At 72.5% G+C, this 55,886-nt stretch carries 47 protein-coding genes (1 of these 47 cut by a window edge); 24 read left to right on the top strand and 23 right to left on the bottom strand.

Features of this window, described 5'->3' with window-relative positions; genetic code table 11:
- Positions 1–269: 269 nt before the first annotated feature.
- The 6 genes from glnII (at position 270) to ACFWJB_RS24285 (ending at position 6,923) form a co-directional block, all read left to right on the top strand.
- Positions 270–1,301, top strand: a complete 1,032-nt coding sequence (gene glnII / locus ACFWJB_RS24260; RefSeq protein WP_385471743.1) for a glutamine synthetase — start codon at positions 270–272, stop codon at positions 1,299–1,301.
- A 327-nt stretch (positions 1,302–1,628) separates the two neighbouring features.
- A complete protein-coding gene (locus ACFWJB_RS24265; RefSeq protein WP_385471746.1) occupies positions 1,629–2,237 on the top strand; it encodes a winged helix-turn-helix domain-containing protein in 609 nt (202 codons plus the stop codon).
- 60 nt (positions 2,238–2,297) lie between these two features.
- Positions 2,298–3,317: an SDR family oxidoreductase gene (locus tag ACFWJB_RS24270; protein WP_386924822.1), complete on the top strand. Its 1,020-nt coding sequence runs from the start codon at positions 2,298–2,300 to the stop codon at positions 3,315–3,317.
- A 52-nt stretch (positions 3,318–3,369) separates the two neighbouring features.
- Positions 3,370–4,632 (top strand): sensor histidine kinase, encoded by a 1,263-nt coding sequence (locus ACFWJB_RS24275; protein ID WP_386924824.1) that lies wholly within the window; start codon positions 3,370–3,372, stop codon positions 4,630–4,632.
- The gene (locus tag ACFWJB_RS24280; RefSeq protein ID WP_385471751.1) at positions 4,617–5,270 is read left to right on the top strand and encodes a LuxR C-terminal-related transcriptional regulator; all 654 of its coding nucleotides are present in this window, start codon (positions 4,617–4,619) and stop codon (positions 5,268–5,270) included. Before ACFWJB_RS24275 ends, ACFWJB_RS24280 begins: the two co-directional genes overlap by 16 nt.
- Positions 5,271–5,402: 132 nt before the next feature.
- The gene (locus tag ACFWJB_RS24285; RefSeq protein WP_385471754.1) at positions 5,403–6,923 is read left to right on the top strand and encodes a DUF1996 domain-containing protein; all 1,521 of its coding nucleotides are present in this window, start codon (positions 5,403–5,405) and stop codon (positions 6,921–6,923) included.
- Between the two features lie 72 nt (positions 6,924–6,995).
- Here ACFWJB_RS24285 and ACFWJB_RS24290 read toward each other — a convergent pair whose 3' ends face one another.
- Positions 6,996–7,427 (bottom strand): hypothetical protein, encoded by a 432-nt coding sequence (locus tag ACFWJB_RS24290; protein ID WP_385471757.1) that lies wholly within the window; start codon positions 7,425–7,427, stop codon positions 6,996–6,998.
- Positions 7,428–7,560: 133 nt separating this feature from the next.
- On the opposite strand from ACFWJB_RS24290, the gene ACFWJB_RS24295 reads away from it, so the two are divergent.
- The 3 genes from ACFWJB_RS24295 (at position 7,561) to ACFWJB_RS24305 (ending at position 11,391) form a co-directional block, all read left to right on the top strand.
- Positions 7,561–9,495: a hypothetical protein gene (locus ACFWJB_RS24295; protein WP_386924826.1), complete on the top strand. Its 1,935-nt coding sequence runs from the start codon at positions 7,561–7,563 to the stop codon at positions 9,493–9,495.
- Positions 9,496–9,582: 87 nt separating this feature from the next.
- Positions 9,583–10,635, top strand: a complete 1,053-nt coding sequence (locus tag ACFWJB_RS24300) for a PDR/VanB family oxidoreductase (RefSeq protein ID WP_386924828.1) — start codon at positions 9,583–9,585, stop codon at positions 10,633–10,635.
- A 66-nt stretch (positions 10,636–10,701) separates the two neighbouring features.
- Positions 10,702–11,391, top strand: coding sequence for a TetR/AcrR family transcriptional regulator (locus tag ACFWJB_RS24305; protein ID WP_386924830.1), 690 nt, complete (start codon positions 10,702–10,704; stop codon positions 11,389–11,391).
- Between the two features lies 1 nt (position 11,392).
- On the opposite strand, the gene ACFWJB_RS24310 is transcribed toward ACFWJB_RS24305, so the two are convergent.
- From ACFWJB_RS24310 to ACFWJB_RS24340, 7 genes are all read right to left on the bottom strand, one after another.
- Complete coding sequence (locus ACFWJB_RS24310; RefSeq protein WP_386924832.1) at positions 11,393–11,746, bottom strand: 5-carboxymethyl-2-hydroxymuconate Delta-isomerase; 354 nt, start codon at positions 11,744–11,746, stop codon at positions 11,393–11,395.
- 51 nt (positions 11,747–11,797) lie between these two features.
- The gene (gene pulA / locus ACFWJB_RS24315; protein ID WP_386924834.1) at positions 11,798–17,224 is read right to left on the bottom strand and encodes a pullulanase-type alpha-1,6-glucosidase; all 5,427 of its coding nucleotides are present in this window, start codon (positions 17,222–17,224) and stop codon (positions 11,798–11,800) included.
- Positions 17,225–17,368: 144 nt separating this feature from the next.
- Complete coding sequence (locus tag ACFWJB_RS24320; RefSeq protein ID WP_386924836.1) at positions 17,369–18,742, bottom strand: alpha-amylase family protein; 1,374 nt, start codon at positions 18,740–18,742, stop codon at positions 17,369–17,371.
- A 149-nt stretch (positions 18,743–18,891) separates the two neighbouring features.
- Positions 18,892–20,574, bottom strand: coding sequence for a glycoside hydrolase family 13 protein (locus tag ACFWJB_RS24325; protein WP_386924838.1), 1,683 nt, complete (start codon positions 20,572–20,574; stop codon positions 18,892–18,894).
- Between the two features lie 150 nt (positions 20,575–20,724).
- Positions 20,725–21,636 carry a sugar ABC transporter permease gene (locus tag ACFWJB_RS24330; RefSeq protein WP_385460650.1) on the bottom strand — a complete coding sequence of 304 codons (912 nt, stop codon included), beginning with the start codon at positions 21,634–21,636 and terminating at the stop codon, positions 20,725–20,727.
- Positions 21,637–21,649: 13 nt separating this feature from the next.
- Entirely contained in the window at positions 21,650–22,654 is a 1,005-nt protein-coding gene (locus tag ACFWJB_RS24335) for a carbohydrate ABC transporter permease (RefSeq protein ID WP_385460648.1), read from the bottom strand.
- 107 nt (positions 22,655–22,761) lie between these two features.
- Positions 22,762–24,030: an extracellular solute-binding protein gene (locus ACFWJB_RS24340; RefSeq protein WP_385460645.1), complete on the bottom strand. Its 1,269-nt coding sequence runs from the start codon at positions 24,028–24,030 to the stop codon at positions 22,762–22,764.
- A 379-nt stretch (positions 24,031–24,409) separates the two neighbouring features.
- Between ACFWJB_RS24340 and ACFWJB_RS24345 the strand changes: the two genes are divergently transcribed.
- Together ACFWJB_RS24345 and ACFWJB_RS24350 are read left to right on the top strand one after the other, a co-directional pair.
- On the top strand, positions 24,410–25,444 hold the full coding sequence (locus ACFWJB_RS24345) for a LacI family DNA-binding transcriptional regulator (protein ID WP_385460642.1): 1,035 nt from the start codon (positions 24,410–24,412) through the stop codon (positions 25,442–25,444).
- Between the two features lie 84 nt (positions 25,445–25,528).
- Positions 25,529–26,392: a phosphatase PAP2 family protein gene (locus ACFWJB_RS24350; protein ID WP_385460639.1), complete on the top strand. Its 864-nt coding sequence runs from the start codon at positions 25,529–25,531 to the stop codon at positions 26,390–26,392.
- A 64-nt stretch (positions 26,393–26,456) separates the two neighbouring features.
- Here the strand turns inward: ACFWJB_RS24350 and ACFWJB_RS24355 are convergent, their stop codons facing one another.
- Positions 26,457–29,450 (bottom strand): bifunctional [glutamine synthetase] adenylyltransferase/[glutamine synthetase]-adenylyl-L-tyrosine phosphorylase, encoded by a 2,994-nt coding sequence (locus tag ACFWJB_RS24355; RefSeq protein WP_386924841.1) that lies wholly within the window; start codon positions 29,448–29,450, stop codon positions 26,457–26,459.
- 193 nt (positions 29,451–29,643) lie between these two features.
- Here ACFWJB_RS24355 and ACFWJB_RS24360 point away from each other — a divergent pair, with 193 nt between their 5' ends.
- Positions 29,644–30,090 carry a VOC family protein gene (locus tag ACFWJB_RS24360; protein ID WP_385460633.1) on the top strand — a complete coding sequence of 149 codons (447 nt, stop codon included), beginning with the start codon at positions 29,644–29,646 and terminating at the stop codon, positions 30,088–30,090.
- 132 nt (positions 30,091–30,222) lie between these two features.
- Here the strand turns inward: ACFWJB_RS24360 and ACFWJB_RS24365 are convergent, their stop codons facing one another.
- Positions 30,223–30,849, bottom strand: coding sequence for a DUF305 domain-containing protein (locus ACFWJB_RS24365; RefSeq protein WP_385460630.1), 627 nt, complete (start codon positions 30,847–30,849; stop codon positions 30,223–30,225).
- A complete protein-coding gene (locus tag ACFWJB_RS24370) occupies positions 30,846–31,514 on the bottom strand; it encodes a DUF3105 domain-containing protein (RefSeq protein WP_386924844.1) in 669 nt (222 codons plus the stop codon). Before ACFWJB_RS24370 ends, ACFWJB_RS24365 begins: the two co-directional genes overlap by 4 nt.
- A gap of 306 nt (positions 31,515–31,820) precedes the next feature.
- Between ACFWJB_RS24370 and glnA the strand changes: the two genes are divergently transcribed.
- Positions 31,821–33,182 carry a type I glutamate--ammonia ligase gene (glnA, locus tag ACFWJB_RS24375; protein WP_385460624.1) on the top strand — a complete coding sequence of 454 codons (1,362 nt, stop codon included), beginning with the start codon at positions 31,821–31,823 and terminating at the stop codon, positions 33,180–33,182.
- 168 nt (positions 33,183–33,350) lie between these two features.
- On the top strand, positions 33,351–34,325 hold the full coding sequence (locus ACFWJB_RS24380; RefSeq protein WP_386924846.1) for a GNAT family N-acetyltransferase: 975 nt from the start codon (positions 33,351–33,353) through the stop codon (positions 34,323–34,325).
- 43 nt (positions 34,326–34,368) lie between these two features.
- Here ACFWJB_RS24380 and ACFWJB_RS24385 read toward each other — a convergent pair whose 3' ends face one another.
- On the bottom strand, positions 34,369–34,824 hold the full coding sequence (locus ACFWJB_RS24385; protein ID WP_386924848.1) for a VOC family protein: 456 nt from the start codon (positions 34,822–34,824) through the stop codon (positions 34,369–34,371).
- Positions 34,825–35,139: 315 nt separating this feature from the next.
- Complete coding sequence (locus ACFWJB_RS24390) at positions 35,140–36,393, bottom strand: hypothetical protein (protein ID WP_386924850.1); 1,254 nt, start codon at positions 36,391–36,393, stop codon at positions 35,140–35,142.
- Between the two features lie 437 nt (positions 36,394–36,830).
- Here ACFWJB_RS24390 and ACFWJB_RS24395 point away from each other — a divergent pair, with 437 nt between their 5' ends.
- Positions 36,831–37,037 carry a hypothetical protein gene (locus ACFWJB_RS24395; RefSeq protein ID WP_385460612.1) on the top strand — a complete coding sequence of 69 codons (207 nt, stop codon included), beginning with the start codon at positions 36,831–36,833 and terminating at the stop codon, positions 37,035–37,037.
- Positions 37,038–37,080: 43 nt separating this feature from the next.
- On the opposite strand, the gene ACFWJB_RS24400 is transcribed toward ACFWJB_RS24395, so the two are convergent.
- Together ACFWJB_RS24400 and ACFWJB_RS24405 are read right to left on the bottom strand one after the other, a co-directional pair.
- On the bottom strand, positions 37,081–37,284 hold the full coding sequence (locus tag ACFWJB_RS24400) for a DUF397 domain-containing protein (RefSeq protein WP_386924853.1): 204 nt from the start codon (positions 37,282–37,284) through the stop codon (positions 37,081–37,083).
- Complete coding sequence (locus tag ACFWJB_RS24405) at positions 37,281–38,135, bottom strand: helix-turn-helix domain-containing protein (RefSeq protein WP_386924855.1); 855 nt, start codon at positions 38,133–38,135, stop codon at positions 37,281–37,283. The genes ACFWJB_RS24400 and ACFWJB_RS24405 overlap by 4 nt, the downstream gene beginning before the upstream one ends.
- 132 nt (positions 38,136–38,267) lie before the next feature.
- Between ACFWJB_RS24405 and ACFWJB_RS24410 the strand changes: the two genes are divergently transcribed.
- Complete coding sequence (locus ACFWJB_RS24410) at positions 38,268–38,453, top strand: hypothetical protein (RefSeq protein WP_385460602.1); 186 nt, start codon at positions 38,268–38,270, stop codon at positions 38,451–38,453.
- Positions 38,454–38,483: 30 nt separating this feature from the next.
- On the opposite strand, the gene ACFWJB_RS24415 is transcribed toward ACFWJB_RS24410, so the two are convergent.
- The 4 genes from ACFWJB_RS24415 to ACFWJB_RS24430 all read right to left on the bottom strand — a co-directional run bounded on the left by ACFWJB_RS24415 (position 38,484) and on the right by ACFWJB_RS24430 (position 43,311).
- Positions 38,484–39,704 (bottom strand): MFS transporter, encoded by a 1,221-nt coding sequence (locus ACFWJB_RS24415; protein ID WP_385460599.1) that lies wholly within the window; start codon positions 39,702–39,704, stop codon positions 38,484–38,486.
- Positions 39,705–39,805: 101 nt separating this feature from the next.
- Positions 39,806–40,768 carry an endonuclease/exonuclease/phosphatase family protein gene (locus ACFWJB_RS24420; protein ID WP_385460664.1) on the bottom strand — a complete coding sequence of 321 codons (963 nt, stop codon included), beginning with the start codon at positions 40,766–40,768 and terminating at the stop codon, positions 39,806–39,808.
- A gap of 276 nt (positions 40,769–41,044) precedes the next feature.
- A complete protein-coding gene (locus ACFWJB_RS24425) occupies positions 41,045–41,668 on the bottom strand; it encodes a TetR/AcrR family transcriptional regulator (protein ID WP_385460596.1) in 624 nt (207 codons plus the stop codon).
- A 50-nt stretch (positions 41,669–41,718) separates the two neighbouring features.
- Positions 41,719–43,311 (bottom strand): MFS transporter, encoded by a 1,593-nt coding sequence (locus ACFWJB_RS24430; protein WP_385460593.1) that lies wholly within the window; start codon positions 43,309–43,311, stop codon positions 41,719–41,721.
- A 201-nt stretch (positions 43,312–43,512) separates the two neighbouring features.
- Between ACFWJB_RS24430 and panB the strand changes: the two genes are divergently transcribed.
- The 4 genes from panB (at position 43,513) to ACFWJB_RS24450 (ending at position 46,851) form a co-directional block, all read left to right on the top strand.
- A complete protein-coding gene (gene panB / locus ACFWJB_RS24435) occupies positions 43,513–44,388 on the top strand; it encodes a 3-methyl-2-oxobutanoate hydroxymethyltransferase (protein ID WP_385460590.1) in 876 nt (291 codons plus the stop codon).
- Positions 44,389–44,536: 148 nt separating this feature from the next.
- A complete protein-coding gene (locus ACFWJB_RS24440) occupies positions 44,537–44,836 on the top strand; it encodes a hypothetical protein (RefSeq protein WP_385460587.1) in 300 nt (99 codons plus the stop codon).
- Between the two features lie 165 nt (positions 44,837–45,001).
- Positions 45,002–46,030: an ATP-binding cassette domain-containing protein gene (locus ACFWJB_RS24445; protein WP_385460584.1), complete on the top strand. Its 1,029-nt coding sequence runs from the start codon at positions 45,002–45,004 to the stop codon at positions 46,028–46,030.
- The gene (locus ACFWJB_RS24450) at positions 46,027–46,851 is read left to right on the top strand and encodes an ABC transporter permease (protein ID WP_385460581.1); all 825 of its coding nucleotides are present in this window, start codon (positions 46,027–46,029) and stop codon (positions 46,849–46,851) included. Before ACFWJB_RS24445 ends, ACFWJB_RS24450 begins: the two co-directional genes overlap by 4 nt.
- Positions 46,852–46,857: 6 nt before the next feature.
- Here the strand turns inward: ACFWJB_RS24450 and ACFWJB_RS24455 are convergent, their stop codons facing one another.
- The gene (locus ACFWJB_RS24455) at positions 46,858–50,799 is read right to left on the bottom strand and encodes a BTAD domain-containing putative transcriptional regulator (RefSeq protein ID WP_386924860.1); all 3,942 of its coding nucleotides are present in this window, start codon (positions 50,797–50,799) and stop codon (positions 46,858–46,860) included.
- A gap of 166 nt (positions 50,800–50,965) precedes the next feature.
- On the opposite strand from ACFWJB_RS24455, the gene ACFWJB_RS24460 reads away from it, so the two are divergent.
- Positions 50,966–51,763: a site-2 protease family protein gene (locus ACFWJB_RS24460; protein ID WP_385460575.1), complete on the top strand. Its 798-nt coding sequence runs from the start codon at positions 50,966–50,968 to the stop codon at positions 51,761–51,763.
- On the opposite strand, the gene ACFWJB_RS24465 is transcribed toward ACFWJB_RS24460, so the two are convergent.
- Positions 51,753–51,941, bottom strand: a complete 189-nt coding sequence (locus tag ACFWJB_RS24465; RefSeq protein WP_385460572.1) for a hypothetical protein — start codon at positions 51,939–51,941, stop codon at positions 51,753–51,755. The genes ACFWJB_RS24460 and ACFWJB_RS24465 overlap by 11 nt on opposite strands.
- Before the next feature lie 83 nt (positions 51,942–52,024).
- Positions 52,025–52,732 carry an NADPH-dependent F420 reductase gene (gene npdG / locus ACFWJB_RS24470; RefSeq protein ID WP_385460569.1) on the bottom strand — a complete coding sequence of 236 codons (708 nt, stop codon included), beginning with the start codon at positions 52,730–52,732 and terminating at the stop codon, positions 52,025–52,027.
- A gap of 132 nt (positions 52,733–52,864) precedes the next feature.
- On the opposite strand from npdG, the gene ACFWJB_RS24475 reads away from it, so the two are divergent.
- Positions 52,865–53,467 (top strand): hypothetical protein, encoded by a 603-nt coding sequence (locus tag ACFWJB_RS24475; protein ID WP_385460566.1) that lies wholly within the window; start codon positions 52,865–52,867, stop codon positions 53,465–53,467.
- A gap of 61 nt (positions 53,468–53,528) precedes the next feature.
- Positions 53,529–54,845 (top strand): MFS transporter, encoded by a 1,317-nt coding sequence (locus tag ACFWJB_RS24480; protein ID WP_386924863.1) that lies wholly within the window; start codon positions 53,529–53,531, stop codon positions 54,843–54,845.
- Here the strand turns inward: ACFWJB_RS24480 and ACFWJB_RS24485 are convergent, their stop codons facing one another.
- Positions 54,846–55,076 (bottom strand): hypothetical protein, encoded by a 231-nt coding sequence (locus tag ACFWJB_RS24485; RefSeq protein WP_385460560.1) that lies wholly within the window; start codon positions 55,074–55,076, stop codon positions 54,846–54,848.
- Positions 55,077–55,133: 57 nt separating this feature from the next.
- On the opposite strand from ACFWJB_RS24485, the gene map reads away from it, so the two are divergent.
- Positions 55,134–55,886, top strand: partial view of a type I methionyl aminopeptidase gene (gene map, locus ACFWJB_RS24490; protein ID WP_364677424.1) — the 5' portion only. It continues 105 nt past the right edge of the window; 753 of the gene's 858 nt are visible here — the first part of the coding sequence; the start codon lies at positions 55,134–55,136; the stop codon falls past the right edge of the window.

The raw sequence follows: 55,886 nt of genomic DNA on the forward strand, positions 1-55,886 counted from the left end.
GGGGGGGGGTTTTCCGTTTGGGGGGGGGCCCCCCCCCCCCCCCCCCGGGGCGGGGGCCCCCCCCCGCCCCGGGCGGGGGGTAGCCGCCGAGCCGCCTCCCGGGCCCGTGAGTCGCGCCACACCACCCCCCGGTAACACGGGGTTCACAAACGGGCAACGGACGGGAAATCGCCCGTTGACACGCTGACGGCAGTAGAAGCGGCGCCCCAGTGCCGCAGCGCCGCAGCACCCGCAAGTGCGCCAAGACCCACCCCGAAGGATGTGGCCCCGTGACCTTCAAGGCTGAGTACATCTGGATCGACGGCACCGAGCCGACGGCCAAGCTCCGTTCCAAGACGAAGATCATCACGGACGCCCCGGCGGGTCTGGACGCCCTGCCCGTCTGGGGTTTCGACGGGTCCTCCACCAACCAGGCCGAGGGCCGCTCCTCGGACTGCGTGCTCAAGCCGGTCTTCTCCTGCCCCGACCCGATCCGCGGCGGCGACGACATCCTGGTGCTGTGCGAGGTCCTCGACACGGACATGACGCCGCACCCGTCCAACACCCGCGCCGAACTGGCCGCCCTGGCCGAGCGGTTCGCCGCGCAGGAGCCCATCTTCGGCATCGAGCAGGAGTACACCTTCTTCAAGGGGTCCCGTCCGCTCGGCTTCCCCGAGGGCGGCTTCCCGGCCGCGCAGGGCGGCTACTACTGCGGTGTCGGCTCGGACGAGATCTTCGGCCGTGACGTCGTCGAGGCGCACCTGGAGAACTGCCTGAAGGCCGGCCTCGGCATCTCCGGCATCAACGCCGAGGTCATGCCCGGCCAGTGGGAGTTCCAGGTCGGCCCGCTGGCGCCGCTCGAGGTCTCCGACCAGCTGTGGGTGGCCCGCTGGCTGCTCTACCGCACCGCCGAGGACTTCGGCGTCTCCGCCACCCTCGACCCCAAGCCGGTCAAGGGCGACTGGAACGGCGCGGGCGCGCACACCAACTTCTCGACCAAGGCGATGCGCGAAGGCTACGACGCGATCATCACCGCCTGCGAGTCGCTCGGCGAGGGCTCCAAGCCGATGGACCACGTCAAGAACTACGGCGCCGGCATCGACGACCGTCTCACCGGCCTGCACGAGACCGCCCCGTGGAACGAGTACTCCTACGGCGTCTCCGACCGCGGCGCCTCGGTCCGCATCCCGTGGCAGGTCGAGAAGGACGGCAAGGGCTACATCGAGGACCGCCGTCCCAACGCCAACGTCGACCCGTACGTGGTGACCCGTCTGCTGGTGGACACCTGCTGCTCCGCGCTGGAGAAGGCCGGTCAGGTCTGATCCGCGCCGCACCAGTCGGCAACCGAGGGGCGTCCACCGGTCGGGGTGGGCGCCCCCGCGCGTTGTCCGAGCGGTGAGAGGGGGCTCCTGCCGGGCGCCGGTGTCTGCTTCAATGGGGACATGGCCAGCTTCCGGAAGTACGACGCGACAGGTCGCCGTGACCTCGAGCCGTTCTGGCCTTCCCGTCAGCACCACGACTTCGACCGGGTGTGTTGTCGCGCGACGAACGCGCCGGCCCTCTAAAGCCCGGATCCCTTCCCGGCCTCCGGCCGGCGCGAACCGCGTACGTCCTCGACGAACCCCTTCGCGCGAAAGAGCTGACGACTCATGGCGACCACCCGTTCCCTGTCCTCCGTGTCCTCCGTCTCCCCCACCCCCCACGGCCACCCACGGCTGCGGGCCGTCGACCGGGACGAGGTGGTGACCGTCGCGGACCTGCTGCCGCCGGGCGCCACCTGGCTGCCCGCTCCCCCGCACACGCTGCCCACCCTGCCGGGCCGGCCGCCCATGGTCGGCTACCTGGTGCTCGTCCCCGCCGACCAGCAGCCGCCCTTCCCGCCGGTGGCCGTGCCCGGCACCGCACGGCGGGACGGCAGGGGCACCGGGGACACCGCAGCCACCAGGGACGCCGAGGTCCTCGGCGACCCGCTCGTCCGGATCGACGCCGCGCGCCGGACCGCGGCCGTCGAGGGGCGGCAACTCGACCTGACCTACCTGGAGTTCGAGCTGCTCGCCCACCTCGTCGCGCACCCGCACCGGGTGCACACCCGCGACCAGCTCGTCACCACCGTGTGGGGCTACGGCCACGTCGGCGACGGCCGCACCGTGGACGTGCACGTGGCCCGGCTGCGCCGCAAGCTGGGCGCCGAGCACCGGCGGACGATCCAGACCGTGCGGCGCGTCGGCTACAAGTACACGCCGCCCACCGGACGCTGAGGCTCTGCTGTCGGCAGAGGCCCGTTCCCCCGCTCCCTCGCACCGGGCAGAGTGGCCCGCATGAGGCTACTGGTGCTGGGCGGTACGGAGTTCGTGGGGCGGGCCGTCGTGGAGGCGGCGCTCGGGCGTGGCTGGGAGGTGACCGTCTTCCACCGGGGACGGCACGCGGCCCCGCCCGGGGTGCGGTCGCTGCACGGCGACCGCACCGCACCCGACGGGCTCGCCGCCCTCGCCGAGGGCACCTGGGACGCCGTCGTCGACACCTGGTCGGCGGCGCCCCGCGCGGTGCGGGACGCGGCCCGGCTGCTCGCCGGCCGCGCCGGGCGGTACGTGTACGTGTCCAGCTGCTCCGTGTACGCCTGGGCCCCGCCCGCCGGGTACGCCGAGGACGCCCCGCTGGTCGAGGGCGCCGCGGCGGACGCCGGGCAGCGCGACTACGCCCTGGACAAGCGGGGCGCCGAACTGGCCGTCCTGGACGCCTTCGGCGTGGACCGCTCGGTGCTCGTGCGCAGCGGGTTGATCCTCGGCCCGTACGAGAACATCGGGCGGCTGCCGTGGTGGCTGGACCGCGTCGCGCGCGGCGGACCGGTGCTCGCTCCCGGGCCCCGGGACCTGCCCCTGCAGTACGTCGACGTCCGCGACCTCGCCGCCTGGGCCCTCGGCGCGGTGGAACGGGAACTGGGCGGGCCGTACAACCTGGCCTCCGCGCCGGGGCACACCACCACCGGCGACCTGCTCGACGCCTGCGTCCGGGTCACCGGCGGCGCGGCCGAACTGCGCTGGACGGCTCCGGACACCGTCCTCGGCGCCGGCGTGCGGCCGTGGACGCAGCTGCCGGTGTGGGTGCCGCCGGGCAGCGACCTGCACGACGCCCTGCACACGGCCGACGTCTCCCGCGCGCTGGCGACGGGACTGCGCTGCCGGCCGGTCGCCGAGACCGTCTCCGACACCTGGGCCTGGCTGCGGGACATCGGCGGCACGGCCCCGCTCCGCCCGGACCGGCCGCCGGTGGGGCTGGACCCGGAGACGGAGGCGAAGGTGCTCGCGGTGGCCGGGGGTGTACCTGGCACCACCCCCTGACCGGGGGGCCCGGCCCCGTGACCCGCTCCGCCGCCTCCGCGAGACTGATGCCATGGGCTTCGAGACGACGAGCGACGACGGCGGCATGCGGATACGGAACGTGGGCCTGGCGGCCGTACGGGGACTCGGCCTGGCACTGATCTGCCTTCCCGGCGCGGTGCTGTGCTTCTGCCTGACCCTGGTGTCCGTCGCGCTCGTCCCGATCGGCGTCGGCATCGTCACCACCCCGTGGGTGCTGCGGGGAGTGCGGGGGTTCGCGGACCGGCGGCGGCTGCTGGCCGCCGAGTGGGGCGGGGTGCGGATCCCGCGGACGTACCGGACGCTGCCGGCGGACGCCAACCCGTGGGCCCGCACCTTCGGCATGCTCCGCGACCCGGCGACCTGGCGGGACTTCCGCTGGCTGCCGGCCGACATGACGGCGGGGTTCGTCCTCGCGCTGCTCGCCTTCGCGCTGCCCCTGTACCCGCTGGAGGGGCTCGTGATCGCGGCCGGGCTGTGGCGGGTGCTGCCGGACGGGTACTGGTACGGCTTCGTGCACGTCACCGACCAGACCTCCGCGTACTACGCCGCGGCGCTGGGCATCGCCCTCCTGTTCCCCGCCCTCTGGCTCGCCCCGCGCATGCTGCACGCCCACTTCCGGCTCACCGCCGGCCTCCTCGGCGGTGAGGGCGAACTGGCCGAGCGGGTGCGCGTGCTGACCGAGACGCGGCGCGACGCCGTCGACACCTCCGCCGCCGAACTGCGCCGCATCGAACGGGACCTGCACGACGGGGCGCAGGCCCGGCTGGTCGCCATGGGCATGGACCTGGGCACCATCGAGGCCCTGATCGAGAAGGACCCGTCGAAGGCCCGCGAGCTGCTGGCGCAGGCCCGGCAGTCCTCGGCCGAGGCGCTGACCGAACTGCGCGAGCTGGTGCGCGGCATCCACCCGCCGGTCCTCGCCGAACGCGGACTCGGCGACGCCGTACGGGCGCTGGCGCTGCGGCTGCCCGTCCCGGTCGAGACCGACGTGGACCTGCCCGGCCGCGCGGAGGCGCCCGTGGAGTCGGCCGCGTACTTCGCGGTCAGCGAGCTGCTCACCAATGCGGTGAAGCACTCCGGCGCCGACCGGATCTGGGTCGACGTCCACCACGCCGAGGGGCAGTTGCGCGTGTCCGTCACCGACAACGGCAAGGGCGGTGCGGTGGCCGGACCGGGGTCCGGGCTGGCCGGGGTGGAGCGGCGGCTGGGTACATTCGACGGCGTCCTGGCCGTCAGCTCCCCGGCGGGCGGTCCCACCATGGTCACCATGGAGATCCCTTGCGCGTTGTCCTAGCCGAAGACCTGTTCCTGCTGCGCGACGGACTGGTCCGGCTCCTCGAGGCCCACGACTTCGAGATCGCCGCGGCCGTGGAGTCCGGTCCCGAGCTGTCCCGGGCGCTGGCCGAACTGGATCCGGACGTCGCCGTGGTCGACGTCCGGCTGCCGCCCACGCACACCGACGAGGGCCTGCAGTGCGCGCTCGCCGCCCGCCGGGAGCGGCCGGGGCTGCCGGTGCTGGTGCTGTCGCAGCACGTGGAGCAGCTCTACGCGCGCGAGCTGCTCGCCGACGGCAGCGGCGGGGTGGGGTACCTGCTCAAGGACCGGGTCTTCGACGCGGAGCAGTTCGTGGACGCCGTACGGCGGGTGGCGGGGGGCGGCACGGCGATGGATCCGCAGGTCATCCAGCAGCTGCTCAGCCGGCGCGCGGCGGAGGACCGGCCGCTGGAGCGGCTGACGCCCCGGGAGCGGGAGGTGCTGGAACTGATGGCGCAGGGGCGGACCAACGCGGCGATCGCGGGCCGGCTCGTCGTCACGGAGCGCGCGATCGCGAAGCACACGGCGAACATCTTCGCCAAGCTGAGCCTCGAGGTCTCGGACGACGACAACCGCCGTGTCCTGGCGGTTCTGGCGTATCTCGACCACGGCCGCTGAGTCACACCGGTCCCTCGCGTCCCCGTAATCGCCGGGACGGGTGAACACCTCCGGAGCGGCTTCCGTATGGAAGGGAGCCGCTTCACTCCTGTCGGGCGCCTCGATGCCCCGCAAGGAAGTCAGAGGAGTTCCATGGGACGCAACACAAGAAAACGCCGAATGCCGCTGGCCACGAAGGCCGTTGCCGGGGCGGCGGCCCTGGCGCTCGGTGGGGGCGGGCTGGTCTGGGCGAACTTCTACGCCTCGGCCCACGAGGAGCACTCACCGCACAACCGCACCAGGTCGGCCGCGGCGCAGGTCGCGACCATCAGCTGTCCCGACGTCGGCCAGCGGATCAAGGAGGTGCCGGACCGCGCCCGCGGGGAGGTGGACGGCGAACTGGCCACGCTGGACAGTCAGATCACCGACGCCTACCAGCGGCTCGCCACCACGCGACGCGCGCAGGCCGGGGACTCCCGGTTCGTGGAGAACGCCATTCTGGGTCCGCTCAAGGACCGGCGGAAGGCGATCATCGACCGGATCCAGCTGGAGATCAACCGGGCCGGCGGCCGGGCGGACGACAACCTGGACGACCTGGCAGCGTGCCAGGGCCGCCCCGTGGACCAGCCGCAGGACGACGGCGGCCAGGGCGACGGCGGCGGCGACCAGGGCGGAGGTGACCAAGGCGGAGGCCAGGGCGGCGACCAGGGCGGGGACGGCCAGAACCCGGACGACAACGGCAACGGTGTCGCGGGCCCGGTGGCCGACGACTTCGTCGACATCAACGACGTCCGGCCCGGCTCGCGCGACAGCCGCAACGGCCTCGCCGCCGACGGCGACGGAGGCTCCACCGGCACCTTCACCACCGACTGCGGCGTCAACGAGAACAACCTCTTCAACAGCGACAACCTGATCGCCGCCCCCGGCGTCGACAACGGCGCGCACCACACCCACGACTACGTCGGCAACCAGGACAACGACGCCTTCTCGAGCGACGACGACCTGGCGAACGCCGACACCTCGTGCCGGAACCAGGGCGACAGGTCCACCTACTACTGGCCGGTGCTGCGGCTCCAGGACGGCACGCAGGAGTTCGACGCGGGCGACCAGGGCGGCGGCGCCGAGGGCAACATCGGCACGATCCTCAAGCCGGCCCAGGCGGAACTGAAGTTCGTCGGCAACCGGCAGGGCGACGTGGTCGCGATGCCCAAGTTCCTGCGCATCATCACCGGCGACGCCAAGTCCTTCGTCAACGGCGACGCCAACGCCAACAGTTCGTGGAGCTGCACCGGCTTCGAGGACCGGCAGGTGACGGACAAGTACCCGCTGTGCCCCGACGGCAGCCAGGTGGTGCGGACGGCCAACTTCCAGAGCTGCTGGGACGGCCAGAACACCGACAGCGCCAACCACCGCACCCACACGGCGTTCGTCGACGAGAACGGCGACTGCCCGGACGGCTTCCAGGCCATCCCCCAGCTCCAGGTCCGCCTGGTGTACGACGTCCCCACCCCGGTCGTCGAGAACGGCCAGGTGCGCAACCCGTACGCCGTGGACAGCTTCCCGGAGCAGCTGCACAAGCCGATCACCGACCACAACGACTTCATCAACGTCATGGACGAGGACCTGATGAACAAGGTGGTCGACTGCATCAACAACGGCCAGGACTGCACGTAGCCCAGGCGGCCGGGGACCGGGAGGGCCGGTGGCGGGAGTCCGCCACCGGCCCTTTCCCGTGTCCGCGGGCGGTCAGCCGCCGTGACCGCCGTGACCGGCCGGGTGCGCGCCGCCCCCGTGCCGCGCCCCCTGCTCCAGGGAGCCGCCGAGCCGGCCGCGCAGGCCGGCCACGACGTCCTCGTGGCCGACGGCGACCCACTTGCGGCCGACGAGGTAGTAACCGCCGTAGTCCTTGGCCGTGTCGATCCACTCGCGCTGTCCGCGGTCGGTGGCGAAGGTGGCGAGGACGTACTTCTCGTCGCCCTTCACGCAGATGGCCTGGCGGATGGTGTCCGCGTCGGTCTGCAGGTCCGGCTCGCACTCGGCCTCGGCGGCCAGGTGCTCCAGGCTCCCGGTCGCCGTCTCCGGTACGGCCGCCCCGCCGTCCCCTCCGGACGCGCAGCCCGCCAGCGCCAGTACCGTCACCGCTCCGGCCAGCGCGAGCCTCGGTCGGGTCAGCCCCATGTGTTCCTCCGGTCCTTCCGGCGACATGCCGCACGGAGCCCCGGCGCGGGGCTCTGCCCATCGGTACGGCCACGGAGGGCGGAGCGCTCAACGCCCCGGGTGACCACGGGCCGACTGGCTCGTTCTGCTGGACGTGCAGTCACAGGATGTCGCCCCACGTTCCGCACCGTCCGCCGGCGGCCCGGTCGTCGACGTCGAGCAGGCCGAGGCCGCGCTCGTCGAGCACTACCCGGGCCTGGTCCGGCTCGCCTACCTGGTGCTGCCGCCGGGCCTCGGCCGCAGCCGCCGGGTGCTGACGGCGCACGCGCTGACGCAGCGCGCACTGCCCAGGAACCGCACCACGACCCCCGTCATCCCGGCCCAGTCGGCCGGCCGCGAGGGCGACCCGGGGTACGCCCTGGTGCGTCTGCGGGTCGTGCGCACGGCGCTGGAGGCGGGGCTGCCACTCCGGCGCCGGGCGTGGCCCAGGCGGTCCCAGTTCCCGCCGCTGCTGCCCCAGGTGTGGGGGCTCAAGCTCTTCCCGCGCTCGGGCGGCGCCGACGAGCTCGCCCTGGACCAGCGGCTGTCCGCCCTGTCCGGTCCGGCCCGGGCGGCGTACGTGCTGCGCGGTCTCGACAGGCTCCCCGACGGCGACGTACGGCGGCTGCTCACCGCGGCCGGGGTCGCCGACGCCGACGCCGCGCTGCGCGAGGCCGACGGGGTGGCGGACCAGTACGCGCTGCTGGCCTCCCCCGAGTTCGACCCCTGCCGGCTCCAGGTGCGGCCCACCGATCTGATGCGGCGCCGCCGGCACACGAAGGCGGCACTGGCGGCCGCCGCCGCGCTGGCGGTGGGCGGGGCGCTGCTCAGCCTGCCCGGGGACGGCTGGGGCCCGGACGGCGCCGCCGCCCCGGCGTACGCGCGCAACCCGGCGGCCGAGGCGGCTCTCGACCCCGCCAGGCTGACGAAGGCCGCGCCCGCCGCCTGGAAGACGTCCGCGCGCACCGACTTCTCGGTGTGGCCGGCGCGCGGTGCCCTCACCGGCGACACGAAGCTGCTGCGCCGGGCCCTCGCCGTCTGGGCCCGCCCCGGCGGCGACGTGCGGATCTCGGCGACGGCGGGCACCGCGAGCGGCGGGCCGGCCGGACCACCGCAGCTGCTGTACGCCGGGACCGTCGACACCGCCCACGTGGTGATCCTCTACGACGGTCTGCGCGTCGTCCGGTACGCCGAGCCGAAGGACGGCACGGCGGGCGCCGCCCTCGACTTCGCGCGGGCCGACGGGGCCGGCCGGAAGGAGGCGACCGCGGTGGTGCTGGGCCGGTCCGACGGCGACGTGCGCTACCTGACGGCGCCCTGGGTGACGAAGGCGGCCGAACGGGACCTGACGAGACCGGGTTCCGGCGCGATGGACCTGACGCTGACCGACGGGGTGACCTCGCCGCTGGCCACTCCGGTCCAGCGGTCCGGCGCCTGCACGTCGTGGAACGTGCTCCAGCTGACCGACGGTTCGCACACCCGGCTGGCGAGCGACCTCGGCGAGCTGGTGCCGGCCCGCCTCACCACCGGGCGGCCCGGCAAGGCCGGGGAGGCCTCCGGTGCCGGGGCGCTGCGCCTGTGGGCGCCGTACGCCTGTTCGCTGGGCGCCGTGCGCGGGCAGGGGGTGCGGTCGGTGAACGCCTGGGAGTTCGCGAGCCAGCCGCTGCCCGGCGCGGACGGAACGGACGGGGGAGGCGCGAGCGAGTGGGTGTGCACGCGGGCCGAGACCTGGCGGGGCGACGGGGCCCGGGTGATGGCGCAGTTCCGGACGCCGGGCGGGGCGCGGGGCGCGGTGGCCGCGAAGGCCGAGGACGTACCGGCGTGCGGCAAGCGCGATCCGCACGTGCTCGCCGGGGTGCTGTGGAAGTCGGAGGTCGGGCACTGGTACCTGCTGGCCGCCGGCAGCCGGGACACCGAGTCGATCGAGGCGACGGGCGGCGTCGAGGGCTCCGCCGACGGCCACCTGCTCACGGCGGCGGCCGAGAAGGGGGCGCAGGCCCAGCTGAAGGGCGTCCTGAAGGACGGCCGGACGATCGGCGGACTGCGCTAGCCGCGGGAAACACGCTTGCTGACACTGGCGTCAACAAGTGGGCGCCGACGGGTTCCGAGCGGGCCTACTCGTCAGTACATTGACGCCATGTCCAACAAGCATGTCTCCACGCTGAAGATCCTCATGGTGGTGGCCGGCGGCGCGCTGGTCGTCCGGCGGGCGGTGCGGGACCGGGCCCCGGTCCGGCCGCCGGCGCCCTCGCCCTCCGCGGTGACCGGTGTCCGCGGCCTGAAGCTGCTGGTCACCGCGCACGAGCGGCTGGCCGACGGGGTGGTCGGCATCCGACTGGAGGGGCACGACCTGCCGCGCTGGGAGCCGGGCGCCCATGTGGACCTGGTCCTGCCGTCGGGGCTGGTCCGCCAGTACTCCCTGTGCGGCGACCCCGAGGACACCTCGTCGTACACCGTAGCGACCCGGCTGGTCGAGGACGGACGGGGCGGCTCGCGCGAGGTGCACGAGCAGGTGCAGGAGGGTGTGGAGCTGGAGGTGCGCGGACCGCGCAACCGCTTCCCGCTGGTCGAGGCGCCCGCGTACGTCTTCGTCGCCGGCGGCATCGGCATCACCCCGGTGCTGCCCATGCTGCGGGCCCTGCCGGAGGACGCCGAGTGGCGGCTGCTGTACGGCGGGCGGACCCGGGCCTCGATGCCGTTCCTGGAGGACGTCGAGAAGCTCGGCGCGGACCGGGCGCGGGTCACCGTGGTGGCCGAGGACGAGGACGGGCTGCCGGACCTGGACGCCTTCCTCGCGGACCTGCCCGAGGGGGCGGCCGTCTACTGCTGCGGCCCCGAGACCCTGATGGCGGCCGTGGAGGAACGGCTCCCGGAGGGCACCGCCCCGCACCTGGAGCGGTTCGCGCCGCGTACGGCGGCGGGCGGCGACGGGGAGTTCGAGGTCGAGCTGCACCGCAGCGGACGCACCCTGACCGTGGGCGCCGGCTCTTCCGTGCTGGCCGCCGTGCGCGCCGAGCTGCCGAACACGCCGTACTCCTGCGAGCAGGGCTGGTGCGGGACCTGCCAACAGCGGGTGCTGGAGGGCGAGATCGACCACCGGGACGAGCTGCTGACCGATTCGGAACGCGGCGACTCGATGCTCATCTGCGTCTCGCGCGCCAGGAGTGCGCGGCTCGTACTGGATCTGTGAGACCGGTGAACACCGATGCCCGGTCCGGCCCGTTCGAAGGCCGGATTCGATCGGTAAGGTGTTCGTATGACTACCGGGGTGCGCCGCAGAATGGGCGTCGAGGAGCGGCGGCAGCAGTTGATCGGCGTCGCGCTCGAACTGTTCAGCCGCCGCTCGCCCGAGGAGGTCTCCATCGACGAGATAGCCTCGGCCGCCGGCATCTCGCGCCCGCTGGTCTACCACTACTTCCCCGGCAAACTCAGTCTGTACGAGGCCGCGTTGCAGCGTGCCTCCAGCGATCTGGCGGCCCGGTTCGTGGAGCCCATGGAGGGTCCGCTGGGCGCGCGGCTGCTGCGGGTGATGGGGCGCTACTTCGACTTCGTCGACGAGCACGGCCCCGGTTTCTCGGCCCTGATGCGCGGCGGCCCGGCCGTCGGCTCGTCCACGACCAACGCGCTCGTCGACTCCGTTCGGCAGGCCGCGTACGTCCAGATCCTCGCGCACCTGGACGTCACCGATCCGCCCGCCCGCCTGGAACTGGTCGTGCGCTCCTGGATCTCGCTCGCCGAGTCGACGGCCCTGATCTGGCTGGACGGCCGGCGCATCCCGCGTGCCGAGCTGGAGTCCCAGCTCGTGCACGACTTCGCCGCGCTGCTGGCGGTGAGCGCCGCCCACGACGAGGAGATGGGCGCGCTGCTCCGCCGCGTCGCCGCGGACGAGCCGGCCGACGGCCCGTTCAGGGAGCCGGCCGGCCGGCTGATCGAACCGGTGTCCTAGGTCAGATCTCGGCCTTGCGGTAGGACGGGTCGAGGTCGCGGACCTCGGCCGACAGGTGCAGGGTGAGCCCGGCCCGGGGCTCGACGTGCTTGCGCAGCAGCTCCACCACGGCCTCGCCGAGCCGCGCCTTCGTCTCGTCGGCCCGCCCGGCGAGCAGGGCGATCGAGACGTTCACGACGGCGTGCCCCTCCCCTTCGGCGCCGACGGCCTCGTCCTCGGTGATCAGGACCCTCGTCTTGCACGCCTCCAGCCGCGCGGCCGCCGTCTCGACGACCACCGGGTGCAGGGCCAGGGCGAACGCCGTCCAGTCGACGTCGTCGAGGGAGGGGGAACGCTCGACAGTGATCTGCGGCATGGGTGCTCCTGTTCTACGGCGGACAGGAGCACCCTAACCCGCAGCGTCCCGCTAGCCGGCGCGGGTGAAGACCGCCACCGTGCGGGCCGGGACCGTGAAGGTGCCGGTTTGCGCCGAGTAGGCCGCGTGCTTCACGACGGGGTCCGCTCCGGACGCCTGCACCGGGTGCAGGCGGTAGCCGGTCCCGGCCTGCGTGCCCACCCGCTGCCGCTGCTCCTGCGGGGTCGCGTTGAAGACCACGACCAGGTCACCGAGGCGCATGGTGATCACGCCGGGTGTCTCGTCCTTCCCGGAGAGCGGGAAGGAGAGCCGGGACTGCACCTGGCCGGCCGTGGCGAGGGAGAAGTCCTTCTCGCCCGTGCGGATCCTCAGCAGGTCCTGGTACGCGGCCGAGGTGCCCCGGATCTGCGGGCAGCCGGCCGTCACCGAGGTGAGCAGGGGTGCCGCGTAGGACCACTTGTCCTTGTTGTCGGCGGCCGGCGGCAGCCCCCGGCCGAAGCCGTTGCCGTCGGCGCAGTTCCAGTGGATGGCGTTGAACCAGTCGCCGCTGTCGAAGGAGTTGCGGTCCAGCGACTTGGAGCGCAGCAGGTCGGTGCCCGCCTGGGAGAGCGCCGGGCCCTGCGAGAGGGAGGCGGTCGCCATGGCGACGACCTGCATGCGGGCCCGGTCGTCGGCGGAGGTGTCCGCCGGCAGCTTGAAGGCGAGGGCGTCGAACAGGGACTCGTTGTCGTGGGCGTCGGCGTAGGCGAGGGCGTCGCCCGGGGCGTCGGCGTATCCGGCGGGGGCGCCGTTGTAGTCGACCTCGGAGCCCTTGACCTCCTTGCCGTCGGTGTCGGTGAAGCGGTAGGCGGCGAGGTTGCCGGAGAGGCCGACCTTGATCAGGTCCTGGTAGTGCAGGAGGCGGGCCTTCTGCTCGGCCTCGGTGCCGTTCTCCTTCGAGGAGTTGGGGTCGGTGTACAGGCCGGAGGCGAAGCCCTGGACGCCGGGGTCGGCGTCGAAGGGGCTGCCGCCGCGCACGGCGTCGCGGGCCCGGTCGGAGAAGGTCGCGATGCCGGTGCCGGCCATGTTCTTCTGGGTGGCCTGGACGAAGCGGGCGTCGTCGGCGACCTCGCCGAAGTTCCAGCCCTCCCCGTACAGGATGATCTTCTTGCCGTCGACGCCGTCCTTCTCGGGGGTCAGCGCGTCGAGGGCCTTGCGGACGGCGAGGATGTTGGCCTTCGGGTGGTGGCCCATGAGGTCGAAGCGGAAGCCGTCGACCTTGTACTCCCTGGCCCAGGTGACGACCGAGTCGACGACCAGCTTGCCCATCATGGCGTTCTCGGTGGCCGTGTTCGCGCAGCAGGTGCTGTTCGCGACCGATCCGTCGGCCAGCAGCCGCTGGTAGTAGCCGGGCACGATCCGGTCCAGGACGCTGGTGGCCGCCTGGCCGCTCGCGGCCGTGTGGTTGTAGACGACGTCCATGACGACGCGCAGGCCGTCGTCGTTGAGCGCCTTGACCATCCTGCGGAACTCGACGGTGCGGGCGGTGCCGTCCGGGTCGGTGGCGTAGGAGCCCTCGGGGACCGTGTAGTGGTACGGGTCGTAGCCCCAGTTGTAGGCGTCCTTGGCGGCGGTCCTGGTCACGCACTCCTGCTGCCGGTCGGAGTCGGCCGGGTAGGAGGCGAGGTCGCAGCCGGGCGTCTCCTGGCGCGACCTGTCCTCGGGGACGGTGGCGATGTCGAAGGCGGGCAGCAGGTGCACGTAGGACGTGCCGGCCTTCGCCAGGTCGCGCAGGTGCTTCGAGCCGTCGCTGTCCTTGTCGGTGAAGGCGAGGTAGGTGCCCCTCAGGTCCGGGTCGGCCGTGCGGTCCGCGACGGAGAAGTCACGGACGTGCAGCTCCTGGATCTGGGCGTCCCTCAGCGGCACCGCCTCGGGCTTGGTGTAGTCCGTCCAGCCGCCCGGGGCGAGCTTCCGGTCGCCGAGGTCGACGACGAGGCTGCGCTCGGAGCCGGTGGTCAGGGCGACGGAGTAGGGGTCGGTGACCTTGTTGGTGACGACCTCGCCCGCGGTGGGCGCCCACACCTGGACGACGTACCGGTAGGGCTTGCCCTTCCAGGACGCCGGGCCGGTGACGGACCAGACGCCGGTGGCGTCGTCGCGGCGCATGCCCACCGTGCGGTCGCCGATCTCCAGCTTCACGCTCTGCGCCGTCGGCGCCCACACGGACAGCGTGGGGCGGCCGTGGCGGAAGACCGGGCCGAGGCTCGCCCGGGTGGCGCCGGCGTAGAGGTCGTCGAGGGCGCCGGCGGTCTGGACGCCGGTCGCGGCGAGCACCGCGCCGGTGGCGGCGCGCTGGGAGGCCACGACCTGGCCGCGCAGGGCCTCGCGGACCCGGTCCCGGTCGCGCGGGTCGACGGACCAGGCGGTGTACGCCTTCAGGTGCGGGTACTTCGCCTTCTGGGCGTCGGTGAGGGTCGTCCTCGTCAGGCGCAGCCACTGGGCGTCGGCCGCGGTGAGGGTGCCGTTCTCCGCCTTGACCGAGCCGCTGCGGGAGGCGAGCAGCTGGGTGGAGGCGGCGCCCTCGGCGCCGTTCCAGGCGACGGTGTCCCGGTCGATCCAGACGGCCTTGGCGGTGGTGAGGTCGACGGCCGCGGCCGAGCCCGCGGGCTGCGGCAGCAGGTACTTCTCCTGGCCGCTCAGCAGCCACACCTCGTGCCCGTTCGCCTTGAGGTCGAGGGCCTGGTCGGTGGGCAGGTCCTTCTCGTCGCCCTTGTGGAGGATGTAGTTGAGGCTGGTGGCGCCCTCGGTGAGGGGCACCTCGAAGACCGCGCCGAAGGAGTCGGTCCTCACGGGTGCCAGCGGCTTCGACCAGTCCGTGGGGTTCGCGGCGCCCGTCCACACGTGCAGGCCCCAGCCGTCGTAGGCGCCGTCGGGGCGCTGGTAGTGCAGGACGGCCTTGGTGGTGTCCTGGGCCGGGTACTGGGGCCGCTCGGTGACGACCTGTTCCTTGCCCTGCTCGATCCACACCTCGCCCGTGCTGCCGACGTCGATGGTGCGGTCGGCGGCGACGTCCTTGTTGCCGTCCTTGTCGATGACGAGGAAGCCGACGTTCGACGCGCCGGGCTTGAGCCTGACGTGGGCGAAGGCGCCGTAGGCGTCCCGGCCGGTGAAGGGGTGGGTGGCGGGCCAGGTGGTCGCCTCGCCGTCGGCGAGGTCGCCCCAGGCGTACAGGCCCCAGTCGCCGTAGTTCCCGTCCTGCCGCTTGTAGTGGACGATCGCGTAGTCGCGGGAGGCTGCGGTGGGCGGCTGCTCGACGGGCGGGGTGCCGGTGACCGAGGCCGCCGTGGCGCTCGCGGTGCGGCCCGCCGAGTCGACGACGACCGCCTTGTAGCGCAGGGCGGTGCCGGCCGGGGTGTCCTCGCCGATGGTCTGGGTGACCTTGTAGGGGGCGTGATCGGCGGAGCCGAGGGTGCGCCAGGCGCCGTTGCCGGTCTGGGCGGCGAAGACGACGCGGTTGAGCTGCCCGCCGGTGACACCGGCCGTCAGTTCGACGGTGCCGGTGGCGCCGGGTTCCGGGGCCTTCAGGGTGATCGCCGGCGCGGTGGCGGGGGCGGCGGGCCGGCCCGCGGCCTTCAGGACGATCGCCGAGCCGGCCGGCACGGTGACGGTGATCCGCTGGTCGGCGCCGGACCGCACGGTGGCGTCGGTGCCGTAGAGGCCGCGGAAGGCGGTGCCGGCCGAGCCGGTGGCGAAGGTGGCCGTCCTGGCGGTGTCGGCGTTGTTGAGGGCGACGACGTACTCGGTGCCGGTTCCGGCGTCCGTCCGGGAGAAGGCGTAGACGCCGGCGCCGTCGGCGGCGTACCGCTCGGTCTGGACGCCGTCCGCGAGGGCCGGGTTGGCCTTGCGGAGCTTCGCGAGGGTGCTGATCTGCCGGTACAGCGGTGCGCTCGTGTCGTAGGCCGCCTCGGCGTGGGTGCGGTCGGTGCCGAGCTGGTCGTCGTCCAGGTAGTCGGCGGTGCGGGAGGCGAACATCGGCTGGCGGGCGTCCTTGTCGCCGCCGGCGCCGGTGAAGCCCTGCTCGTCGCCGTAGTAGATCACCGGGTTGCCGCGGCTGAGGAACATCAGCTCGTTGGCCAGCTTGTCCTTCCGCAGCAGTTCGGCGTCGCCGGCCTCCGGGTCGTCCTGCTTCAGGAAGGTGCCGAAGCGGCCCATGTCGTGGTTGCCGAGGAAGGTGACCTGCTCGTAGGCGTTGGCCTTGTCGGTCGTGTACTTCCAGTCGTCACCGAAGACGGCGGCGAGCTTCGCGGCGCTGCCGCCCTGGGAGACGTAGGCGCGGGCGGCGTCCTGGAAGGGGAAGTCCAGCGTGGAGTCCAGGCGGCCCTGGGTGACGTAGGGGGCGGTGACGGAGGTGTCGGCGGAGTAGACCTCGCCGAACATGAAGAAGTCCTCGCGGCCCCGCTTCGCCGCGTAGGCGTCCAGCGCGGTGGCCCACTGCGTCCAGAAGTCCATGTCGACGTGCTTCACGGTGTCGATCCGGAAACCGTCGATGGCGAAGTCCTTCACCCACCGCTGGTAGATCTTCTCCATGCCGTCGACGACCTCGGGCCGTTCGGTCCACAGGTCGTCGAGGCCGTTGAAGTCGCCGTAGGTGGCCGATTCGCCGGCCCAGGTCGAGTCGCCCCGGTTGTGGTACATCGCCGGGTCGTTGAGCCAGGACGGGACCTTCAGGTCCTTCTTCGCGGCCGGCACCGTCGGCGTCCGCGGGAAGGAGCCGGAGTCCACGCGGGGGAAGCGCCGGGTGCCGTCCGCGTAGTCGGCGTCGTCGAAGGGCTGCCCGTCCCGGGTCAGGTACGGGAAGGCGCCCTTGGAGAGGTAGTCGTAGGACTTCTCCTCGTAGTCGACGACGTCGGCGGTGTGGTTGGTGATGACGTCGAAGAAGACCTTCATGCCCTTGGCGTGCGCCTTGGAGATGAGGTCCTTGAGGTCCTGGTTGGTGCCGAAGTGCGGGTCGACCTGGGTGAAGTCGGTGATCCAGTAGCCGTGGTAGCCGGCGGAGGCGTTCGCCCCGGTCCCCTGCACGGGCTGGTTCTTGAAGATGGGCGCCATCCAGATGGAGGTGGTGCCCAGGCCCTTGATGTAGTCGAGCCTCCCGGTCAGCCCCTTGAGGTCGCCGCCCTGGTAGAAGCCCTTGTCGGTGGGGTCGTAGCCGGTGGTGAGCCGGGTGCCGGTCAGGCCGCCCTTGTCGTTGCGGGTGTCGCCGTTGGCGAAGCGGTCCGGCAGGACGAAGTAGAACTGCTCGCGGGTCAGGTCGTGGCGGGCGGCGGTCTTCGCCAGCTTCGCGTCCGACGGGGGCGCGGGCGGGGCTCCGGCCCGTGCGGCGAGGGGTGTCAGGAGTGTCGCCGCGAGCGCGGCGACGGTGACGGCCGCGATCCGTGGGGCCGCGGCCCCTCCGGGTGCGGCGGTGCGGCGCTTCACAGGCGCCGGCCATCTCGGTATCACCGGTGTGAACTCCTTGCGATTACGGCTCGATCGGGTCCGACCCCGGCGTGACCGTAGCGCCGACGCAAGTCTTGCGGCAAGGGCCGTGAAAGTAACGGAAAGGAATTTCACGGCCCTTGCGCACGACACGTGCTCAGCGGCCGGTCAGCAGCCGCTTCTGCCCGCGTACAGGGCGAGCGCGGTGTTGGCTCCCAGCGTCGCCGTGAACTGGCCGGAGCCGTTCACGGTCACGGTCCTGTTGCCCTGGACGTCGCAGTACGTCCCGCCCGGCAGGGAGGTCTGGTAGGTGCGGGTCAGCGCGCCCGACTCGTGGTTGACGGCGACGTAGCCCTTGTTCCCGCGGCCGAAGGCGATGGCGTCGTTGCCGTTGTCCCACCAGTTCGTGACCGCCTGGCCGCGCACGGCGTTGCGGAAGGCGACCATCGACCTGATCTCCGGCCAGGCGTGCTGGCACTTCCAGCCGTCCTGCCAGCAGGCGTTCACCCGGCCGCCGTTGGGGGGTCCGGCGTCGGGGTCGGACCACTCGTAGCCGGAGTTGACGTCCGGGGCGCCGTAGGGCCAGGCCAGCATGAAGACGTTGGCGAGGGTGTAGGTGGCGTTGTCCTTGTAGCTGAGCGTGGAGCCGTTGCGCTCGGTGTCGTGGTTGTCGACGAAGACACCGGAGACGCCGCTGCTCATGTAGCCCCAGCCCTCGCCGTAGTTCTTGAGGTAGGCGAGGTTCTCGTTGTTGAAGACGCGCTTGAGGTCGTAGGCGTACCGGAACTCCTGCACGTCCCCGTTGCCCGTGTACTCGGTGGGCTGGACGGCCTCGCCGGCGCCGTAGATGACCTCCTGCTTCCAGTACACGCCCGGGTTGGTCAGGCGGGACTTGATGTTGGCGAGGTCGGCGGCCGGGATGTGCTTGGCGGCGTCGACGCGGAAGCCGTCCACGCCGAGGGAGAGCAGGTCGTTCATGTACCCGGCGATGGTCCTGCGGACGTACTCCTCGCCGGTGTCGAGGTCGGCCAAGCCGACCAGTTCGCAGTTCTGGACGTTCCCGCGGTCGCCGTAGTTGGTGATCTGCGCGGTGCAGTCGTCGAAGTCGTACGAGGAGTACAGGCCGGGGTAGTTGTACTTGGTGTACGACGAGCCGCCGGTGCCCGTGCCGCTGCCGGCGGACATGTGGTTGACGACCGTGTCGGCGACGACCTTGACGCCGGCCGCGTGACACGTGTCGACCATGTTCTTGAACGCGGCGCGGTCACCGAGCCGCCCCGCGATCCTGTAGCTGACCGGCTGGTACGAGGTCCACCACTGCCCGCCCTGTATGTGCTCGGCGGGCGGTGAGACCTGTACGTAGCCGTACCCGGCGGGGCCGAGGGTGGTGGTGCACTCCTTGGCCACGGAGGCGAAGTTCCACTCGAAGAGGACGGCGGTGACGTCCTTCGCGCCGGGTGGGGAGGCCTGCGCGTTCGTTGGGGCCATGACAAGGGCGGCCGTCGCCAGGGCGACGGCCCCCGTGAGGAATCTGCGTGCCATGTGGGGGTTCCTTCTTCTTTGAAGGCTCTTGCTGAAAGCTTCCGTAAGATTTCGGTGACGCAGATGTTAAAGGCCCGCCGCCCAAAAGGGCAGCGGGCCGTACGCAATTGAACGAAGATTCTTGTCGAACCCCCGTCGGGCGGCGGCCGTCAGGCCGTCGTCCACCACACCGTCGTGTCCGCGGGCACCGTCGCCTCGCCCGCGGCCTCGGTCACCTCGCCGCTGGCCAGCAGCACGCGGCCGTACGCCGGCACGGTCACCGCCGCACCGGTGGTGTTGGCCACGCACACGAACTCACCGCGCCGGAAGGCGAGGACGCCCTCGGGTGCCCGCAGCCACTCCACGGCGTCGCCCGCGCCCAGGTCGGCCCGCTCACGGCGGACGGCCAGCGCGGCCCGGTACAGCTCCAGGGTCGAGCCCGGGTCGCCCGTCTGGGCCTCGACGCTCAGCTCGCCCCAGGCGGCGGGCTGCGGCAGCCAGCTCCCGCCGTCGCCGAAGCCGTACGACGACCCCGCGCGCGTCCACGGGATCGGCACCCGGCAGCCGTCGCGGAAGCCGTCCTGGCCCGCGCCGCGGAAGTACGCCGGGTCCTGGCGCACCTCGTCGGGCAGGTCGACGACGTCCGGCAGGCCGAGCTCCTCGCCCTGGTAGACGTAGGCCGAGCCGGGCAGCGCCAGCATCAGCAGGGTGGCGGCGCGGGCCCGGCGGAGCCCCAGTTCGCGGTCGCCGGCCAGGCGGATCTGGGTGCCGAGGCCCGCCGGGTTGGCGAAGCGGGTGGCGTGCCGTGTGACGTCGTGGTTGGACAGCACCCAGGTGGCCGGGGCGCCGACCGGGCGCATGGCGTCCAGCGTCCGGTCGATGACCGTGCGCAGCTCCTCGGCGTCCCAGTGGGTGCCCAGGTACTGGAAGTTGAACGCCTGGTGCAGCTCGTCCGGGCGGACGTAGTTGGCGGTGCGCTCGACCGTGGGGGTCCAGGCCTCCGCGACGAAGATGCGCTCCCCCGAGTACTCATCGAGGATGAGCCGCCACTGGCGGTAGATGTCGTGGACGCCGTCCTGGTCGAAGAACGGCATGACATCGTTGCCCAGCAGCTTCAGCTGCTCGTGGGATCCCAGGTCGGGCAGGCCCTCGGCCTTCACCATGCCGTGCGCGACGTCGATGCGGAAGCCGTCCACGCCCATGTCCAGCCAGAAGCGCAGGATGGAGCGGAACTCGTCGCCGACGGCCGGGTGCTCCCAGTTGAAGTCGGGCTGCTCGGGGGCGAACAGGTGCAGGTACCACTCCCCCGGCGTGCCGTCGGGCTCGGTGACCCGGGTCCAGGCGGGGCCGCCGAAGATGGACTCCCAGTCGTTGGGCGGCAGCTCGCCGTTCTCCCCCTTGCCGGGGCGGAAGTGGTAGCGGTCCCGCGACGGGGAGCCGGGGCCCTCGGCGAGGGCGCGCTTGAACCACTCGTGCTGGTCGGAGGAGTGGTTCGGGACCAGGTCGACGATGATGCGCAGGCCCAGCCCGTGCGCGTCGCGGATCAGCGCGTCCGCGTCCAGGAGGGTGCCGAACATGGGGTCGACGGCCCGGTAGTCGGCGACGTCGTAACCGGCGTCGGCCTGCGGCGAGGCGTAGAAGGGGCTGAGCCACACGGCGTCCACGCCCAGGTCGCGCAGGTACGGCAGGCGGGTGCGGACACCCTCCAGGTCGCCCATGCCGTCGCCGTTGCTGTCGGCGAAGCTGCGCGGGTACACCTGGTAGATGACCGCGTCGCGCCACCAGTCGCGGCGCCTCGTGACGGTTGCGGTGGCTGAGGTGGGGGCCGGTGCGGCGGAGTGCTGCTGGCTCATGGCGTCCTTGTACGTAACGGGGCGATTCGGGTCATGGAGTCGTGGCGGGGTCCGGCGACGGGGGACGAGGCGGCCGCGGTGACAGCGGGGTCGGATGGTCACCGCGGCCGCCACCCGCGCGGTGAGGCGCGGGAGTCGGTGGGGCGGTCGTCAGCCCTTCGTGCCGCCGGCCGTGAGGCCGGTCACCAGGTTCTTCTGCACCAGGTAGAAGAACGCGGAGACGGGTATCGCGACGAGGACGGCGGTGGCCGCCATCAGGTTGCGCTGCGCGTCGTGCTCGCTGACGAAGCTCTGCAGTCCGACGGCGAAGGTGTACTTCGTGTCGCTCAGCATGAACGTCGAGGCGAAGGCGACCTCGCCGAAGGCCGTGATGAAGCTGTAGAAGCCGGCGACGGCCAGACCGGGCTTGGCGAGCGGGAGGATCAGCCGGAAGAAGGTGCCGAAGGGGTTCAGTCCGTCGACCCGGCCGGCCTCGTCGATCTCGAACGGGATGGTGTCGAAGTATCCCTTGAGCAGCCAGGCGCAGTAGGGCACCGCGGTGGAGCAGTAGACGAGGACCAGACCGAAGTAGTTGTCGATGAGCTGGAGCTCGGACAGGATCTGGTACATCGGCACGATCAGCACCGCGATGGGGAACATCTGCGTGACCAGCAGGATCCACATCAGCTTGCGGTAGCCCGGGAAGCGCATCCGCGAGACCGCGTAGCCGGTGGTGGCGGCGACCATGACGCCGATGACCGTGGTGCCCAGCGAGACGATCAGCGAGCTCTTCAGCCAGTCGAAGAAGTTCGTGTGCTGGAGCACGAACGCGTAGTTGTCGAAGGTCATCTTCGACCAGATGCCGCCGGGGTGCAGGTAGTCGTCCTTGTCCGGACCGAGGGACAGGTAGACCAGCCAGGCGATCGGGAAGAGGGCGACGAGGCTCGCGACGGTCAGGATGCCGTGGGAGACGAGGGACGCGGTGCGGCTGCGCTCGCTGCGGCCGCGCACCCGTCGCTTCGGCGCGGCGGGGGCGGGGGCCTGGTCGGCCGGCGCCCCGGCCGGCACGGTGGTGGTGGTCATGGTGGCTCCTGCCTCAGTTCGCGAGCTGCTGCTCATTGCGGTTCAGCCAGCGGCGGTAGAAGGAGGTGAAGACGATCAGGATGGCCAGCAGCAGGATGCCGTAGGCGGCGGACTGCGCGAAGTCGCGCGGCTGCTGTCCGAAGCCGAGCTGGTACGCCCAGGTGACGAGGATCTGCGCGTCCGGCGCGGTGTTGCCGAAGAGCAGGAAGATCACGGCGAACTGGTTGAAGGTCCAGATGATGCCGAGCAGGACGACGGTGGAGCTGACGGACCTGAGCCCCGGCAGGGTGACGAAGCGGAACCGCTGCCAGGCGTTGGCGCCGTCCATCTCGGCCGCCTCGTACAGGCTGGCGTCGATGGACTGGAGGCCACCGAGGAGCGAGACCATCATGAACGGCACACCGCACCAGGTGTTGACCATGATCGCGGCGAACCGCTGCCAGAAGACGTCCTCGAGCCACAGCGGGGTCGGCAGGTGCAGCGCGTCGAGCGCCGAGTTGATGACGCCGCTGTCGGCGAGCATGAAGCGCCAGCCGAAGACCGTGACGAAGGTCGGCACCGCCCACGGCAGGACCAGGACCAGCCGGTAGAAGGTGCGTCCGCGCAGCTTCTGGTTGAGCAGCAGCGCGAGGCCGAGACCGATGAAGTAGTGCAGGCCGACACAGAGCGCCGTCCACACGATCGTCCAGATGAAGTGCGACCAGAACCGGTCGTACGCCGTCGGTCCCCACAGGATGTCGGCGTAGTTGTCCAGACCGATGAACTTGTAGGTGGCATCGATGTGGTTGACGCCGATGGTCCGCGCGGAGTTGAGGCTGTTCGCGTCGGTCAGCGTGAGGTAGAGGCCGTACACCAGCGGGTACAGCACGAGGACGCCGAGCACGACGGCCACCGGCGCGATCATCGCGTAGGCGTACCAGTGCTTCTGGTATCCGTCTCTCAGACGCCGGCCGAGGCCGGGCCGCGGGGTGCGGTCACCGCGGCGCTTGCCGGTCGCGCGGTCGATGGCGACTGTCATGGTTCGACACCTTCGGGAGCAGCAGGAAGATCAAGGGGTACGACGCGTGGGCCGGTGGCCGCCGGATCCCCTCCCCCCTGGGCGGGGGACCCGGCGGCCACGCGGGATCACTTGCCGAAGTCCGGCACCAGCTTGGTCATCGCGGTCTCGACGTCGCCCAGTCCCTCGCCGAGGGACTTCTTGCCGCCGGCGATCTGGGGCAGCTCGTCGTCCAGCGGACCCCACAGGGAGCTGTACTCGGGCAGGGCCGGGCGCGGCTGGGCGGCGGGCAGGACCGTCTGGTAGCCGGCGATGCCCGGGTCGGCCTTGACCTTGTCGGTGTAGGCGTCGTCGCGGGTCGGCAGCGTGGAGTTCTTCAGGGCGACGGTCTCCTGGGACTTCGCCGAGGTCATGAAGTTGACCAGCTTCAGCGCCGCCTCCTGGTGCGCCTTGTCCGAACCGGCGTAGACCGACAGGTTGTGGCCGCCGGTCGGGGCGCCCGCCTTGCCGGCGGAGCCGGCCGGGACGGTGACGATGCCGAGGTTGTTCTTGTCCTTGAACGCCGAGCCCTTGTAGAAGTTGGTGATCTCCCACGGGCCCTGGATCGTCGAGGCGACCTTGCCGTTGACGAACGCGTCCTGGATGTGCGCGTAGGCGTCGGCGGTGGTGTCGGCCTTGTGCAGGCCCTTGCCGTTGAACAGGCTCAGCCAGGTGCCGTAGGCCTTCTGGGCCTCGGGCGACTTGACGGTGATCTTCTTGGCGTCGGCGTCGACCATGTCGGTGCCCTCGCCGTACAGGAACGGCTGGGCGTAGTAGCCGGCCGTGGAGCCCCAGAAGCCGTCGACGCCGGTCTTGTCCTTGATGGTGGCGGCGGCCTTCTTCAGGTCGTCCCAGGTCTTGGGGGCCTGGACGCCGGCCTTCTCGAACAGCGCCTTGTTGTAGACGAAGGCGAGCGTGTCGGTGACCAGCGGCACGCCGTAGGTCTTGCCCTCGTACTTGGCCTGCTCGATCAGGTTGGGCTGGAACTTGGCCTGGTCGGCGAGGGCCTCGGTGCCGTCCAGCGGCAGGAAGAAGCCCTTCTTGGCGAAGGCGGGGGTCCAGCCGACCTCGGAGCGCAGCACGTCCGGGGCGCCCTTGGAGCCTGCGGCGGTGTCGAACTTGTTCTGCGCCTGGTCGAACGGCACGTTGACGAAGTTGACCTTGATGCCCTTGTTGGCGGCCTCGAACTCCTTGACCAGGGCCTTGTAGGTCGGCGCCTCGTTGGTCGCGTTGGAGGTGTCCCAATAAGTGATGGTGACCGGTCCGCCGGACTCGCTGTCGCTGTCGTCCCCGCCGCACGCCGTCGCCGCGAGGGCGAGGGACGCCACCAGAGCGGTGGCCGCTATGCCACGCCGCATGAGTTCTCCTTGAGGGTGAAAGCCCGTGTGGTGCAGGGTCGCGGGCCCGTCCGCCGCTCCTGCCGTCACCGACCGCGTCATTGCCGCCGTCGGGCGACGTGAACGTAACAGCGATGTAAGCGGCGCGAAAGGTCTTGCAGCAAAAAAGTGCAAGACATCTCCGAAGTTATCCGCGCGTGACCTCCTGGCGACCGTCGCGAGACGCTTGTTTACAGGGCGCGAGCGGTATCCGGCCGGTTGTGCAAGACTCTGCAAGCTCTTGCCACCACTTCTTCGAGGGAGCGCGATGACGCAGCAGCCCGCGCCGGGCCGTCCAACAGGCCGCCCACGGCGCCCGGTCGGTGTGCAAGGCGCCATCCGGCAGGTACAGTCCAGCCCTGTGACCACACGGCTTGCCGACATCGCCGCCCAGGCGGGCGTGAGTGAAGCGACGGTCAGCCGCGTCCTCAACGGCAAGCCGGGCGTCGCCGCCACCACCCGGCAGTCGGTGCTCGCCGCCCTCGACGTCCTGGGCTACGAACGCCCCGTGCGGCTGCGGCAGCGCAGCGAGGGCCTGGTCGGCCTGATCACCCCGGAGCTGGAGAACCCGATATTCCCGGCCCTGGCCCAGGTCATCGGCCAGGCGCTGACCCGCCAGGGCTACACGCCGGTCCTCGCCACCCAGACCCCGGGCGGCTCCACCGAGGACGAGCTGACGGAGATGCTGGTCGACCGCGGGGTGGCCGGCATCATCTACGTCTCCGGACTGCACGCCGACACCACCGCCGACATGGAGCGCTACGAGCGGCTGCGCGCCCAGGGCGTGCCGTTCGTCCTGGTCGACGGCTTCTCGCCGAAGGTGCAGGCGCCGTTCATCTCCCCCGACGACCGCGCCGCGATGAGCCTCGCCGTCACCCACCTCGTCTCGCTGGGCCACACCCGCATCGGGCTGGCCCTCGGCCCGAAGCGGTTCGTGCCGGTGCAGCGCAAGATCGAGGGTTTCGTCCGCACGGTCCAGGAACAACTGGACCTCGACGCGCGGACCGTGGAGACGGAACTCGTCCAGCACTCCCTCTACACCCTCGAGGGCGGTCAGGCGGCGGCCACCTCGCTCATCGAGCGGGACTGCACGGCCGTGGTCTGCGCCAGCGACATGATGGCGCTGGGCGCGATACGGGCCGCCCGGCAGCGCGGCCTGGACGTGCCCAAGGACGTCTCGGTCGTCGGCTTCGACGACTCCCCGCTCATCGCCTTCACCGACCCGCCGCTGACGACCGTCCGCAAGCCGGTCCCCGCGATGGGGCAGGCGGCGGTGCGCACCCTGCTGGAGGAGATCGGCGGGACACCCGCGCCGCACAGCGAGTTCGTGTTCATGCCGGAGCTGGTGGTGCGCGGCTCGACGGCCTCGGCACCGGGCGAGCGGCACCGGCCCTGACCTCACCCCGGGGCACCGGGTGCGGCCCGGACCCGCCTGGGGGATGATCGGTGGGAAAGGGCTTTTCTGGCAGACTTCATGCCTATGGGTGACGCGACCGTGAGGACTTCGGAGCGCCGCGAAGAGGGCGCTTCGCACCCCGTCACGGAGGAGACGGGGCGGGGACTCGTGCGCCGGCTTCGCAGGCCGCGCCGGCCCCGCCTGTGGTTCGAGATCCTGCTGATCGCCCTCAGTTACTGGACGTACTCACTCGTCCGCAACGCCGTGCCGGAGCAGCGCGGTCAGGCACTGCGCAACGCCGACTGGATCTGGCGGGTCGAGCAGCAGCTCGGCGTCGCCGTGGAGGAAACGGTCAATCACGCCGTCAACTCGGTGACTTGGCTGGTCGTCGGCATGAACTACTACTACGCCACGTTGCACTTCGTGGTGACCCTGGGTGTGCTGGTCTGGCTGTACCGCAGTCATCCGGGCCGGTACGCGGCGACCCGTCTGGTCCTGTTCGCCACGACCGGTGTCGCCCTGGCCGGTTACTACCTGTATCCACTCGCCCCGCCCCGTCTGATGAACGGCGGGAACTTCGTCGACACGGTGATGGTCCACCAGACGTGGGGGTCGATGGCGTCCGGTGACCTGAAGAACATGTCCAACCAGTACGCCGCGATGCCCTCGATGCACATCGGCTGGTCGGTGTGGTGCGGGCTGACGATCTTCGCGCTGGCGTCGGTGCCGTGGGTCCGGGTGCTGGGACTGGTGTATCCGGCACTGACGCTGGTGGTGATCGTGGCGACCGCCAACCACTTCTGGCTGGACGCGGTGGGGGGCCTGCTGTGCCTGGCCTTCGGCTACGCGGTGGCCCGGGTCTGGTACGGGCGCCTGCCGTACGCGCTGCCCCGGGTGGTGCCGGGGAGCGGGGCGCGGCGGAGGGCGTGGGCGGCCGGGCGGGTGTAGCAGCGCGGGGCGCCGGTGCGCGGGGCGCGCGCCGGCGGCACCCCCGCACGCGGCCGCGGACCCGTCACGCGTAGAACAGCTCCTCCACCACCGTGCGGGCGCGGCGGGCCGTGCGGCGGTACTCGTCGAGCATGTCGCCCGCGTGGCCGGTGCCGTGTCCCAGGTAGCGGCCCACGGCCGCCAGTTCGCGCGGGTCGGTCGGGAAGGTGTCGCCGGCCCGTCCGCGCACCAGCATCACCGCGTTGCGCACGCGCGTCGCCAGGACCCACGCCTCGTCGAGGGTCGCGGCGTTCTCCTCGGAGACGAGCCCCGCCTCGCACGCCGCCGCGAGGGCCTGCCGGGTCCTGGTGGTGCGCAGGCCCGCCTCCGCGTGGCCGTGCCGCAGCTGCGTGAGCTGCACGGTCCACTCCACGTCGGACAGGCCACCCGGCCCCAGCTTGGCGTGCAGCTTGGGGTCGGCGCCGCGCGGCAGCCGCTCGGACTCCATGCGGGCCTTGAGCCGCCGGATCTCCCGTACGGCCTCCTCGCTGAGCCCTTGCGCCGGGTACCGCAGCGGATCGACCAGTTCGGTGAACCGCCGCCCCAGGTCCTCGTCGCCGGCGACGAACTCGGCCCGCAGCAGCGCGTGCGACTCCCACGCCAGCGACCAGCGCCGGTAGTAGGCCTCGTAGGACTTGAGCGTGCGCACCAGCGGTCCGGACTTGCCCTCCGGCCGCAGGCCGGCGTCGATGATCAGGGGCGGGTCGGCGCTGGGCACCTGGAGCAGCCGGCGCATCTCGGCGACGACCTTGTTCGCGGCGTCCGCGGCCTCCCGTTCGTCGACCCCGTCGCGGGGCTCGTGCACGAACAGGACGTCCGCGTCCGAGCCGTAGCCCAGCTCGTGCCCGCCGAAGCGGCCCATGCCGATGATCGCGAACCGGGTGGGCAGGGTGTCGCCCCAGCCCTCGCGGACCACGGCCCGCAGGGTGCCCGCCAGAGTCGCCGCCGTCAGGTCCGAGACGGCGGCGCCGACCCGGTCCACCAGGGCGCCCTGGTCGGCCTCCGCGGGCTGCGCCTCGGTGCCGTAGGAGCCGACGATGTCGCCGGCGGCCGTGCGGAACAGCTCGCGGCGCCGCACCCCGCGCGCGGCGGTGACCGCCTGTTCCACGCCGTCCGCGCGGCGCACCGCGGCCAGCACCTCCTGCTCGAGCTGGGCCCGTCCGCGGGGCGCCAGCCCCCCGGCGTCGCCGTCCCCGAGGAGGGCCACCGCCTCGGGCGCCCGCATCAGCAGGTCGGGCGCGAGCCGCCCGGCGGACAGCACCCGGGCGAGGTTCTCGGCGGCCGCGCCCTCGTCCCGCAGCAGCCGCAGGTACCAGGGCGTCTTGCCGAGCGCGTCGGAGACCTTGCGGAAGTTGAGCAGGCCCGCGTCCGGGTCGGCGGAGTCGGCGAACCAGCCCAGCAGCACCGGCAGCAGGGTCCGCTGGATGGCGGCCTTGCGGGTGACGCCGGAGGCCAGCGCCTCAAGGTGCCGCAGGGCGGCGGCCGGGTCGGCGTACCCGAGGGCGACCAGCCGCTCGCGGGCCGCGTCGGGGCGCAGCCGGGTCTCCCCCGGCGCGAGCTGGGCGACCGCGTCGAGCAGCGGCCGGTAGAACAGCTTCTCGTGCAGCCGGCGTACGACGGCCGCGTGCCGCCGCCACTCCCGCAGCAGCCCGCTGACCGGGTCGTTGCGAAGGCCGAGGGAACGGCCCAGGCGCCGCAGGTCGGCCTCCTCCTCGGGCACCAGGTGGGTGCGCCGCAGCCGGTGGAGCTGGATGCGGTGCTCCATGGAGCGCAGGAAGCGGTAGGCCTCGTCGAGCTGGGCGGCGTCCACCCGGCCGACGTAGCCGCCGGCGGCGAGGGCCTTCAGCGCGTCCAGCGTCGTGCCGCTGTGCAGCGACGTGTCGGCCCGTCCGTGCACGAGCTGGAGCAGCTGCACGGCGAACTCGACGTCGCGCAGGCCGCCCGGCCCCAGTTTGAGCTGGCGGTCGACCTCGGCGACGGGGATGTTCTCCACCACCCGGCGGCGCATCTTCTGCACGTCGGCGACGAAGTTCTCGCGTTCGGCGGCCTGCCACACCAGGGGCTGGAGGGCGGCGACGTACTCGCCGCCGAGGGCCGGGTCGCCGGCCACCGGGCGGGCCTTGAGCAGCGCCTGGAACTCCCAGGTCTTGGCCCAGCGCTGGTAGTAGGCGAGGTGGCTGCTGAGGGTGCGCACCAGCGGGCCGTTGCGGCCCTCGGGGCGCAGGTTGGCGTCGACGGGCCAGATGGAGCCCTCGACGGTCGTCTCGGAGCAGATCCGCATCATGTGCGAGGCCAGTCCGGTCGCGGCCCGCAGCGCCTTGGTCTCGTCGGCCTCGCCGGCCGGTTCCCCGACGAAGATGACGTCGACGTCGGAGACGTAGTTCAGCTCGTGTCCGCCGCACTTGCCCATCGCGATCACGGCCAGCCGGCACAGCGCGGCGTCCTCGGGCGCGTCCTCCTCGGCGAGCCGGAGGGCGGCGCGCAGGGTGGCGGTGGCGAGGTCGGCGAGCTCGGCGGCGGTCTCGGCGACGTCGATGGTGCCGCACACGTCGCGGGCGGCGATGGACAGCAGGCAGCGCCGGTAGGCGACGCGCAGGGAGACGGGGTCGGTGGCCCCGGCGAGGCCCTGCTCGAACTCCGCCACTCCCCGGTGCAGGTCGCGCGGCTCGTAGGTGACGAGGGCCTGCCAGTCGCCGGCGTGCCGGGCGAGGTGGTCGGCGAGCGCCTCGGAGGCGCCGAGCACGCCGAGGAGGCGGTCGCGCAGCGGCTTGGCCGCTATCAGGGTGTCCAGCAGCTCCTGGCGCGCGGTGGGGTCGGGCTGTGCCTCCAGCAGCCGGACCAGGCCGTGCAGGGCGAGGTCCGGGTCGGCGGTGGCGCCCAGCGCCTCCAGCAGGACCGGGTCGTTGCGGACCGGTGTCAGCTCGATGCCGTCCAGCAGCCGCTCGGCGGCCGAGGGATCGGTGAAGCCGTGCCGCAGCAGTCGCGTGAAGGTACTGCTCCTGCGCCCCGGCGCCGTCATCTCGGCCTCCTGTCGGACCTGCGGGACCGGTGGGACCGGCCCCGTCGGATCAAGGTCGTACGGCCTGAGCGTAACCGGGGAGCGGCGGGGAGGCGCAGGGTGCGGGCCGTGCCGTCCGCGATCCGGTCGCCGCCGTGCGGGGAGTTCCGCTCTTTCGGTGGCGCGGTGGGCGGTTATCGGCTTCGGTGAGGGCATGGACTTCACCCTCGAAGTGATCCCGCTGCCCGTGACGGACATCGACCGCGCCCGGGACTTCTACCGGGACAGGGTCGGCTTCCACGTCGACATCGACCAGGAGGTGATGCCGGGGATGCGGATCGTCCAGCTGACGCCCCCGGGCTCGGGGTGTTCGATCGCCCTCGGTGACGCCATCTGGGACATGGCGCAGGGCCGGACCCGGCCGGAACCCGGGTCGTACCAGGGTCTGCAGCTGTGCGTCGCCGACATCAAGGCGGCCCACGCGGAACTGGTGGGGCGCGGCCTGGAGGTGTCCGAGCCGGTGCGGTACGCGCCGGACGACGGGGCGACGTTCATGTACTTCACGGACCCGGACGGCAACGGCTGGGCGATCCAGGAGTACCGGCGCCGGCAGACGGAGCCGCTGCACCAGGTGCTGACGGACCTGAAGCGGCAGCGCTGACGCGGCGCCCGCGGCGTCGGCGCCACCGCGGGCTCCCGGCCGTGCCCGGCGCGGGGGCGGGCTCCACCATGCCGAGCATGGGGGCGGGCCCGACCGTGCCCGGCGGGGGGCTCGTCCGTGCCCCCTCCCGGGTCACGCCTCCGGTTTCGCGCCGCGCCGGGCCAGCAGGTCGGCCATCAGCCGGATCTCCGACTCCTGGGACTCGACCATGCCCCGGGCCAGCCGCTTCTCCACCCCGACCGTGCACCGGGCGACGCAGCCCTCGGCCATGTGGACGCCGCCCCTGTGGTGCTCGGTCATGAGCTGGAGGTAGTACACCTCGGCCGCCCTGCCGCTCAGGCCGGCGAGCTTCTTCATCTCGGTGTCGGTGGCCATGCCGGGCATCAGCGAGCCCTCCCCCGCGGACGGCATGTCGCCCATGCCCATCCAGGTCATGGGCGGGTCGGACGACACCTTCGGCAGTCCCCACAGGTCGAGCCAGCCGATCAGCATGCCCCGCTGGTTGGCCTGGGTCTGCGCGATGTCGTAGGCGAGCCGCCGCACCTCCTCGTCCTCGGTGCGGTCCCGCACGACGTACGACATCTCGACGGCCTGCTGGTGGTGCACCGCCATGTCCCGCGCGAACCCGGCGTCGGCCGAGGCGGCGGACGGGGTGGCGTCCCCGCCGTCGTCACCGGCGACCGCGTAGGTGATGGCACCGGCCGCGACGAGTGCCGCCGCGGCGGATCCCGCGATCCAGCCGGCCCGCTTCGGTTTCACTGCGACAGTCCGTTGGTGCAGGCGGCGCCCGGCTCGGGGGTCTGCTCGCCCTGGACGTACTTCTCGAAGAACGCGTTCACGTTCGGGTCGCTCGCGCCCGTCACGGTGCGCTGGTGGCCCCACGCCGTCAGCATGATCGGGTCCTTCTGCTTGTCGTCGGGGCTCATCAGCGAGTACGGGGTCTTCTTCACCTTCGCCGCCAGCGCCTCGACGTCGGCCTCGGGCGCCTTGTCGGTGTAGGTCACCCAGACCGCGCCGTGCTCGAGCGAGTGCACGGCGTTCTCGTTGTTCAGCGGCTTGGTGTAGACGTCGCCGTCGCAGTTCATCCAGACCTGGTTGTGGTCGCCGCCGACCGGGGGCTCGACCGGGTACGTCACCTTCTTGGCGACGTGGTTGCGGGAGAGGGTGCCCTTCCAGGAGCGCACACCGTCCGAGCCGGAGACGAACGAGCCGGAGGTCTTGGAGTCGGTGGCCGCCGTGTCGCCGGAGTCGTCGGTCTGCGAGCGCACGAGCACGACACCGCCGACGACGAGACCGGCGACGACCAGGGTGCTGATCCCGATGGTCAGGATCCGGTTCCGGCGGTCGCGGGCCTCCTCGGCGCGGCGCATCTCCGCTATGCGTGCCTGCCGCGCCGTGTTGCTGCTCTTCTTGGCGGAACCCATGGGGTGTGCCTTCCGGGAAAGGGGGGCGGTGAGTGCGCTGATCGTAATGGTGCGGGCGGGGTCTTTCGTAGGGATGTCGCATGATCCGACGCCGCGGGGCCGCAGGAATGGCCCGATCGAACACGCGGCCTCTACGCTGCGGGTGAGCGGTGCACACGGCCGGCATCCGTATCGGCCGGGGCCGGCCGGCCGATCGGGCTCCGCAACGCGTACGAAATGGTCCTGTGGTGTGATGCTCAGGTGCCCGACCGCCTTCCGCCGTACCGGAGACAGGCGGCGTGACCAGCAAGGATGGGGAAGCGGAAGATGGACAAGCAGCAGGAGTTCGTGATCCGGACGCTCGAGGAGCGCGACATCCGGTTCGTACGCCTGTGGTTCACGGACGTGCTGGGCTTCCTCAAGTCCGTGGCCGTGGCCCCGGCCGAGCTGGAGCAGGCCTTCGACGAGGGCATCGGCTTCGACGGTTCCGCGATCGAGGGATTCGCCCGGGTCTACGAGTCCGACATGATCGCCAAGCCGGACCCGTCCACGTTCCAGATCCTGCCCTGGCGCGCGGAGGCGCCCGGCACGGCCCGCATGTTCTGCGACATCCTCATGCCGGACGGCTCGCCGTCCTTCGCGGACCCGCGCTACGTGCTCAAGCGCGCCCTGGCCCGCACCTCCGACCTGGGCTTCACCTTCTACACGCACCCGGAGATCGAGTTCTTCCTGCTGAAGGACAAGCCGGTGGACGGCACCGTCCCGACGCCGGCCGACAACTCCGGGTACTTCGACCACACCCCGCAGAACATCGGCATGGACTTCCGCCGCCAGGCGATCACGATGCTGGAGTCGATGGGCATCTCGGTGGAGTTCTCCCACCACGAGGGCGCCCCCGGCCAGCAGGAGATCGACCTGCGCTACGCCGACGCGCTGTCCACGGCCGACAACATCATGACGTTCCGCCTGGTCATGAAGCAGGTCGCGCTGGAGCAGGGCCTGCAGGCCACCTTCATGCCGAAGCCGTTCTCGGAGTACCCGGGCTCGGGCATGCACTCGCACCTCTCGCTCTTCGAGGGCGACCGCAACGCGTTCTACGAGTCGGGCGCGGAGTACCAGCTCTCCAAGGTCGGCCGGTCCTTCATCGCGGGCCTGCTGCGGCACGCGGCGGAGATCTCGGCGGTCACCAACCAGTGGGTGAACTCGTACAAGCGCATCTGGGGCGGCTCGGAGCGCACGGCGGGCGCGGGCGGCGAGGCCCCGTCCTACATCTGCTGGGGCCACAACAACCGCTCCGCGCTGGTCCGCGTCCCGATGTACAAGCCCGGCAAGACCGGCTCGGCCCGCGTCGAGGTCCGCTCCATCGACTCCGGTGCCAACCCGTACCTGACCTACGCGGTCCTGCTGGCCGCCGGCCTCAAGGGCATCGAGGAGGGCTACGAGCTCCCGCCGGGCGCCGAGGACGACGTGTGGGCCCTGTCCAACGCCGAACGCCGTGCGCTGGGCATCGAGCCGCTCCCGCAGAACCTGGGCGAGGCCCTGGCCCTGATGGAGCACAGCGACCTGGTCGCCGAGACCCTCGGCGAGCACGTCTTCGACTTCTTCCTGCGCAACAAGCGGCAGGAGTGGGAGGAGTACCGCTCCCAGGTGACGGCCTTCGAGCTGCGCAAGTCGCTGCCGGTGCTGTAGGGCCGGCCGGGGCGGGTGTCCCGCTCCTTCGACGGACGGGGCCGACGGTCATGGACCGCCGGCCCTACGTCGTCCCGCCGGCCCTGGGCCGTCTCCGGGCCGTACGCACGGACTCCGCACGCGGAAATCCGGATGACGTCGTCATCCTGTCCTGCCTAGCGTCGGCCCATGGCCTTCGACCTCGCGAGTCTCACCCGCCGTCCGATCGCCGCGCCGGACGCCGCCGCCCTGGCCGGTCTGCTCAACGCGATCGAAGTGGTCGACGTGTTCGGCGAGTACTACTCCGAGGAGGATGCCGCCGACCAGATCAACGCCCCGCTGCTCGACCTCGACCGCGGCACGGTCGGCGTCTTCGACGGCGACCTCATGGTCGGCTACTCCTCCGCAGCGCACAAGCCGGTGGCGGAGGGGGTGCACCGTGTGGTCGTCAGCGGCGGCGTACATCCGGACCACCGGCGTCGGGGACTCGGTGCGGAGCTGCTGGCCGCGGGGATCAGAAGTGCGAAGGTGCTGCACGCGATCCATCATCCCGGACTGCCGCTCGCCGTCGACGTCCACAACAACGCGCTCAACGACGGCGCGCTCGCCTGCTACCGAGCCGCGGGCATGACCCCCTTCCGGCGGTACTCGCACCTGCGGCACCCGCTCGGAGCCGCCATCGTCGCCGCGCCGACGCCCGAGGGCTTCGTCTTCGAGAGCCACTCCGCGGACAACGACCCCGAGTTCTACGCGGTCGGCAACGAGAGCTTCCTCGATCGTCGGGGCGGGGTCCCGACGCCCCTGGAGCAGTGGCGTGGGCTGCTCGGCTGGCAGGCCTTCCGTCCCGGTCTCAGCTTCCTGCTGCGCGACGCGGACAGCGGCGCGGCCGTCGGCATGCTGCTGACCTTCTCCTGGGACGCGGACACCGAGGCGACCGGCGTCCGTGACGCGCACTTCCTGCGCGTCGGAACCCGCCGCGCCTACCGCAGGCGTGGCGTGGCCGGCGCGTTGATCAGCCACGCGCTGCGCCGCGCCCAGGACGAGGGCTTCGACCGAGCGAGCATCGAAGTGGATGCCGACAGCCTGACCGGAGCGGACGGCCTCTACGAGCGGGCCGGTTTCACCGTCGCCCGGACGGAAGTCGGCTACAGCCTCGACGCGTGAGCGCCAGAGAGAGTCGCTGTGACCAGCACCGTCGCACCGGCCCTCAGACGACGTCGAACTCGTTGCCCTCGGGGTCCTGCATGGCCGCGGCGTAGAGCCCCATGTCCGGCTCGTCCCTGATCCTCAGCACAGTGGCACCGGCTTCGACCAGCTGGTCCACCGCGGCGCTGACCCGCCGCGCGCGCACGTCCAGCGGGACTTCACGGCCGCCACCGACCTTCAGGTCGAAGTGCCACCGGTTCTTGGCGGTCTTCAGCTCCGGGACCTGCTGGAACCACACGCGTGGTCCGCGACCCGCCGGATCGACGATCGACTCCGCCATGTCGCCGGCCCCGGACGGCAACTCCTCCGCGGGCACCCCCATCGCCACCCAGGAGGCACGCCACGTGGCGTGCCCGTCCGGCGCGGGCTCGGGCACATAGCCCAGGGCCGGGGCCCAGAACGTCACCATTCTCCGCGGATCGGAGCAGTCGATCGTCAGCTGCACTGTCATCTCCATGCCCGGAGCCTCCCAGGCAGGTCTGACAGACGATCCATTCTCGTGAAGGGCCTTGGGCGCTTCGACCTCCACCTGACGCTGCCCGCGCATCCCAGCCCGGACATCGACCGAACCTTGAGAACGACGACTCCGCCCGCGCATGCGTTCGCTGGCGACGACCACGGCGGGGGGAACCGGGCGAACTCCTGCACGTCGGCCCGGCCTGGACACCACCCGCTGGGTGATCCTTCCCGGCGCACCGGCTCGGCCTCGACGACCTGCGCCCGACACCGCCGCCTCGCAGCAGGACGCCTGAGAACGCGTCCGTCACAGGGCCTACTTGTCGGAGCGGCCGGACATGGCCTTGCCGAGGGCGTCGAGGATCGAGGTCTTCGCGGTGGAATCGCGTGGGAGGACGAGGCTCAGCACGGCCGTGATGATGAGGGTGACCCGCACCCCGCTCGCCACATCGGGCGCCTGCGCCACCGCCGGTATCCAGGGCAGCGCGACGGCCGCGGTGAGAAGGACGACCGGGGGCCACACCGCGGCCGTTGTCCTGCGCAACCGGGACAGTGCGGTCACCGGCGGAGCAGCGGCGGTCAGGGTCTCCCAGTCGTCGTCGATCAGCGCGAGCACCCCGGCGCAGAGGGACTGCCTGACGAGGTCGAAGGAGCCCGGCCCGCCGGCCCGGGCTATCGGCGTCCGGTGCTGCCGGAGGACGGTGGCCAGCCGCAGTGTGTCGGCCCGGGCGGGTCCGCGCCCGCCTGCGAAGGGGCGGGCGGGCAGCGCGGCCTCCGCCTTGCGGGCGGCCTTCTCCAAGGCGCGTTCCACCGCCCTTCGTGAGCGTTTGCGGAACCAGGTGCCGCGGTGGGCGTGGGTGACCGCGCAGGCGTCGATCAGGCTGAGGAGCAGGAGGTCGTAAGGGCGCAGGACGGGGCGGACCAGCCACTTGATCAGGCCGAGGCACATCGACATCCAGATCGCGACGAGCAGGGCGAGGCCCAGGGTGATCAGGACGGCCTGGGCGATCTGGGCGGCGAACCGTACCAGGGCGTCGCGGGCCGTGGGCCACTGGCCGCCGCGGACGTCTCCCGAGTAGGCGAAGAAGGTCAGGGAGACGGTGACGAGGCCGAGACCGAGGGTGTGGAGCAGGGCCATCCGCCCCGCATGCAGACTCCGCACGGGCGGTTGTGCGTACAGATGCTGGGTCCACAGCAGCATGCCGGCCGCCACGACGAAGATGCCGAAGCCGAGCCATAAGGACACGGAGTGGTGCGTGGGGACGTCGTGCATGGCGATGACACGGTTGAACCAGGGGATTCCCAGGGACACCTGGTCCCTCCCGTGGACCGCCATCAGCCGGATGATCCAGGGGAGCGCGGCGGCGACGAGGAGGCACCCCGGGACGGTGAGCGGCCACCATTCCTGGGTGGCCTGCTCCTGGATGGCCCGGCGGGCGGCGGCCCTGGCGGCCTCCCTCCTGACGCGTACGGTCTCCTCCGCGGTCAGCGCGTCGGCGCAGGAGACCGTGACACGGTCGCGGTACCGCGCGGCCTCCGCGCGGACGACCTCGATGGACGGCTCGCTCACGGCTGTTCCTCCGTTGCGGGTGAAGCGGGAGAACCTCAGCACTATGCCCGTCCGGGCCTGCCCCGTCAGCTCGTTGAGCCACGGATGACGGCGTCCCCGAACATTCCCCGGACCTGCACACCGTCCATCACTCGGTCACGCGAACGGTCCGGAGCGGCGGGAGCCGGGGCGGCTGCGGGCGTCCGCGCGGCGGGTAAGCCTCTCCCCCAGGGCGGATTGCGTGAAGACAGGGGCCCTTTCCCCGACGCCATGCCCACACCGGTGAACGCGGTGACGTTGCGATTGAACGCTCAACAGCGTGCGGATGGTGGGCCGTTCGTACGCGTGCTTTGATCGGTGCGCGGCGCGCCGGTGATCGTTCCGGGCTCCCCGATCCGCATCCCGGGCGTGCGCGCCTCACCGCTCCGACTTCTTTCGCGCGAAGGAAAGGACCTGTCATGAACCACGTCCCCCAGGTCGAATCGGCCGAACTCTCCGACACGGACCTCGACCAGGTGTCCGGCGGCCTCGCCGTCAGCACCGCCGTCGTCGCGACCGGCGGTTCCGTCGCCGCGGGTCTCTACGCCGAGGCCGGCCCGGTCTCCGTCTGCGCCGGCCTCGGCGCGTCGGCGACGCACGGCCAGGTGCGCCCCATGAGCATCTGAGCCGAAGCACACCGGGCCCCGGACCACCGCGTCCGGGGCCTGCTCAGTCCTCGCCGGTACCGCCCAGAAACCCGCCCCACGCCGCCGGCGAGACGACGAGGCGGGGGCCGTCGGGGCGCTTGGAGTCACGGACGTGAACGACGGCGGGGGTCATGGCGACCTCGACGCAGTCGTTGCCGTCTCCGCTGCTGCTGTAGCTGCTTCTGATCCACGTAGTAGCTTCCGGCATTGCGAGGGTGCGGGTCATGACTCTCCAAGCATCTGCTCGATGACGGCCCGTGACTCTCGGGGCGTGAGAGCCTGGGCCCGGATCATGCCATAGCGCAACTCGAGGATCCTCAGTTGCTTCGGGTCGGTCACCGGCCGCCCGGCGAACGCCCCCTCGGAGCGCCCCACCGCCGTGCCGTCGGGAAACTTCAGCACCTCGACCAGTCCGCCCGTCCCGACGTGCTCCTCGCAGTCGGTCGGCATCACCTGAATCGACACGTGGCGCAACTCCCCTAGCTCCAGCAGGCGTTCGAGCTGTCGTCGCCACTCCATTCTGCCTCCCACCGGACGGCGCAGAGTCACTTCCTCCTGGACGAAACTGAGGGTCGGCGCGGGCGACCGCTCGAAGACCGAACGGCGAGCCAACCGCGCGGCGACCATACGTTCGGTCTCCTCATCCGTGTAGGCGGGCAGCCACGCGTCGAACAACGCGCGCATGTGGGCCTCGGTCTGGAGCAGGCCGTGGACGTTGTGGGTGCTGTAGAGCCCGATCTCGACCGCGCTGGCCTCCAGCTTCGCCAAGTCCCGCACCTGCTTGGGGTACCGGACCCGCTTCACGTCCTCCCAGGCCGCGGTGATGAGCCCGTCCGCCCCCAGCACCTGGTCGGCCTTCTCCAGGTACTCCCGCCGGGGAATCCGCTTCCCGCCCTCGATCTTGTAGACGAGGTCCTCCCCGTAGCCCACCGCCGCCCCGAAGTCGCCCGCCCGCATCCCCACCGCCTCGCGCCGCAGCTTCAGCTGCCGCCCGACGGTGGCGATGACGGCCACGCCCCACTCGTCGTCCGGGTCGACCTCCCACCCGGGCTCGTCCGCAGCACCGCCCACCGACATCCCCACCTCCGTCGTACGCGTTCTGTCGCGACGCGTACGACGGTAGGCGGGAAGCCGGCGCCGCTCGGCGGGATGGCCGGGACGGCACTCCGGAGAGTGACGGCTCGCCGCGTGGTGCGCGACCATGAGGGCATGACGGAGACGAACCACGAAGGCATCCGCCGCAGCGCCCTTGCGCACCGCGTCTGGGACGGACCCTTCGTGTCCGACGAGGAGACCTTCGACCTCGGAGGCCCCGTGGACAAGGACGCGATCCGAGCCGCGGTCACGGAAGGGCGTGAGGAGACCGGGCGTCGGAACCGGGGCCGCGCTACCTGACGGCCCCGGTCGACGCTTACGGGGTCCTCGTCACCGCCGCACCGGCTCCGCCGTCTCCGGCACGTGTCCCGCGACCACGCGGCGGTGGACGGCCTCCGCCGTGGTGGTCCGGCGGTCCACCGCGTACGCCGTGCCCGCGACCGCCAGGCCGAGGACCGCCAGGGCCGCGCCGGCCAGGGCCGGGGACGTGGCGCCGAGGCCCGCCGCGAGGGCGAGGCCGCCGATCCAGGCGCCGCCGGCGTTGGCGAGGTTGAAGGCCGCCTGGTTGGCCGAGGAGGCGAGGGACGGGGCGGCCGAGGCCTTCTCCATGACCATCAGCTGGAGCGGGGAGCCGGTGATGAACGCGGCCATGCCGAGCAGCGCCACCGCGACGGCCGCGGTGACCTCCGTGCGCATGAGGAGGGGGAAGAGCGCGAGGACCACGACCAGGGAGGCGAGGCCGCCGAAGAGCGTGCCGCGCAGGGAGTGGTCCGCCAGCCGGCCGCCGAGCAGGTTGCCCGCGGTGGCGCCGACGCCGAACAGGGCGAGCAGCAGGGTCACGCTGGCCTCGGCGAAGCCGGCGGCGTCCGTGAGCATCGGCGTGATGTAGCTGTAGGCGGCGAAGAGCGCGCCGAAGCCGGCGACCGTGGTGCCGAGTGCCAGCCAGACCGGCAGGGAGCGCAGAGCGGCCAGTTCGCCGCGCAGACCCGTCGTGGGGGCCGGGGCGTGGTCGCGCGGGATCAGTGCCACGAGGGCCGCTATCGCCGCGACGCCGATCGCGCTGACCCCGAGGAAGGTGGCCCGCCAGCCCAGGTGCTGGCCCATGGCGGTGGCGGCGGGGACGCCGACGATGTTGGCGACCGTCAGGCCCAGGAACATCAGGGAGACGGAGCGGGCCTTGCGTTCCGGCGCGACCATGCCGGTGGCGACGACCGCGCCGACGCCGAAGAAGGCACCGTGCGGCAGGCCGCTGACGAAGCGGGCGGCGAGCAGGGAGATCTCGCCGGGGGCGGCGGCCGACAGGGCGTTGCCGGCGACGAAGAGGACCATCAGGGCGATCAGGACCGTGCGCCGGGACATCCGCGCGGTGGCCGCCGCGAGCAGCGGGGCGCCGATGACGACACCGAGGGCGTACGCCGAGACCAGGTGTCCGGCGGTGGGGATCGAGATGTGGAGGTCGTCGGCGACATCGGGCAGCAGGCCCATCATCACGAACTCGGTCGTGCCGATGCCGAAGGCGCCCACGGCGAGGGCGAGCAGGGCCAGGGGCATGAAGGGTCTCGCCTTTCGAGAGCGGAGTGCGTACGGGAGGAGCGTCTGTATGTTCCCGTACGGAACAAAGCCTCTCAGGGCGAGTATTCCCTCGGCGAATCTCAGGAAGCCGTTGTGTCGACCTTCACACGCGCGGCGATCGGCAGGTGGTCGCTGCCGGTCTCCGGGAGGGTCCAGCTCGTCTTCGGTTCGACGCCCGTGACCAGGATCTGGTCGATGCGGGCCATCGGGAAGGACGCCGGCCAGCTGAAGCCGAAGCCGTCGCCCACGGCGCCCTGCGGGGAGCGCATCTGGGAGGTGATCGCGGTGAGCGCGCGGTCGTTCATGGTGCCGTTGAGGTCGCCGAGCAGGATCTTGCCGGGCAGCCTCTCGTGGGCGATGGCCTCGCCGAGGGCCTCGGCGCTCTTGTCCCGCTGCCGGGCGGTGAAGCCGGCCTCCAGCTTCACCCGGACGGAGGGGAGGTGGGCGACGTACACGGCGACCGGGCCGGAGGGGGTGGCCACGGTGGCGCGCATCGCGCGCTTCCAGCCCAGCCGGATGTCGACGGCCTTCACGTCGCTCATCGGGTACCTGCTCCACAGCCCGACCGTGCCGACCACCGCGTGGTGCGGGTACTTCGCCTCCAGTGCCTTCTCGTACATCGGGACGGCGGACGCCTTCAGTTCCTCCAGGGCCAGGACGTCCGCGCCGGCGGCGGCCACGGCGCGGGCGGTGCCGGCCGGGTCGGCGTTGTCGGCGTTGACGTTGTGCGTGGCCACGGTGAGGTCGCCGCCGGTTCCGGTCTTGTCGAAGAGCAGGCCGCCGAAGAGGTTGAGCCAGACGCTCACCGGCAGGACGAGCGCGATCAGCGCCGTGGCCGACTTGCGGACGAGGGCGATCACGAGCAGGACCGGCACCAGCAGGCCGAACCACGGCAGGAACGTCTCGGTGAGGCTGCCGAGGTTCCCGACGGCGTTGGGGATGTGCGAGTGCGCGGCCATCACCACGGCCAGGAGGACGGCCACCGCCGCCGTGACCAGGCCCCGGCGCCAGATCTTCCGGTCGCCGCGCCAGCCGGTGGTCATCCGGTCGAACAGGCGCCGAAGCCGGGGGCCCCGACGCTCGGGTCCCGAGCCGCCGTTGTCCGTCTCCGTCATGTACGCCTGCTGCGCCATACCGCCGCCTCACTGCCTGCCGTGCACACCGTCGCCCCCCGTGTCTCAGCACCCTAGGGGATGATCGGTTCCGTTCCCGCCGTCCCATGACGGCCGTACGGGCACAGGGACGCCCGGGGCGGCGTCCGGAGTTCCGAACACGGGCGGGAGCGGGGGTCTCTGTGACAGAACGAGCACATTCGGGCCCTATGGGCGCGGCGGGCCCACGGGGCGGAGGCCGCCGAGCAGGGTGTCGACGATCTGCGTGGCGAGATCCTCGGGGAGGTCGCCCTCCGGACGCATGATCGCGCGGACCAGCATGGGGCCGACGACGATGTCGTGGAGCAGCCCCAGGTCGACGTCGTCGCGCAGTTCGCCGTGGTCGCGGCCGCGGCGCAGTATCTCGATGCCGAGTCTGCGCCGCGGTTCGATGACGGTGTTGTGGTACGCCGCCCAGATTCTGGGGCTGGACTTCATCTGGGCGTACACGCTGTGCAGGATCGCCGACCGGTTGGTCAGGCCGCGCTGCCGCAGCGACTCCAGGACGACGATCAGGTCGTCGCGCATCGAGGTGCCGGGCAGGACCGGGTCCTCGGGCTCGGCGGCCCGCACCACGTCGACGAGGAGTTCCTCCTTGCCGCTCCACCGGCGGTAGATGGTGGCCTTGCCGACGCCCGCCATGCGCGCGATGCGCTCGACGGACAGCTCGGCGAGCGGGACGCCCTGCTCCAGGAGCTCCAGCACGCCCTCGATGATGGCGCGCTCGACGGCCTCGCTGCGGGGGCGCCCCCGCGTGGGGAAGCCGTGTGGCGAGCGGCTGTCGAGGCTCACGTGCCGGGTCCTTTCACTGGGCTGGGACGATTGTCCCTCGTACGTCCGTACTACTCCATGGTGGCCACCGGCTCCCGTTCCCGCTCGGGCGACGCGGGCTCCGGGGTGCGGCCCGGCAGGAACAGGGCCACCACGACCACGCCGAGCACGGCGACGCCCGCTCCCCACAGGGCGGTGACGTGCATGGCGTGCAGGAAGGCGTCGTGGGCCGGTCCGACCAGGGCCTCGCCCCGGGGGCCGAGCTTCGCGGCGACGCCGAGCGTGGCCTCGATGGACTCACCGGCGGTGTGGCGCAGGTCCGCCGGGACGCGGTCGAGGTCGCCCTCGATGCCGGTGCGGTAGGCGGTGGACAGCACGGAGCCGAGGACGGCGATGCCGAGGGCGCCGCCGACCTGGCGGAAGGTGTTGCTGAGCGCGGAGGCCGAGCCGGCCTTCTCGCGGGGCAGGGCCTGCATGATGACGACGCTGGTCGGCGTCATGATGTGCGCCATGCCGGTGCCCATGAGGAAGAAGTAGACCTCCAGGAGCCAGACCGGCGTGTCCGCCTCCAGCGTGGCGAACGCGGCCAGCATCGCGGCGATGAGCACCATGCCGGCCGTGGTCGTGGCCCGGTTGCCGAAACGGTCGACGAGCAGGCGGGCCCGGGGAGCGAAGATCAGCTGCGCGGCGGCCAGCGGCAGCATCAGCAGACCGGTCTCCAGCGGCGAGTAGCCGAGCACGCTCTGGGTGTAGAAGACGGAGAAGAAGGTCACGCCCATCAGGGCGAAGAAGACCAGCGCTATGGCGGCGATCGCGGCGGAGAAGACCTTGTTGCGGAAGTACGTGACGTCGATGGACGGGTGGCTGCTGCGCTTCTCGTACACGACGAAGGCCACGAGCACCGCGAGACCCGCGCCGATCGTCGCCAGCACGGTCGGGTCCGTGAAGTCGGCGAGCTGGCCGCCCTTGATGATGCCGTAGACGAGCAGGACCAGGCCGACGACGGACAGGACGACGCCGACCGGGTCGAGGCGGCCGGGGTTCGGGTCGCGGGAGTCGGGGACCAGCCACAGCATCAGCGCGAGGGCCACGACGACGATCGGCACGTTGACGAGGAAGACCGAGCCCCACCAGAAGTGGTCCAGGAGCAGCCCGCCGGTGATCGGGCCGATGGCGATGGCCAGGCCCACGCCGCCGGCCCAGATGCCGATGGCCTTGGGCTGCTCCTCGCGCTCGAAGACGTTCATGAGGACGGCGAGGGTGGCGGGCATGACGAAGGCGGCGCCCAGGCCCATCACCGCGCGGAAGGCGACGAGCTGGCCGGGTGAGCCGGAGAAGGCGGCGAGCGCCGAGCCGATGCCGAACACGGCCAGGCCGCCGAGCAGGACCTTCTTGCGGCCGAGCCGGTCGCCGAGCAGGCCGGCGGTGAACAGCAGGCCCGCGAAGACGAGCGTGTAGGCGTTGATCGCCCACTCCAGCTCGCTCTGGGTGGCGCCCAGGCCGGTCGGCTCGGGGGTGGAGATGGTCTTGATGGCGACGTTCAGGATCGAGTTGTCGAGCACCACGATCAGCAGGCTCAGCATGAGCACGCCGAGGATGGCCCAGCGGCGCCGGTGCACCTCTTCCGGTATGCGCCGGGAGGAAGAGTCGGCAGGAGTAGTCATGGGGACGAGCCTAGGATCCTTAAGATACGAGACCGTTCCGTATCGTAATTCTCTTACCGACCTCTTACACCGGCCCGCCCGCCACCGCCGTACGGCATGTGGCGAGGGTCCCCTAGCCGTCCGGCGGCACGAGGTGCCACCATGGGAGGGATCCGGGGACGCCGTCAGGGCGCCTCGAGATGACATGAAGGAGCCGTTGCCATGACGCAGCTTTCGGCTGCCCAGACGCCTCAGGCCAAGTCCGCCGACGGCGGCAGGGCGCTGTACGGGGGCAAGAGCACCCGCCGCATCACCGTCCGCGACATCACCGCCGCCAAGGAGCGCGGCGAGAAGTGGCCCATGCTCACCGCCTACGACGCGATGACCGCGTCCGTGTTCGACGAGGCCGGCATCCCGGTCATGCTCGTCGGTGACTCCGCGGGCAACTGCCACCTCGGCTACGACACCACCGTGCCCGTCACGCTGGACGAGATGATCATGCTGTCGGCCGCCGTGGTCCGCGGCACCAGCCGCGCCCTGATCGTGGCCGACCTGCCCTTCGGCTCCTACCAGGAGGGCCCGGTGCAGGCGCTGCGCTCGGCGACCCGGCTGGTGAAGGAGGCCGGCGCCGGGGCGGTCAAGCTGGAGGGCGGCGAGCGCTCGCACCGGCAGATCGAGCTGCTCGTGGAGTCCGGCATCCCGGTGATGGCGCACATCGGCCTCACCCCGCAGTCCGTCAACGCCATGGGCTACCGGGTGCAGGGCCGCGGCGAGGAGGCCGCCCAGCAGCTGCTGCGCGACGCCAAGGCCGTGCAGGACGCGGGCGCCTTCGCGGTCGTCCTGGAGCTGGTGCCGGCCGAGCTGGCCGCCGAGGTGACGCGCACCCTGCACATCCCGACCGTCGGCATCGGCGCGGGTCCGGAGACGGACGCGCAGGTGCTGGTGTGGACCGACATGCTCGGGCTGACCGGCGGACGGGTGCCGAAGTTCGTGAAGAAGTACGCCGACCTGCGCCAGGTCATGGGTGACGCGGCGAAGTCGTTCGCCGAGGACGTCGTCGGCGGAACGTTCCCGCTGGACGAGCACTCCGTCCACTAGACCAGCACGGCACCACCCGGCCCCGCCGATCTTCCCCCGTCGGCGGGGCCGGCTCGTTTCCCGCCCCCCGGCCGACGGCGGACCGGGTGTCCGCGTTCACCGGGACGTGCGACACGTAGCGGGCCGAACCCGGGGTACACGGCTCGGCATGGCAGCGACGACCGAGCACCGCTCCCCCCTGCAGACCATGCGTCAGCTACGTCAACTGCGCCGTATCCGGGCCTTCTACGCGGCGGGCCTCTGCCTGTGGGCGGTGTCGGCCGCCTGGACGGGGTGGGAGTCCCCCGGGAGCAGGCAGATGTGGGCGTCCGCACTCCTCCTGGGTGTCTTCACGGGGCTGCTGCTCCTGGCCACCCTGTGGCTGCGCCGCCTCGAACACGCCGCTCCCGGCCGGCCCGTCCACCACGCCGCGCCCCGCACGGCGGGCGCCGCGCAGCACGCGGGCTGATCCCCCGCCGGACGCTCCGTCACCCACCGGCCTGCTGGTGCGGCGGGTGCACGACGGCGCCGGACCTGAGGCGCCGGCCGGCCGTGCGGCGGCCCGCCGGCGCTGTCGGCGGCATGTCGGTGGTTCGTCGGTGGTTTGTCGGCGGCCCCTGGGATCGTCGTGGACATGAAGCGAATCGACGACACCCCCGAGTCCGCGAACAGCGCGGTCACCGTGCGGGGGCTGGTCAAGCACTACGGCGAGACCAAGGCGCTGGACGGCGTCGACCTGGACGTGCGCGAGGGCACCGTGATGGGCGTGCTCGGGCCGAACGGCGCCGGCAAGACCACCCTCGTCCGCATCCTGTCCACCCTCATCACCCCCGACACCGGGCAGGCGCACGTCGCCGGCTACGACGTCGTACGGCAGCCGCGGCAGCTGCGGCGGGTGATCGGGCTCACCGGGCAGTACGCGTCCGTGGACGAGAAGCTCCCCGGCTGGGAGAACCTCTACATGATCGGGCGGCTGCTCGACCTGTCTCGCCGGGACGCCCGCGCGCGTGCCGACGAACTGCTGGAGCGGTTCTCGCTCACCGAGGCCGGCAAGCGCCCCGCGTCCACCTACTCGGGCGGCATGCGGCGCCGGCTCGACCTGGCCGCCTCCATGATCGGCCACCCGGCCGTCCTCTTCCTGGACGAGCCCACCACCGGCCTGGACCCGCGCACCCGCAACGAGGTGTGGGACGAGGTCAAGCGCATGGTCGGCGACGGCGTCACCGTGCTGCTGACCACCCAGTACATGGAGGAGGCCGAGCAGCTCGCCTCCGAGCTGACCGTCGTCGACCGCGGCAAGGTCATCGCCAAGGGCGGCATCGAGGAGCTGAAGGCGAAGGTCGGCGGGCGCACCCTGCGCGTCCGCCCGGTCGACCCCGCGCAGCTGCGCCCGCTCGCCGCGTACCTGGACGAGATGGGCATCACCGGGCTCGCCAACTCCGCCGTGGACACCCAGCGCGGAGCCGTGCTGGTGCCGATCCTCAGTGACGAGCAGCTGACCGCCGTGGTCGGCGCGGTCACCGCGCGCGGTGTCACCATCGCCTCCATCACCACCGAGATGCCCAGCCTGGACGAGGTCTTCCTGTCCCTCACCGGCCACCGCGCCAGTGCCCCGCAGGACCCCGCGCCCGCCACCGACACCCGCGAGGAGGTCGCCGTATGAGCGCCGCCACCGTCACTCCCGTCGCCGCTCCCGCTCCCGACGCCCGGATCCCGCTGCGCGGACACGTGCGGCACACCGGCGCGCTGGTCCGCCGCAACCTGCTGTGGATCCGGCAGGACCCGGAGTCGATGTTCGACGCCATCCTGTTCCCGGTGATCTTCACGCTGCTGTTCGTCTACGTCTTCGGCGGCTCCATCGGGCAGTCGCTGGGCGGCGGGCAGCAGGCGTACGTCCAGTACGTCGTGCCCGGCCTGATGGCCATGATGGGCATGAACATGGCCCAGGGCGTGGGCACCGGTTTCAACCAGGACTTCAACTCCGGCGTCATGGACCGCTTCCGGTCCCTGCCGATCGGGCGCGGCTCCGTGCTGTTCGCCAAGATCGCCGTAGAGCTGCTGCGGATGCTGTTCGCCACCGTGGTGCTGATGATCGTCGGCGTGCTCGTCGGCTTCGACATCACCAACTGGGGCGGTCTGCTGGCCTCCGTGGGACTGTCGGTGCTGTTCGGCTCGGCCCTGATGTGGATCTTCCTCACGCTGGGCGTGATGATGAAGAACGCGCAGTCCGTGCAGGCGATGGGCTTCCTGGTGCTGATGCCGCTGCAGTTCGGCTCCTCGATCTTCGCGCCGACGCAGTCGATGCCGGGCTGGCTGAAGTCCTTCACGGACTACAACCCGCTCTCCAGCCTCGCCGACGCCGCGCGGGGCCTGATGGTGGGCGGTCCCGTCGCACACGACCTGTGGATGACGGTGGGCTGGTCGGTGGCGCTCACGGCGGTCATGGCGCCGATCGCGATCCACAAGTTCCGTACGAAGGCCTGACGAGGGTCAGACCAGGGCGCCGGCCTCCTCCTTGGTGAGGCCGGCGCCCTCGGCGTACGCGGTCTCGTACGCCTCGGCGCCGAGCACGTCCCGGACCCGTTCCGCGGCCCGGACGCGCGCGTCCCGCTCCAGGCCCGTCGCGACGTGCTGCGGGGGCAGCATCGCGTCGGCGGCACCGATGCAGCGCGCGCCGTCCGCGGCCCGGCGCCCGCCGTCCGCCCGGGCCAGCGCCATGGCGGCGATGGCCAGGTATCCGGAGCGCATGTGCGGGGCGACGGCGGAGGCCAGCGGGTCGTCGGCCCGTTCCAGCGACTGCCGGACCTTGGTCAGGCACTCCTCGTGGTCGCCGTCCAGCGTGGCGAGCCAGGCCTCCGCGGCGAGGATGAAGGCGTCGAAGACGACGAAGTGGGAGATGGAGAAGTTCTCGCGCAGCAGCCGCAGTTGCTCGCGGGCCTCGGCGGTCCGGCCGGTCATGCCGAGCCACCCGGCGAGGTAGAGCCGGGCGGCAGGCATCGCGCCGTTGTGTCCCGTCCCCTCCGTCCGCGCGATCACGGCGCGCAGCATGGGCTCGCCCCGCTCGGCGTCGCCGTCCTCCAGCAGCACGCTGCCGAGGCGGGCGTCGAGGATGTCCACCTGGGCGTGCGCCCCGAGCCGCTGGGCGAGTTCCGCGGCGGCCTCGTAGGAGGCGGCGGCACGCCGGTACTCGCCCCGGCGCTCGTAGGCCTCGGCGCGTGCGGACAGGGCCTCGGCGGTGCCCCAGGCGTCGCCGAGGCGGCGGTAGATCTCCAGCGCCTCGTCGGCGTCGCGGGCCGCGTCGCCCGCCCAGTCGGTGCGGTTGGCGAGCAGGTTGGCCCGCATCTGGAGGCTGCCGGCCAGCTCCCAGTCGTATCCCTGGCGCTCGCGGCAGGTGCGCACGGCGGCGTTCATGATCTCGTGCAGCCGCTCGACGTCACCGGAGAGCATCACCGCGAAGAACCAGAGCAGGCCGGGAGGGGAGCAGGTCTGGGGCATGCCGGGTTCGTAGGTCTCGGCGATGATGCGCAGCTTCCGCTGGGCCTGCGGGCGCTGCCAGGCGTCCAGCTCGGTGTCCATGCAGGCGAGGTGGGCCAGGTGGATGCCGCGCCGGGCCTCGGCGAGCACCTCGCCGGTCATCGGCGGCGGGGCGGCCGTGCACCGCTCCCACACCGGCTCGGCGCGCCGCCCGGGCTCGGCGAACGGGTCCGGGCCGAGGGTCATGACCTCGCTGAACCAGTTCCGGGCCTCCACCCGCAGGTCGCGCATCTGCCAGTACCAGACGAGCGACAGCGCCAGGCTGAGCGCCTCCTGCTCGTCGCGCTCGGCGATGGCGTGCCGCAGGGCGGTGCGCAGGTTCTCGTACTCGCGCTCCAGCCGCTCGATGGCGGGCAGTTGCCGGGGGCCGCGCAGCAGCGGGTCGGTGGTGCGGGCCAGTTCGCGGTAGTACGTCAGGTGCGCGCGCTCGGCGGCGGGCCGGCCGCCGGCCTCGTCGAGGCGTTCCGCCGCGTACTCGGCGACGGTCTCCAGGAGCCGGTAGCGCATGCCGTCGCCGCCGGACGGCGCGGCCACGACCAGGGACTTGTCGACGAGGGAGCCGAGGACGTCCAGGGCGGCGGGCCCGCACACGGCCTCGGCGGCGGCCAGGTCGCAGCCGCCCGCGAAGACCGACAGGCGGCAGAGGACGTCCCGTTCCTCCTCGTCGAGCAGCTCCCAGGACCAGTCGACGACCGCGCGGAGCGTCTGCTGGCGGGGCAGGACGGTGCGGCTGCCGGAGGTGAGCAGGCGGAAGCGGTCGTCGAGGCGGTCGGCGATCTGGCGCGGGGTGAGCATGCGCAGCCGGGCGGCGGCCAGTTCGATGGCGAGCGGCAGGCCGTCCAGGCGGCGGCAGATCTCGGCGCAGGCCGCCGCGGTCTCCGCGTCGGCGTCGGGACGGAAGCCGGGGCGGGCGGCGGCGCCGCGGTCGGCGAGCAGCCGCAGCGCGGCCGGCTCGGGCAGCGGCTCGACCGGGCGCAGCAGCTCCCCCGGGACGCCGAGGGGCTCGCGGCTGGTGGCGAGGACGGTCAGGCGGGGGCAGCGGGCGAGCAGTTCCTCGGCGAGGCGGGCCGCGGCGTCGACGACGTGCTCGCAGTTGTCGAGGACGATCAGCATGCGGCGCCGGCCGCAGTGCTCGACGAGGCGCTCGACGGCGGTGGCCTGGCGGTCGGTGGCGGTGACGGCGCGCATCTCCTCGGCGCCGGCGCCGTACAGCACGGTCTCGCGGGCGCCGAGGGCGGTCAGCACGGCCTCGGGGACGGCGCCGGGGTCGTCGACGGGGGCGAGTTCGGCGAACCACGCGCCGTCGAGTGCCGGGTCCCCGGCGCCCTCGGCGGCCTCCTGCGACAGCCGGGTCTTCCCGGCGCCGCCCGGCCCGAGCAGGGTGACGAGCCGCGCGGTCGACAGGTCGGCGCGCAGGGCCTGGATGTCGGCGTCCCGCCCGACGAACGAGGTGAGCCGGGCACGGAGGTTGCCCCGGGGACGTGAGCCGGCCTCGGGGGCTCCCGGCCCGGCGGGGTGGGTGGTCGCGGTGGGGTGTTCGGTCGCGGGGTCGGCGGGCGCCGAATGACCGGTGGGCGTCGTATGGCCGGTGGGTGCCGACGCGGGGGTGGGTGCCGCGAGGCCCGGGTACTGCGCGGAACCGGGGTGCCGGTGCGTGGAATCGGCGGACCCCGCGGAGTCGGACGGCGCCCCGGAACCGGGACGCGACCCGGAACCGGAGGCCCCCGCAGGACCGGCGGGCGTCACGGGACCGGCGGACCCCGCGGGGGCGGACGGTGCCGGGGAGCCCGAGTGCGGCGCGGAACCGGCAGCCCCCGCAGGACCGGCCTGCCTACCGGAACCAGCGGGCCCCGCGGAGTCGGACGGCGTCGCGGAGCCCGAGTGCGGCGCGGCGCCGGCGGCCCCCGCAGGACCGGCCAGCCTCCCGGAACCAGCGGGCCCCGCAGGGGCGGACGGTGTCGGGGAGCCCGAGTGCGGCGCGGCGCCGGCGGACCCCGCGGGACCGGCCAGCCTCCCGGAACCGGCGGACCCCGCAGGACCGGCGGACCCCGCGGAGTCGGACGGTTTCGCGGAGCCCGAGTGCGGCGCGGCGTCGGCGGATCCCGCGCCGGGGGTGGGCCCCGGGCGTCTCCCGGGGCCGGGGTGGGGCACCGGGCCGGCGGCGGCTCCCGGGGGGTTGAGCAACTCCCCGTACAGCGCACGCAGTTCGGGGCCCGGGTCGGCGCCGAGCCGGTCCGCGAGCAGGCGTCGTACGTCCTCGTAGGCGGCCAGTGCCTCCGCGGTGCGGCCGGTGTCGCGCAGGGCGCGCAGCCGCAGGGCCTGGAGGGACTCGTCCAGGGGGTGGCCGTCGCACAGCGCGGTCAGCCCGGGCAGGGCGTGCTCCGCCTCCCCGAGGTCCAGGGCGGCGGCGTGGCGGGCGCGCAGGGCGTCCAGGTGCCGGGTCTCCCAGCGGGCCGCCTCGGCGGTGCGGTCGGGCAGGTCGGCGAGGGCGGGGCCGCGCCACAGGTCGAGAGCGGCGTCGAGGAGTTCGGCGGCCTTGTCCGGGTCGCCGTCGGCCAGGGCGCGGGAGCCCTCGCCAGCCAGCCGGTCGAAGCGGTGCAGGTCGATGTCGTCGGGGACGGCGGTGAGCCGGTAGCCGCCGTCGGCGGAGGCGACCGCGTCCGCGCCGAGCGCCCGGCGCAGCCGTCCGACCAGTGCCTGGAGGGCGCCCGGCGCGTCGGCGGGCGGGTCGGCGCCCCACACCTCCTCCACCAGCAGTCCCGCGGGCACGGCGCGGCCGGGCCTGAGGGCGAGCACGGTCAGCAGGGCACGCAGCCGCGCCCCGCCGACGGGGGCGGCCGTGCCGTCGGGGCGGAGTGCCTGGGTGGTGCCGAGGATGCGGTAGCGCACGAGGTCCATTGTCCCCGGTGCCGTCGGGGCCGGTCACGGGGTTTGTCCGGTGCGGCGCGGCAGCGCCCGGCCGGGAGCCCGGGGCCTCGCCGAACACGCGCCGGGCCGGGTACGGTCGGGCAGTCCCGTGCCCCGCGGGTCCCGCCGCACGTCCGCAAGCCAGTCAGGGAGTCCCATGACCGCCGCCACCACCCGTCCCGGCGACCGGAGGATCAGTCCCGTGTTCCTCGGGATCGTCGCCGTCATGGCGGTCACCGGGTGGGCCACCTGGAGCGGGTTCGCCGAGCAGCCGGGCGTGGCCGTGTTCCTGTTCGTGACGGCGGCGTGGATCGTCTCGCTCTGCCTGCACGAGTACGCGCACGCGCGCACCGCGCTGCACGGCGGCGACATCTCGGTCGGCGCGAAGGGCTACCTCACGCTGAACCCGGTGAAGTACACGCACGCGCTGCTGAGCATCGTGCTGCCCGTGCTGTTCGTGATCATGGGCGGGATCGGCCTGCCGGGCGGTGCGGTGTTCATCGAGCGCAACCGCATCCGCGGGCGCTGGCGGCACAGCCTGATCTCGGCCGCGGGCCCACTGACGAACGTGCTGTTCGCCGCCGTGTGCACGGCCCCGTTCTGGCTGGACGCGCTGGACGGCGTGCCGCGCGACTTCCGGCTCGCGCTCGCCTTCCTCGCGCTGCTCCAGGTCACGGCCGCGATCCTGAACTTCCTGCCGGTGCCGGGCCTGGACGGCTACGGGGTGGTCGAGCCCTGGCTGTCGTACGGCGTGCGGCGCCAGGTGGAGCCGTTCGCACCGTTCGGACTGCTGTTCGTGTTCGCGCTGCTGTGGCTGCCGGCGGTCAACGGCGTGTTCTTCGACGCGGTCGACGCGATCCTGCGCGGGCTGGGGATCAGCGACTTCGACTCGTACTGCGGCTTCGAGCTGTACCGGTTCTGGCAGACCGACGAGTTCTGCTCGGTCAGTTCGTGACCGACTCGCGGCGCCGGTCCCGGCCGCGCCTGAGGTAGTACCAGCACATGTTCGACGACAGGCCCGTCAGCAGCACCCAGACGACGCCGATCACCACGCTGCCCTGCACGAAGGAGACGACGGCGGCGGCCACGGCGAGCACGCAGACGATCAGGGCGTAGACGGCGAGGCGGGGCATGGGCGGGGCTCCTGTCGGGGGACACGTGCGGGTACCGCGGAACCGGCCGTGGCGGCCGGCACCCACCAGTGTCCCCCATCGCCTCACAGGTCGGTGACGCGGAGCCCGGCGTGTGCCTTGTAGCGGCGGTTGACGGAGATCAGGTTGGCGACCAGCGACTCGACCTGGTGGGCGTTGCGCAGCCGCCCCGCGAAGACGCCGCGCATGCCGGGGATGCGCCCGGCGAGGGCCTGGACGATCTCCACGTCGGCCCGGACCTCGCCGAGCACCATGACGTCGGTGTCGATCTCGTCGATCTCCGGGTCCTGGAGGAGGACGGCCGAGAGGTGGTGGAAGGCGGCGGTGACCCGGCTGTCCGGCAGCAGGGCGGCGGCCTGCTCGGCGGCGCTGCCCTCCTCGGGCTTGAGGGCGTAGGCGCCCTTCTTGTCGAAGCCGAGCGGGTTGACGCAGTCGACGACGAGCTTGCCGGCGAGCTCCTCGCGCAGGGACTCGAGGGTCTTGCCGTGTCCCTCCCACGGCACGGCGACGATCACGATGTCGCTGCGGCGGGCGGTCTCGGCGTTGTCGGCGCCCTCGACGCCGTGCCCGAGCTCCTCGGCGGCGGCCCGGGCGCGCTCGGCGGCGCGGGAGCCGACGATCACCTTCTGGCCGGCCCTGGCGAGGCGGAGGGCGAGGCCCTTGCCCTGCGGGCCGGTTCCGCCGAGCACGCCGACGACCAGCCCGGAGACGTCGGGCAGGTCCCAGGGGTCCTTGGCGGGGGCCTTCTGTGCGGCACTGTCGGTAGGGGTCATGGGCCCGACCCTACGTCCGTCCCGGCCGCCGCACCGGTCCGGGTGCCGCCGGCCGGGACGCCGTCCCCGGGACGGGGGACATCGGGGCGAACGCCGGGACGGACGGGCCCGGTTGCGGCAGGATGCGGGCCCATGGACGCCGTACGGGTAGCACTGCTGCGGGACGTGCTCGCCGGGACCGAGTGGCTGGGGGCCACCCGGCGCTTCGCGGGGGCGCTGCGGGGATCGGTGGTGCCGCACGGGGGCGGGCTGCTGCTGGTGGGGACGGCCGGGTACGAGCCGTGGCATCTGGCCGCCCACCTGGTGGACGAGGCCGCCTGGTCGGGGACGCCGGAGCTGGCGCCGACCCTGGTGCGGCACGGTGCCCGTCCGTCGGACCCGGCGCACCTGGCGGTGGGGCTCGGGCGGCTGGCGGCGGCCCGGCGCGGGGAGACGCTGCTGGTGGTGACGCCGGACGAGCCGGGCGCCCCGCTGCTGGAGCGGGTGTACGACGCCCGCCGGGCCGGCGCGACGGTGCTGGCCCTGGGCAGCGGGGAGCGGGAGCTGACGGCCATGGCGCACGAGACGCTGACCGTGCCGGACGGTGCCGAGCTGGACCTGGACACCGTGCAGCACCTGGTCAGCGCGGCGGCCGGGGAGAACGCGGTGCCGCCCCCACGCGGCCGGCGCCGCTTCCGCGACCGCCTCTCCCGCCTGACCGACCACCTGACGGCCCCGCCGCCGCCACGCTGGTGAGGGCCGCCCCGGGGACAAAACCCGTTGCCCCCGGCCGTCGTCCCGCCGACGATGGGCGTTCGTGACCGACGACTCCCCCCGCCCCTCCACGGGGCCCACCGGGCTGCGTGCCCTGCTGCCCGACCTCTCCCCCTGGCGGGCCTCCGCCGACTTCCGGCGGCTGTGGCTGGCGGGGCTGATCACGAACTTCGGGAGCTTCCTGACGCTCGTCGCGCTGCCGGTGCAGATCAAGGAGCTGACGGGGTCGGCGGCGGCCGTGGGCGCGATCGGGGCCGTCGAGCTGGTGCCGCTGGTGGTGTTCGGGCTGTACGGCGGGGCGCTCGCCGACGCCTGGGACAAGCGGAAGCTGATCCTGTGGACGGAGGCCGGCCAGGGCCTGCTGTGCGCGGTGCTGCTGGTCAACGCGCTGCTGCCGGGCCCGGCCGTGTGGCCGCTGTACGCCGTCGCGGCCCTCTCCTCCGCGCTCGGCGCGGTCCAGCGGCCGGCCCTGGACTCGCTGATCCCGCGGATCGTGGCGCACGAGCACCTGCCGGCCGCCGCGTCGCTGAACGCGCTGCGCTGGCAGGTCGGCGGGATCGCGGGTCCCGCGCTGGCCGGCGTCGTGGTGGCGTACGCGGGTCTGGGGTGGGCGTACGCGGTGGACGTCGTCACGTTCGCCGTGTCCGTCCTGCTGGGGATCGGTCTCGCCGCGTGCCCGGCCGCGCACGAGGCGGCGAAGCCGTCCTGGGCGGCGATCGCGGAGGGCGCGCGTTACGCGTGGAGCCGCAAGGAGCTGCTGGGCACGTACGCGATCGACCTCGCCGCGATGTTCCTGGCGATGCCGCTCGCCGTACTGCCGTTCCTCGCGGACGAGCTGGGCGCCGAGTGGTCGCTGGGCCTGATGTACGCGGCGATCCCGGCGGGTTCGCTGCTGGTCGGCGTGAGCAGCGGCTGGACGTCGCGGGTGCACCGGCACGGGCGGATGGTGGTGCTGGCGGCCGTCGGCTGGGGCGTCGCGGTCGCCGCGGCCGGCGTCGCCGGGAACGTGTGGCTGGTGCTGCTGTGCCTCGTCCTGGCCGGTGCCTGCGACATGGTCAGCGGCGTCTTCCGCGGGGCGATGTGGAACCAGACGATCCCGGACGAGCTGCGCGGCCGGCTCGCCGGGATCGAGCTGCTGTCGTACTCGGTGGGTCCGCAGCTCGGTCAGGTGCGGGCGGGCGGCACGGCCGCGCTTGTGGGGGTGCGGGCGTCGGTGTGGTCGGGCGGGCTGCTGTGCGCCGGCGCGGTGGGGCTGCTGGCGCTGTGCCTGCCCGGCCTCATGGCCTACGACGCGCGGACGAACGAGCACGCGGTGCGGCTGCGCGACAGGCGCGCGGCCGCCACCGCGCCGAGTGCCTGATCAGTCCTCGTCCCCGCGTCCGGCCGGGGCGTCGTGCCACTTGGGGTCGTTCTCCCACTCCAGGTTGCGCTCGCGCGCGGTCCGCATCGCGTGCTCGGCCTCGGCCCGGGACGCGTACGGCCCGAACCGGTCCTTGGCCGGGCACTCCGGGCCCTCCTCGACCTTCTTGTGCTCCAGGCAGTAGTACCACTCGCCCGGTTTTCCGACCGTGCGCTTCTTGAACAGGGCCATGACCAGCTCCTCTCGCCACCGACATGTTCCCCCGTGCCCGCTGGTTAGACTCGCGGCATGTCTGGCCAGTCGCTGCTCGTACCAGGGGAGCTGTCTCCCACCCGTTCCGTACCCGGCAACATCCGCCGGCCCGAGTACGTCGGCAAACCGGCGCCGGCGCCGTACACCGGCCCGGAGGTGCAGACGCCCGAGACGATCGAGGCGATGCGCGTGGCCGGCCGGATCGCCGCGCAGGCGATGGCGGAGGCCGCGAAGCTGATCGCGCCGGGCGTGACGACGGACGAGCTGGACCGGGTCGCGCACGAGTACATGTGCGACCACGGCGCCTACCCCTCGACGCTCGGCTACCGCGGCTTCCCGAAGTCCCTGTGCACCTCCGTCAACGAGGTGATCTGCCACGGCATCCCGGACTCCACCGTGCTGCGCGACGGCGACATCGTCAATCTCGACGTGACGGCGTACATCGGCGGCGTGCACGGTGACAACAACGCGACCTACCTGGTCGGCGACGTGGACGAGGAGAGCCGGCTGCTGGTCGAGCGGACCCGGGAGTCCCTGGCCCGCGCGATCAAGGCGGTCAGGCCGGGCCGGCAGATCAACATCATCGGCCGGGTCATCGAGTCGTACGCCAAGCGCTTCGGGTACGGGGTGGTGCGGGACTTCACCGGGCACGGGATCAACTCGTCGTTCCACTCCGGGCTGATCGTCCCGCACTACGACAGCCCGCACGCGACGACCGTCATCCAGCCCGGGATGACGTTCACGATCGAGCCGATGCTGACGCTCGGGACGCACGAGTACGACATGTGG

It is taken from the genome of Streptomyces sp. NPDC127100 (assembly GCF_042724095.1).
GTDB lineage: Bacteria > Actinomycetota > Actinomycetes > Streptomycetales > Streptomycetaceae > Streptomyces.

What these genes read in the sequence shown, in the direction of transcription:
- ACFWJB_RS24265 (WP_385471746.1), top strand. Translation starts at nt 1,629, where the DNA reads ATGGCGACCACCCGTTCCCTGTCCTCCGTGTCCTCCGTCTCCCCCACC.
- ACFWJB_RS24270 (WP_386924822.1), top strand. Translation starts at nt 2,298, where the DNA reads ATGAGGCTACTGGTGCTGGGCGGTACGGAGTTCGTGGGGCGGGCCGTC.
- ACFWJB_RS24275 (WP_386924824.1), top strand. Translation starts at nt 3,370, where the DNA reads ATGGGCTTCGAGACGACGAGCGACGACGGCGGCATGCGGATACGGAAC.
- ACFWJB_RS24285 (WP_385471754.1), top strand. Translation starts at nt 5,403, where the DNA reads ATGGGACGCAACACAAGAAAACGCCGAATGCCGCTGGCCACGAAGGCC.
- ACFWJB_RS24290 (WP_385471757.1), bottom strand. Translation starts at nt 7,427, where the DNA reads ATGGGGCTGACCCGACCGAGGCTCGCGCTGGCCGGAGCGGTGACGGTA.
- ACFWJB_RS24300 (WP_386924828.1), top strand. Translation starts at nt 9,583, where the DNA reads ATGTCCAACAAGCATGTCTCCACGCTGAAGATCCTCATGGTGGTGGCC.
- ACFWJB_RS24305 (WP_386924830.1), top strand. Translation starts at nt 10,702, where the DNA reads ATGACTACCGGGGTGCGCCGCAGAATGGGCGTCGAGGAGCGGCGGCAG.
- ACFWJB_RS24310 (WP_386924832.1), bottom strand. Translation starts at nt 11,746, where the DNA reads ATGCCGCAGATCACTGTCGAGCGTTCCCCCTCCCTCGACGACGTCGAC.
- ACFWJB_RS24320 (WP_386924836.1), bottom strand. Translation starts at nt 18,742, where the DNA reads ATGGCACGCAGATTCCTCACGGGGGCCGTCGCCCTGGCGACGGCCGCC.
- ACFWJB_RS24325 (WP_386924838.1), bottom strand. Translation starts at nt 20,574, where the DNA reads ATGAGCCAGCAGCACTCCGCCGCACCGGCCCCCACCTCAGCCACCGCA.
- ACFWJB_RS24330 (WP_385460650.1), bottom strand. Translation starts at nt 21,636, where the DNA reads ATGACCACCACCACCGTGCCGGCCGGGGCGCCGGCCGACCAGGCCCCC.
- ACFWJB_RS24335 (WP_385460648.1), bottom strand. Translation starts at nt 22,654, where the DNA reads ATGACAGTCGCCATCGACCGCGCGACCGGCAAGCGCCGCGGTGACCGC.
- ACFWJB_RS24340 (WP_385460645.1), bottom strand. Translation starts at nt 24,030, where the DNA reads ATGCGGCGTGGCATAGCGGCCACCGCTCTGGTGGCGTCCCTCGCCCTC.
- ACFWJB_RS24350 (WP_385460639.1), top strand. Translation starts at nt 25,529, where the DNA reads ATGGGTGACGCGACCGTGAGGACTTCGGAGCGCCGCGAAGAGGGCGCT.
- ACFWJB_RS24355 (WP_386924841.1), bottom strand. Translation starts at nt 29,450, where the DNA reads ATGACGGCGCCGGGGCGCAGGAGCAGTACCTTCACGCGACTGCTGCGG.
- ACFWJB_RS24360 (WP_385460633.1), top strand. Translation starts at nt 29,644, where the DNA reads ATGGACTTCACCCTCGAAGTGATCCCGCTGCCCGTGACGGACATCGAC.
- ACFWJB_RS24370 (WP_386924844.1), bottom strand. Translation starts at nt 31,514, where the DNA reads ATGGGTTCCGCCAAGAAGAGCAGCAACACGGCGCGGCAGGCACGCATA.
- glnA (WP_385460624.1), top strand. Translation starts at nt 31,821, where the DNA reads ATGGACAAGCAGCAGGAGTTCGTGATCCGGACGCTCGAGGAGCGCGAC.
- ACFWJB_RS24380 (WP_386924846.1), top strand. Translation starts at nt 33,351, where the DNA reads ATGGCCTTCGACCTCGCGAGTCTCACCCGCCGTCCGATCGCCGCGCCG.
- ACFWJB_RS24385 (WP_386924848.1), bottom strand. Translation starts at nt 34,824, where the DNA reads ATGGAGATGACAGTGCAGCTGACGATCGACTGCTCCGATCCGCGGAGA.
- ACFWJB_RS24395 (WP_385460612.1), top strand. Translation starts at nt 36,831, where the DNA reads ATGAACCACGTCCCCCAGGTCGAATCGGCCGAACTCTCCGACACGGAC.
- ACFWJB_RS24400 (WP_386924853.1), bottom strand. Translation starts at nt 37,284, where the DNA reads ATGACCCGCACCCTCGCAATGCCGGAAGCTACTACGTGGATCAGAAGC.
- ACFWJB_RS24405 (WP_386924855.1), bottom strand. Translation starts at nt 38,135, where the DNA reads ATGTCGGTGGGCGGTGCTGCGGACGAGCCCGGGTGGGAGGTCGACCCG.
- ACFWJB_RS24410 (WP_385460602.1), top strand. Translation starts at nt 38,268, where the DNA reads ATGACGGAGACGAACCACGAAGGCATCCGCCGCAGCGCCCTTGCGCAC.
- ACFWJB_RS24415 (WP_385460599.1), bottom strand. Translation starts at nt 39,704, where the DNA reads ATGCCCCTGGCCCTGCTCGCCCTCGCCGTGGGCGCCTTCGGCATCGGC.
- ACFWJB_RS24420 (WP_385460664.1), bottom strand. Translation starts at nt 40,768, where the DNA reads ATGACCACCGGCTGGCGCGGCGACCGGAAGATCTGGCGCCGGGGCCTG.
- ACFWJB_RS24430 (WP_385460593.1), bottom strand. Translation starts at nt 43,311, where the DNA reads ATGACTACTCCTGCCGACTCTTCCTCCCGGCGCATACCGGAAGAGGTG.
- panB (WP_385460590.1), top strand. Translation starts at nt 43,513, where the DNA reads ATGACGCAGCTTTCGGCTGCCCAGACGCCTCAGGCCAAGTCCGCCGAC.
- ACFWJB_RS24440 (WP_385460587.1), top strand. Translation starts at nt 44,537, where the DNA reads ATGGCAGCGACGACCGAGCACCGCTCCCCCCTGCAGACCATGCGTCAG.
- ACFWJB_RS24445 (WP_385460584.1), top strand. Translation starts at nt 45,002, where the DNA reads ATGAAGCGAATCGACGACACCCCCGAGTCCGCGAACAGCGCGGTCACC.
- ACFWJB_RS24450 (WP_385460581.1), top strand. Translation starts at nt 46,027, where the DNA reads ATGAGCGCCGCCACCGTCACTCCCGTCGCCGCTCCCGCTCCCGACGCC.
- ACFWJB_RS24455 (WP_386924860.1), bottom strand. Translation starts at nt 50,799, where the DNA reads ATGGACCTCGTGCGCTACCGCATCCTCGGCACCACCCAGGCACTCCGC.
- ACFWJB_RS24460 (WP_385460575.1), top strand. Translation starts at nt 50,966, where the DNA reads ATGACCGCCGCCACCACCCGTCCCGGCGACCGGAGGATCAGTCCCGTG.
- ACFWJB_RS24465 (WP_385460572.1), bottom strand. Translation starts at nt 51,941, where the DNA reads ATGCCCCGCCTCGCCGTCTACGCCCTGATCGTCTGCGTGCTCGCCGTG.
- npdG (WP_385460569.1), bottom strand. Translation starts at nt 52,732, where the DNA reads ATGACCCCTACCGACAGTGCCGCACAGAAGGCCCCCGCCAAGGACCCC.
- ACFWJB_RS24475 (WP_385460566.1), top strand. Translation starts at nt 52,865, where the DNA reads ATGGACGCCGTACGGGTAGCACTGCTGCGGGACGTGCTCGCCGGGACC.
- ACFWJB_RS24485 (WP_385460560.1), bottom strand. Translation starts at nt 55,076, where the DNA reads ATGGCCCTGTTCAAGAAGCGCACGGTCGGAAAACCGGGCGAGTGGTAC.